At 68.8% G+C, this 57671-nt stretch carries 46 protein-coding genes, 1 tRNA gene and 1 pseudogene (1 of these 48 running past the window's edge); 17 read left to right on the forward strand and 31 right to left on the reverse strand.

Annotation, left to right across the window (positions count from 1 at the left end; genetic code table 11):
* Positions 1–78 precede the first annotated feature (78 nt).
* Positions 79–2415, reverse strand: a complete 2337-nt coding sequence (locus tag JCR33_RS13865) for a heavy metal translocating P-type ATPase (protein WP_198882695.1) — start codon at positions 2413–2415, stop codon at positions 79–81.
* A gap of 118 nt (positions 2416–2533) precedes the next feature.
* Here JCR33_RS13865 and JCR33_RS13870 point away from each other — a divergent pair, with 118 nt between their 5' ends.
* On the forward strand, positions 2534–2806 hold the full coding sequence (locus tag JCR33_RS13870; RefSeq protein WP_198882696.1) for a metal-sensitive transcriptional regulator: 273 nt from the start codon (positions 2534–2536) through the stop codon (positions 2804–2806).
* Positions 2807–2890: 84 nt separating this feature from the next.
* Here JCR33_RS13870 and JCR33_RS13875 read toward each other — a convergent pair whose 3' ends face one another.
* The 5 genes from JCR33_RS13875 to JCR33_RS13895 are packed head-to-tail and all read right to left on the reverse strand — an operon-like array spanning position 2891 to position 7968.
* Positions 2891–3865 carry a substrate-binding domain-containing protein gene (locus JCR33_RS13875; RefSeq protein ID WP_198882697.1) on the reverse strand — a complete coding sequence of 325 codons (975 nt, stop codon included), beginning with the start codon at positions 3863–3865 and terminating at the stop codon, positions 2891–2893.
* A gap of 53 nt (positions 3866–3918) precedes the next feature.
* On the reverse strand, positions 3919–5109 hold the full coding sequence (locus JCR33_RS13880) for an NAD(P)/FAD-dependent oxidoreductase (protein WP_198882698.1): 1191 nt from the start codon (positions 5107–5109) through the stop codon (positions 3919–3921).
* A complete protein-coding gene (locus JCR33_RS13885; RefSeq protein ID WP_198882699.1) occupies positions 5106–6332 on the reverse strand; it encodes a MalY/PatB family protein in 1227 nt (408 codons plus the stop codon). Before JCR33_RS13885 ends, JCR33_RS13880 begins: the two co-directional genes overlap by 4 nt.
* Positions 6333–6364: 32 nt before the next feature.
* Positions 6365–6817 carry a thioredoxin family protein gene (locus JCR33_RS25520; protein ID WP_198882700.1) on the reverse strand — a complete coding sequence of 151 codons (453 nt, stop codon included), beginning with the start codon at positions 6815–6817 and terminating at the stop codon, positions 6365–6367.
* Complete coding sequence (locus tag JCR33_RS13895; RefSeq protein WP_198882701.1) at positions 6814–7968, reverse strand: serine hydrolase domain-containing protein; 1155 nt, start codon at positions 7966–7968, stop codon at positions 6814–6816. The genes JCR33_RS25520 and JCR33_RS13895 overlap by 4 nt, the downstream gene beginning before the upstream one ends.
* Before the next feature lie 66 nt (positions 7969–8034).
* On the opposite strand from JCR33_RS13895, the gene JCR33_RS13900 reads away from it, so the two are divergent.
* Complete coding sequence (locus tag JCR33_RS13900) at positions 8035–9030, forward strand: LysR family transcriptional regulator (RefSeq protein WP_198882702.1); 996 nt, start codon at positions 8035–8037, stop codon at positions 9028–9030.
* A gap of 12 nt (positions 9031–9042) precedes the next feature.
* Here the strand turns inward: JCR33_RS13900 and JCR33_RS13905 are convergent, their stop codons facing one another.
* The 13 genes and pseudogenes from JCR33_RS13905 to JCR33_RS25640 all read right to left on the reverse strand — a co-directional run.
* Entirely contained in the window at positions 9043–9816 is a 774-nt protein-coding gene (locus JCR33_RS13905; protein ID WP_198882703.1) for a VOC family protein, read from the reverse strand.
* Positions 9817–9834: 18 nt separating this feature from the next.
* Positions 9835–11814, reverse strand: coding sequence for a hydantoinase B/oxoprolinase family protein (locus JCR33_RS13910; RefSeq protein WP_198882704.1), 1980 nt, complete (start codon positions 11812–11814; stop codon positions 9835–9837).
* A 4-nt stretch (positions 11815–11818) separates the two neighbouring features.
* Positions 11819–13894 (reverse strand): hydantoinase/oxoprolinase family protein, encoded by a 2076-nt coding sequence (locus tag JCR33_RS13915; RefSeq protein ID WP_198882705.1) that lies wholly within the window; start codon positions 13892–13894, stop codon positions 11819–11821.
* A 475-nt stretch (positions 13895–14369) separates the two neighbouring features.
* Entirely contained in the window at positions 14370–15128 is a 759-nt protein-coding gene (locus JCR33_RS13920; protein WP_198882706.1) for a helix-turn-helix domain-containing protein, read from the reverse strand.
* 183 nt (positions 15129–15311) lie between these two features.
* Positions 15312–16046 (reverse strand): SDR family oxidoreductase, encoded by a 735-nt coding sequence (locus tag JCR33_RS13925; RefSeq protein ID WP_198882707.1) that lies wholly within the window; start codon positions 16044–16046, stop codon positions 15312–15314.
* Between the two features lie 2 nt (positions 16047–16048).
* Complete coding sequence (locus JCR33_RS13930) at positions 16049–16837, reverse strand: SDR family NAD(P)-dependent oxidoreductase (RefSeq protein ID WP_198882708.1); 789 nt, start codon at positions 16835–16837, stop codon at positions 16049–16051.
* Complete coding sequence (locus JCR33_RS13935; protein WP_332461190.1) at positions 16834–17814, reverse strand: ABC transporter ATP-binding protein; 981 nt, start codon at positions 17812–17814, stop codon at positions 16834–16836. Before JCR33_RS13935 ends, JCR33_RS13930 begins: the two co-directional genes overlap by 4 nt.
* Positions 17783–18862 (reverse strand): ABC transporter ATP-binding protein, encoded by a 1080-nt coding sequence (locus JCR33_RS13940; RefSeq protein ID WP_198882710.1) that lies wholly within the window; start codon positions 18860–18862, stop codon positions 17783–17785. Before JCR33_RS13940 ends, JCR33_RS13935 begins: the two co-directional genes overlap by 32 nt.
* A gap of 2 nt (positions 18863–18864) precedes the next feature.
* Positions 18865–19743 (reverse strand): ABC transporter permease, encoded by an 879-nt coding sequence (locus JCR33_RS13945; protein WP_198882711.1) that lies wholly within the window; start codon positions 19741–19743, stop codon positions 18865–18867.
* A gap of 2 nt (positions 19744–19745) precedes the next feature.
* Complete coding sequence (locus tag JCR33_RS13950) at positions 19746–20672, reverse strand: ABC transporter permease (protein WP_198882712.1); 927 nt, start codon at positions 20670–20672, stop codon at positions 19746–19748.
* A gap of 164 nt (positions 20673–20836) precedes the next feature.
* The gene (locus JCR33_RS13955; protein WP_332461198.1) at positions 20837–22315 is read right to left on the reverse strand and encodes an ABC transporter substrate-binding protein; all 1479 of its coding nucleotides are present in this window, start codon (positions 22313–22315) and stop codon (positions 20837–20839) included.
* 186 nt (positions 22316–22501) lie between these two features.
* Positions 22502–22990, reverse strand: coding sequence for a molybdopterin dinucleotide binding domain-containing protein (locus JCR33_RS13960; protein ID WP_211110323.1), 489 nt, complete (start codon positions 22988–22990; stop codon positions 22502–22504).
* Positions 22991–22993: 3 nt separating this feature from the next.
* A pseudogene (locus JCR33_RS25640) lies at positions 22994–23077 on the reverse strand (hypothetical protein); the annotation flags it as partial.
* A gap of 446 nt (positions 23078–23523) precedes the next feature.
* Here JCR33_RS25640 and JCR33_RS13965 point away from each other — a divergent pair.
* Positions 23524–24384 (forward strand): sulfurtransferase, encoded by an 861-nt coding sequence (locus tag JCR33_RS13965; RefSeq protein ID WP_198882715.1) that lies wholly within the window; start codon positions 23524–23526, stop codon positions 24382–24384.
* A 143-nt stretch (positions 24385–24527) separates the two neighbouring features.
* Here the strand turns inward: JCR33_RS13965 and JCR33_RS13970 are convergent.
* Positions 24528–24603 (reverse strand) — tRNA-Thr (locus JCR33_RS13970).
* Positions 24604–24979: 376 nt separating this feature from the next.
* On the opposite strand from JCR33_RS13970, the gene JCR33_RS13975 reads away from it, so the two are divergent.
* The 3 genes from JCR33_RS13975 (at position 24980) to JCR33_RS13985 (ending at position 28380) form a co-directional block, all read left to right on the forward strand.
* Positions 24980–25978 carry a DctP family TRAP transporter solute-binding subunit gene (locus tag JCR33_RS13975; protein ID WP_332461191.1) on the forward strand — a complete coding sequence of 333 codons (999 nt, stop codon included), beginning with the start codon at positions 24980–24982 and terminating at the stop codon, positions 25976–25978.
* A gap of 111 nt (positions 25979–26089) precedes the next feature.
* On the forward strand, positions 26090–26779 hold the full coding sequence (locus JCR33_RS13980; RefSeq protein ID WP_211110304.1) for a TRAP transporter small permease: 690 nt from the start codon (positions 26090–26092) through the stop codon (positions 26777–26779).
* Positions 26779–28380 carry a TRAP transporter large permease gene (locus JCR33_RS13985; RefSeq protein ID WP_198882717.1) on the forward strand — a complete coding sequence of 534 codons (1602 nt, stop codon included), beginning with the start codon at positions 26779–26781 and terminating at the stop codon, positions 28378–28380. The genes JCR33_RS13980 and JCR33_RS13985 overlap by 1 nt, the downstream gene beginning before the upstream one ends.
* 62 nt (positions 28381–28442) lie before the next feature.
* On the opposite strand, the gene JCR33_RS13990 is transcribed toward JCR33_RS13985, so the two are convergent.
* From JCR33_RS13990 to JCR33_RS14000, 3 genes are all read right to left on the reverse strand, one after another.
* Positions 28443–29609 (reverse strand): PRC-barrel domain-containing protein, encoded by a 1167-nt coding sequence (locus JCR33_RS13990; protein WP_198882718.1) that lies wholly within the window; start codon positions 29607–29609, stop codon positions 28443–28445.
* Between the two features lie 212 nt (positions 29610–29821).
* The gene (locus tag JCR33_RS13995; RefSeq protein WP_198882719.1) at positions 29822–31522 is read right to left on the reverse strand and encodes a PRC-barrel domain-containing protein; all 1701 of its coding nucleotides are present in this window, start codon (positions 31520–31522) and stop codon (positions 29822–29824) included.
* A gap of 114 nt (positions 31523–31636) precedes the next feature.
* Complete coding sequence (locus JCR33_RS14000; protein WP_198882720.1) at positions 31637–32860, reverse strand: PRC-barrel domain-containing protein; 1224 nt, start codon at positions 32858–32860, stop codon at positions 31637–31639.
* A 296-nt stretch (positions 32861–33156) separates the two neighbouring features.
* Between JCR33_RS14000 and JCR33_RS14005 the strand changes: the two genes are divergently transcribed.
* Genes JCR33_RS14005 through JCR33_RS14015 form a run of 3 tightly spaced genes read left to right on the forward strand, consistent with a single transcriptional unit; the run spans position 33157 to position 35549 of the window.
* On the forward strand, positions 33157–34116 hold the full coding sequence (locus JCR33_RS14005) for a TAXI family TRAP transporter solute-binding subunit (RefSeq protein ID WP_198882721.1): 960 nt from the start codon (positions 33157–33159) through the stop codon (positions 34114–34116).
* 54 nt (positions 34117–34170) lie between these two features.
* Positions 34171–34863 (forward strand): aspartate/glutamate racemase family protein, encoded by a 693-nt coding sequence (locus tag JCR33_RS14010; RefSeq protein ID WP_198882722.1) that lies wholly within the window; start codon positions 34171–34173, stop codon positions 34861–34863.
* 23 nt (positions 34864–34886) lie between these two features.
* Positions 34887–35549: a TenA family protein gene (locus tag JCR33_RS14015; RefSeq protein ID WP_198882723.1), complete on the forward strand. Its 663-nt coding sequence runs from the start codon at positions 34887–34889 to the stop codon at positions 35547–35549.
* Between the two features lie 57 nt (positions 35550–35606).
* Here JCR33_RS14015 and JCR33_RS14020 read toward each other — a convergent pair whose 3' ends face one another.
* Entirely contained in the window at positions 35607–36155 is a 549-nt protein-coding gene (locus JCR33_RS14020; RefSeq protein WP_198882724.1) for a DUF924 family protein, read from the reverse strand.
* A 175-nt stretch (positions 36156–36330) separates the two neighbouring features.
* On the opposite strand from JCR33_RS14020, the gene JCR33_RS14025 reads away from it, so the two are divergent.
* Entirely contained in the window at positions 36331–39003 is a 2673-nt protein-coding gene (locus tag JCR33_RS14025) for a TRAP transporter permease (protein ID WP_198882725.1), read from the forward strand.
* Positions 39003–40337: an aspartate aminotransferase family protein gene (locus JCR33_RS14030; RefSeq protein ID WP_198882726.1), complete on the forward strand. Its 1335-nt coding sequence runs from the start codon at positions 39003–39005 to the stop codon at positions 40335–40337. Before JCR33_RS14025 ends, JCR33_RS14030 begins: the two co-directional genes overlap by 1 nt.
* 13 nt (positions 40338–40350) lie before the next feature.
* On the opposite strand, the gene JCR33_RS14035 is transcribed toward JCR33_RS14030, so the two are convergent.
* The 3 genes from JCR33_RS14035 to JCR33_RS14045 all read right to left on the reverse strand — a co-directional run bounded on the left by JCR33_RS14035 (position 40351) and on the right by JCR33_RS14045 (position 44342).
* Positions 40351–42297 (reverse strand): glycosyltransferase family 2 protein, encoded by a 1947-nt coding sequence (locus JCR33_RS14035; protein ID WP_198882727.1) that lies wholly within the window; start codon positions 42295–42297, stop codon positions 40351–40353.
* A gap of 162 nt (positions 42298–42459) precedes the next feature.
* Complete coding sequence (gene pyk, locus JCR33_RS14040; RefSeq protein WP_198882728.1) at positions 42460–43890, reverse strand: pyruvate kinase; 1431 nt, start codon at positions 43888–43890, stop codon at positions 42460–42462.
* Positions 43887–44342, reverse strand: coding sequence for a DUF1036 domain-containing protein (locus JCR33_RS14045; protein ID WP_198882729.1), 456 nt, complete (start codon positions 44340–44342; stop codon positions 43887–43889). Before JCR33_RS14045 ends, pyk begins: the two co-directional genes overlap by 4 nt.
* Before the next feature lie 722 nt (positions 44343–45064).
* Here JCR33_RS14045 and JCR33_RS14050 point away from each other — a divergent pair.
* The gene (locus JCR33_RS14050) at positions 45065–45346 is read left to right on the forward strand and encodes a DUF2312 domain-containing protein (RefSeq protein WP_198882730.1); all 282 of its coding nucleotides are present in this window, start codon (positions 45065–45067) and stop codon (positions 45344–45346) included.
* A 205-nt stretch (positions 45347–45551) separates the two neighbouring features.
* Here the strand turns inward: JCR33_RS14050 and JCR33_RS14055 are convergent, their stop codons facing one another.
* Together JCR33_RS14055 and JCR33_RS14060 are read right to left on the reverse strand one after the other, a co-directional pair.
* Positions 45552–47249: a DUF882 domain-containing protein gene (locus JCR33_RS14055; RefSeq protein WP_232372573.1), complete on the reverse strand. Its 1698-nt coding sequence runs from the start codon at positions 47247–47249 to the stop codon at positions 45552–45554.
* A gap of 309 nt (positions 47250–47558) precedes the next feature.
* Positions 47559–49187, reverse strand: coding sequence for a L,D-transpeptidase family protein (locus JCR33_RS14060; RefSeq protein ID WP_198882732.1), 1629 nt, complete (start codon positions 49185–49187; stop codon positions 47559–47561).
* Positions 49188–49303: 116 nt separating this feature from the next.
* Between JCR33_RS14060 and JCR33_RS14065 the strand changes: the two genes are divergently transcribed.
* Positions 49304–51160 carry a M3 family oligoendopeptidase gene (locus JCR33_RS14065; protein WP_198882733.1) on the forward strand — a complete coding sequence of 619 codons (1857 nt, stop codon included), beginning with the start codon at positions 49304–49306 and terminating at the stop codon, positions 51158–51160.
* Positions 51160–52008, forward strand: a complete 849-nt coding sequence (locus JCR33_RS14070) for a heme-dependent oxidative N-demethylase family protein (RefSeq protein WP_198882734.1) — start codon at positions 51160–51162, stop codon at positions 52006–52008. The genes JCR33_RS14065 and JCR33_RS14070 overlap by 1 nt, the downstream gene beginning before the upstream one ends.
* On the opposite strand, the gene JCR33_RS14075 is transcribed toward JCR33_RS14070, so the two are convergent.
* A complete protein-coding gene (locus JCR33_RS14075) occupies positions 51930–53468 on the reverse strand; it encodes a glycosyltransferase family 39 protein (protein ID WP_198882735.1) in 1539 nt (512 codons plus the stop codon). The genes JCR33_RS14070 and JCR33_RS14075 overlap by 79 nt on opposite strands.
* A 137-nt stretch (positions 53469–53605) precedes the next feature.
* Between JCR33_RS14075 and JCR33_RS14080 the strand changes: the two genes are divergently transcribed.
* The gene (locus JCR33_RS14080) at positions 53606–54358 is read left to right on the forward strand and encodes an SDR family oxidoreductase (protein ID WP_198882736.1); all 753 of its coding nucleotides are present in this window, start codon (positions 53606–53608) and stop codon (positions 54356–54358) included.
* Between the two features lie 3 nt (positions 54359–54361).
* Here the strand turns inward: JCR33_RS14080 and JCR33_RS14085 are convergent, their stop codons facing one another.
* Complete coding sequence (locus tag JCR33_RS14085) at positions 54362–54658, reverse strand: hypothetical protein (RefSeq protein WP_198882737.1); 297 nt, start codon at positions 54656–54658, stop codon at positions 54362–54364.
* Positions 54659–54732: 74 nt separating this feature from the next.
* On the opposite strand from JCR33_RS14085, the gene uvrC reads away from it, so the two are divergent.
* The gene (gene uvrC, locus JCR33_RS14090; protein ID WP_198882738.1) at positions 54733–56727 is read left to right on the forward strand and encodes an excinuclease ABC subunit UvrC; all 1995 of its coding nucleotides are present in this window, start codon (positions 54733–54735) and stop codon (positions 56725–56727) included.
* Positions 56728–57064: 337 nt separating this feature from the next.
* Positions 57065–57671, forward strand: partial view of a flagellin N-terminal helical domain-containing protein gene (locus JCR33_RS14095; protein WP_198882739.1) — the 5' portion only. The gene runs 260 nt beyond the window's last position; only the first 607 of its 867 coding nucleotides appear in the window; it begins with the start codon at positions 57065–57067; its stop codon lies beyond the right edge, outside the window.

A 57671-nucleotide genomic window follows, 5' to 3' on the forward strand; every position in this document is an offset into this window, starting at 1 on the left:
CACGAGAACGGTAAGGAAATGGTTAGGGCCGGAGCCTAGCGGATCGAGCGCGAGGTTCGAGTCCCGCCTCGGGTCCGGTCAGAGCTTCGTTTGCCGCAGCCGCAGCGCGTTGCCGATGACGGAGACCGACGAGAGGCTCATCGCCAGCGCCGCGATCATCGGCGACAAGAGGAGGCCGATGGCGGGGTAGAGCACGCCCGCCGCCACCGGCACGCCGAGCCCGTTGTAGAGGAAGGCGAAGGCGAGGTTCTGGCGGATGTTGGCCACCGTCGCCTCCGACAGGCGCCGTGCCTTGACGAGGCCGTCGAGGTCGCCCCGCACCAGCGTGACGCCGGCGCTCTCGACGGCGACGTCGGCGCCCGTGCCCATCGCGATGCCGACGTCGGCGGCCGCGAGGGCGGGCGCGTCGTTGACCCCGTCGCCGGCCATCGCCACCACGCGTCCCGCTTCACGCAGCCGCGCCACGTGGTCGTGCTTTTCCTGCGGCAGCACCTCGGCGATCACGTCGTCGATGCCGATCGCGGTGGCGACCGCCTCCGCGGTGCGGCGATTGTCGCCCGTCAGCATCGTCACGCTGAGGCCGGCGGCGTGGAGGGCGGCGATCGCCTCCTTGGCGCCGGCCTTCGCCGTGTCGGCCACGCTGACGATGCCGGCGGGGGTCCCGTCGACGACCACGAACATCACGGTCTCGCCGTTCGCCTGACGCTCGGTGGCGCGCTCGGCGAGGGCGCCCGCGTGACCCCCCTCGGCCTCCACCAGAGCGGCGTTGCCGATCGCCACGCGCCGACCGTCGATGTGGCCGGAGATGCCCTTGCCCGCATGGCTGTCGAACTCGGCGACCGTCGCCGGCTCGATGCCGCGCTCCTTGGCGCCCGCCACGATGGCGCGGGCGAGCGGATGCTCCGACAGCGCCTCGAGGCTCGCGACGAGGCGCAGGAGATCGGGCTCGGCGATCTCCCCGGCGGGCTCCACCGCGACGAGGGTCGGGCGGCCTTCGGTCAGGGTGCCCGTCTTGTCGACGACCAGCGTGTCGACGGCCGACAGGCGCTCCAGCGCCGCAGCGTTCTTGATCAGCACGCCCGCCTGCGCCCCCTTGCCGACGCCGACCATGATCGACATCGGCGTCGCGAGCCCCAGCGCGCAGGGGCATGCGATGATGAGCACCGACACCGCCGCGATCAGCGCGTAGGCGAAGCGCGGCTCGGGACCGAACACCGCCCAGGCGGCGAACGCGGCCACCGCCACGGCGATGACCATCGGCACGAACCAGCCGGCCACGCGGTCGGCGAGCTTCTGGATCGGCGCCTGGCTGCGCTGGGCGTCGGCGACCATCTGCACGATCTTCGACAGCATGGTGTCGGCGCCCACCTTCTCGGCCCGCACCACCAGCACGCCGGCGCCGTTGATCGAGCCGCCGGTGACGGCATCGTCGCCGGCCTTGGCGACCGGGATCGGCTCGCCCGTCAGCATCGATTCGTCGACGTCGCTGCGCCCTTCCGTGACCACGCCGTCGACCGGCACGGCCTCGCCCGGCTTCACCCGCAGAAGGTCGCCCACCTGCACGAGATCGAGCGGAATGTCCCGCTCGCGCTTGCCGTCCACCAGATGGGCGGTCTTGGGGGCGAGGTTGAGAAGGGCACGGATCGCCCCGCCGGTCGCCTCGCGGGCGCGCAGCTCCAGCACCTGACCGAGGAGGACGAGCGTGATGATCACCCCCGCCGCCTCGAAATAGACCGCGACGTCGCCCGACTGGTCACGGAAGGCGGGCGGGAAGAGGCCCGGCGCGAGCGTCGCCACCACCGAATAGGCGAACGCCACCCCCGAGCCGAGCCCGATGAGGGTGAACATGTTCAAGTGGCCGGTGCGCACACTGTCGACGCCACGCACGAAGAACGGCGCGCCGCCCCACACCACGATGGGCGTCGCCAGCACCAGTTCGGCGAGGTTGAGCGCCCAGCCGGGCGCGAGGTCTTCGACCCCCGGCACCAGATGGCGCCCCATGGCGATGATCACCAGCGGCACCGCGAGCACCAGCGAGACGCGGAAGCGGCGCAGCATGTCGACATATTCTTCGGACGGGCCATCGTCGAGCGACACCGTCTTCGGCTCCAGCGCCATGCCGCAGATGGGGCAGGTGCCCGGGCCGATCTGCTCGATCTCCGGATGCATGGGGCAGGTGTAGACGGCATCCTTCGGGCCCTGCGCCGGGCGCGCCTCGGCGAGGAAGATCTCCGGCCGGGCAGCGAACTTGTCGCGGCATCCGGCGGAGCAGAAATGGTAGGTGGTGCCGGCATGCTCGTGCGTGGGCTTGCCGGCGTCGAGCTTCACCGTCATGCCGCACACGGGATCGATGGCGGTGCCCTCCTGCGGGCTCGCCCCGTCTGACGAATGATGATGGTGATGATGGCTTTCCATAGGCGCCTCCCGTCCCCTCGCCGACGCAAAGAGTGTTGGCATCGCGCGCAGCGATTTATACCCTATAGGGGTATTGGGCTGCTGTTTCAACGGCCATCATGACGGCGGAGACCAGCGTGTGAAGCACAACAGACAGAAGGCGCTCGCCCGGCTGAAGCGGATCGAGGGCCAGGTGCGCGGAATTCAGAAGATGCTGGAGGAGGACCGCTACTGCGTCGACGTGCTGACGCAGACGATGGCGGTGCGGTCGGCGCTGAGGGGGGTGGAGCGGATCATTCTGCAGGATCACGCCGACGCGTGCATCGAGCACGCCATCGCCCACCAGGACGCCGAGGACCAGCGGCAGAAATTCCGCGAGCTGATCGACATCCTCAACAAGTTCGGATCGTGAGGATCGGCCCCGCCGGCTGGGCGGGGCCGGGCGGCGGCGGCGCCGAGGGCGAGGCGGACGCCCGGTGGCGGGGCGCCCTCCGCGTCAGACGAAATGCGGGAAGAAGTCTGTCTCCTGCAGCCGCTTCTCGGTGAGGCCCTGCTCCTGGCAGTAGCGGAAGAACGTCTCCATCGAGCGGCGATTCTTCTCGATTCCATAGGGCCAGAAATCGTCGCCGAAGACGGCCTCCGCCTCCTCGACGGCGTGCGGCAGAAACGGCAGCGAGGAGAAGTAGTACATCGTCTCGCGCAGCTCCTCGAGGGCGATGTTCTTGGCCGCGGTGAAGGCGCTCACCACCTTGCCCGGAAGGTCCGGATCCCGCGCCACGTCGGCACAGCGGATCGTCATCATGTGCATGATCGGCAGGATGCCGGTGCGGGCGTAGAAGTCCTTCTCGCGCTCGTGGAAGTCGGGCATCAGACGCACGATCCCCGTCTTCTTGCGGAAGCGCTCGGGCCGCTTGATCGACAGGATCGCATCGATCTCGCCGCGCACCAGGAGCTCGGAGAGCGTATCGGTGCCGTTCGCCACCACCACCGAAGCGCCGGGCATGTGGCCGGCCTTCGGCTGGGACCAGCCCGACAGGCCCTCGTCGACCTTGCCGATCATCCAAGTGACTTCGCTGAGGTCGATGCTGAACTCGTCCTGCAGCATGCCCTTTTGCCAGATGTAGGTGGTGCCCATCAGGTCCGGCACGCCGATCGTCGCGCCGCGCAGGTCGGTCGGCTTGGCGATCCTGCCGCCCTCGCGGACATAGATGGAGCCGTGGCGGAAGCTGCGGGCGATCGGGATCGGCAGGCCCGCATAGTCCCGCTTGCCGCTCTCCAGATAGCTCGCGAGGAAGCCCGGCGAGATCTCCGCCACGCTCAGCTTGCCGCGCACCAGCGACGCGTCGAAGATCTCCAGCGAGTTCATCCGCGGCATCGCGATGTGGTAGCCGGGGATACCGACGCGGCCGTCGGCCATCGCCCGTACCCGGTCGAACCCGATGCAGCCGACCGAGAGTTCCTGTGTGCGCATCGGGGGCTCGGAACGGACGAGCTCCGTCGTCTTGCCGTGCATGTCGGTCACGCTCAACCTGTCTGTTGGGCCAGGAGATGGGTTTCGGCCCAGGGCGAGTCCGCCCGCATGAAGCGGTCGTGCCGGAACGCCGAGAGGTCGAGCGACGGCGCCCCGTCCACGATCCATTCCGCCATCAGCCGCCCCACGGCCGGCCCGAGGCAGAAACCGTGCCCGGAAAAGCCCGCGGCGGTGAAGAAGCCCTCCGGCCCGCCGACCGCCTCGCCCGAGATGTCGATGATCGGCATCTGATCCGGCGTGTTCTCTCGGATCCCGGCCCAACGTCCGACGATCTTGGCGTTGGCGAGCGCGGGGAACATCTCGCCGGCCTTCGCCGGCCGCGGCGTGTCGCTGAGCGGCGTGCCGAAGAAGCTCTTCGAGAAGGTGAACTGGGAGATGTCCTTCGGCTGCGGGGCGCCCTGCGCGAGGAGCACGTTGCCGCCTTCGAGCTGGCGGATCGCCATGTTCTGGGACGCCGCCTGCACGAAGCAGTCGGACAGATGCCCCACCGGCTCGGTGTAGGACATGTTGGTGCGCGCCGGATAGATCGGCAGGTAGACGTCGACGAGCTGGGCCACGAGCGGGGCCCACGGCCCGGCGCAGTTCACGATCACGCCCGTCTCGAAGATCGTCTCGTCGGTCTCGGCGGCGGTGATCTTGTGCGCCTCGGTGTGGATGCGGCGGATCGGCTGGTTCGCGGCGAGCCGCACGCCCGCCTCCTCCGCCGCGGCGGCGAGCGCCACCATGGCGACCGCCGGCTCGGCCGAGCCGTCCGTGGCGCAGAACTTCGCACCCGGGTAGCCGGGCTTCAGCCCCGGCGCCAGCTCGTAGAGCTGGTTCGGGCCGATGATCTCGGTCTCGAGCCCCACGGTCAGCTCCGAGGCGCGCATCTTCTCGAGCCGCTCGAGGTCGCCGTCGTTCTCCGCCACGTACATGTGGCCGGTCTGCCGGTAGCCGGTGCGCCGGCCGAGCTCTCCCTCGAGCCCCTTCCAGATGTCGATCGCCATCTGTGCCAGCGGGATCTCGGGCAGCAGACGCCCTTCGGCCCGCACGCCGCCGCCATTGCGGGCCGAGGCCTCGGTGCCGATCGAACCCTTGTCCAGAACAACGACCTGACGCCCCTTGCGCTGCAGCTCCCAGGCGATCGCCAGCCCGAAGATCCCCGCTCCGACGACGACGACGTCCGCCTTCGCTCGTTCCTTCATGATTCGTGTCCCGCCGTGGTTAGCTTTCTCGTCGCCGTCAGAGTGCGATCGAGGATGCGATCGAGGATCTCGGCCGATGTCGCGAAGTTCACGCGCACGAAGGTCGATCCGGCATCCGGATCGAACGCCGATCCGCCCGAGAAGCCGACCTTGGCCTCCTCCACGAAGAATTGCTGCGCCGGCACGTTGAGGCGCAGGCCGGAGCAGTCGAGCCAGGCCATGTAGGTGGCCTCGGGCGCATAGAGCTTCAGACCCGGCTCGCCGGCGAGCGCCGCGACGACGCGCGCGCGCCGATCCGCGAGCGCCGCCTTCACCGCGAGGAGCCACGGCGTGCCCTCGCGCCAGGCCGCGTTCGCCGCCTCGATGCCGAACACGCCGACCTGGCCGAGGAGCTTGCGCGGAACGCGCGCGAAGAAGCGCTCCTTCAGTGCCATCGTCCCGAAGTGCATCACCGCGGCCCGCAGGCCGGGGATGTTGAAGCTCTTGGTCGGCGAGTTGATCGTGACCGTGCGCGCGGCGATCTCGGGCGAGAGCGAGGCGATCGGAATGTGCTTGAAGGGCTCGTAGGTGAGATCGGAGTGGATCTCGTCCGACACGATGACGAGATCGTGCTCGATCGCCACCTGTGCCATCGCGAGGAGCTCGTCCTTGGTGAAGGCGCGGCCGGTGGGGTTGTGCGGATTGCAGATCGTGAGGATCGACGCCTCGGGCGCCAGCCGGCGCAGCGCGTCGAGATCGGGCACATAGCCGGTGCCGTCGTCGACCATCCGCATGGCCTTCAGAACGCGCCCCGGCGTCTCGACCGCATCGAAGAAGGGCGAATAGGCCGGCACCTGCACGATCACCCCGTCGCCGGGGTCGGAGAAGGCGGTGATCGCGGCGAATTTCGCCTGCACCAGATCCGCCAGCGGCTGAACCTCCTCGGCCGCGATCGTCCAGCCGTAGAGGCGCTGCATCCGGGCGGCGAAGCTCTCCGAGATCGTATATTCGGGGCGCTCGGTGTCGCGCTTGGGATAGCCGTAGTCCTGTTGGCGCAACACCCGTTCCAGCGCCGCCTGGATCGGCGGCGCCACGGCGAAATCCATCTCGGCCACGAAGGCCGGAAGCACGTCGGCCGGATATTGCGACCATTTCACATTGCGGCGGGTGCGAAGCTGGTCTTCCGACAGGTCGAGGTCGAAATCCGTGGTCGCCAAGGCGTGCGCGTCGCGCTCGGATGTCATCGCTGCATTCGTCCTAACGTTCTCATCTCGGTTCAGGCCGCGGCGGCGCGAAGCCAGCTCATGCCCTCGGCCACGGTGTTCATGCCGTCGGCGCGCGAACCGGGCCGACCGTCGCGATAGACCACGAGCGTCGGCACCATTTTGAGGCCGAGCCTCTCCGAAACGGTCGGCTCCTCGTCGACGTCGATGCACAGGACATCGGGGGCGTCCGGGTCGGTCAGTTCGGCCATCAGGCGACGCGAGGTGCCGCACCACTCGGCGACGAATGCCACGAGCACCGGGCCGGACTTGCCCAGAACCTCGGACTCGAACTCACCCATGCCGATCTTCTGCCAGCTCATCTCGCCACTCCTCGCGCTGCGTTCGGACGGCACCGACCGCGCGCGCCCAGTGGTGGCGATATTGGCCCAGTTCCCCCCGCACGAGATGACCGCGGCTTGCCAGAAAATGGCGAGGAGGCGCCATTGAACCCCGGCGCCGCTCACGCCGCGTCGGGATGCACCGCGCGGGTCACGCTGTCGTGGAAATGGCCGGGCTTTCCGGTCCCGGCGGTGTTCGTCATGCTGACCGCACTCGTTCCCGACGCCGGATCGACCCAGTAGGAAAGGCCATAGACACCGGCCCACCGCCAGGCCCCCTCGCCCCGCGCGGTGCCGGCGGCGGCCGGATCGCGCAGCACCGCGACGCCGTGCCCGAACCCCCAGCCCGCCCCCGCCATCGGCACGTCGAGCCCCGCCACCTGATCGGTCACGAGAAGGCGCACCGCCTCGGGCGACAGGATCGGTGCCCCGCCGGTCCGGATCGCCTCGAGCAAGGCGAGGTAGTCGTCGAGGCTGCCGACCATCCCGCTGCCACCCGACGGAAACGCTTGGGAATCGAGGGCACGGCCCGGCGAATAGCGCACGATGCCGCCCGTCGAGGAGGGCAGCTCCTGGGGATCGCTCATGGGCACCACCCCATCGGGGCGGATCGCATAGGCCTTGGTCAATCGTGCCGGGTCCACCGCGGTGAAGGCCGTGTCGACCATCCCGAGCGGGCCCGTCACGCGCGCCGACACCGCCTGCGGCAACGGCTCGCCCGTGACGGCCTCGATCACGGCGCCCAGCACGTCGGTCGACACCGAATAGTTCCATGCCGACCCCGGCGCGCAGATCAGGGGGACCGTCGCGATGCGCCGGCAATTCTCCGCGAGGCTGAGACGGGCGTCGTCGAGACCGTCCGACACGCCGGCCGCGACCATCGGCCCGTCGACGGCGCCGAGGAAGCCGTAGGTGAGCCCACCGCTGTGGGACATCAGCTCGCTCAGCGTGATGTCGGCCGGCGTGCCGTCGGCGAGCCGGGTCTCGAACCACGGCAGATAGGTGCGCACGGGCTCGGCGAGGTCGAGCCGCTTCTCGTCCCACAGGCTGAGCGCCGTCACCGAGGTGACGAGCTTCGTCAGACTCGCGAGACGATAGAGGCTGTCGGCGGTCACCCGCCGGCCGCTCTCGCGATCCGCGAATCCGTCGCACCGCATGTAGATTTTGTCTCCTTCGCGGGAGACAGCGACAGATGCACCCACCACATTGCCATCGACGACGAACCCGTCGAACACTGCGTCGAGACGGGCGACGACCTGCGAGTCAGAACTTCCCATGGTGCTGTCCTCTCTCTCTCAACACTTGCCGGCTCGCCGCACCGCCGCCGTCGCGGCCACCGGCACATGACCGGAGGCGGTCGCATCCGCCTGCCCGATCCGAGCGCCATCGAAGGCGATCGCATTACGCTGATGATGACGTTCGTGACGGCGGCGGAGCATCTGAGCTTCGCGGAGGCGGCCACCCATCTGAACGTGATGCCGTCGACGATCAGCCGGCAGATTTCCCGCCTCGAAGACCGTCTCGGCGTACGTCTCTTCACCCGCACCACGCGGCGCGTGGCGCTGACGGAGGCGGGCGAGGCCTACTATCGCGAGGCGCTGGCCGTCCTCGCCCGCATCGCGGAAGTCGACGACATCATCTCCAACTTCCACAGCGAGCCGCGGGGGACGCTGCGCATCAGCGCGCCCGTCGCCTTGGGGCGGCTCTACGTGAACGCCATCGTCCTCGACTTCATCACCCTCTACCGCGATCTGCAGGTGGAGGTGGACTACAGCGACACCTTCGTCGACATCGTCCGCGACGGCTACGACGTGGTGATCCGCACGGGCGAGCTCGCCGATTCCGGCCTCATCGCCCGCCGCATCGCCACCAATCGCCGGATCCTCGTCGCCGCGCCGAAATACATCGCCAAGCACGGGGTGCCGGCGACGCCGCAGGACCTCGTGAACCACAATTGCGTGCGCTTCACCTACTACAGCGCCGCCGGCCGCCAGTGGCAGTTCACCCGCGGCGAAGAGGAGGTGACCGTCACCATCTCCGGCAACTTCGTGTCGAACAATTCCGACACGGTCGCCCATGCGGTTCAGCACGGCGTGGGCATCGGCCTCCTCGCCGGCTACCTCGCCGTCGAGGGCATCCGCAACGGCGACCTCGTCCAGCTGCTGCCGGAATGGACCAACCTGCCCGAGGCGGGCGTCTATTTCCTCTATGCCAACGGGCGTCATCTTCCGCCCAAGGTCCGTGCCTTCATCAGCTTCGTCGAAGGCCGCCTGCGCGGGGCGGAGTGGAACACCGACCGCGTCCGGCGCAAGCTCCTGCCCGCGCCGAAAGCCCCGTAGGCCCCGATCCGCTCAGGCAAACGACATCCGGGCCCCGTGCATCAGCGCCGCATCGAGCGACCCGATCCCGCCGGTCAGCTGCACCGAATAGAGCCCCTCCCCGCGGGCTTCGAGATGGGTGCGCATCTCCGACGGCCCCGCCGCGACCTCGTGCACCACGAGGAACCGATCACCGAAGCCGAAGCGGAGCGAACGCGCTGCCCCATCCGGGCTCGCGACGGGGGCACCTGCCCCCAAGAGTGCCCCGAGCCCCGGCTCCAGCGCCTGAAGATCGCCCGTCACCAAGGCGACGCTTCCGATCCCCGTCGCACCGTTGCCGTGGGTGGTGACGGCGTTCGGAACCCGCAACTCGCGCGGGGTCCCGTCGGAAACGACGAACGGCATGCAGTGGCTGCCGACGCCCCAGCCGGTGAGGAGAAGGTTCACCACCCAGGGGCGCCCGTCTTCCAGCGTCTTCGAATAGCTCGTCGGATCCTTGAACGGCACGCCGGCCACCGAGAGCTTCGCCGCCTCTTCGGCGAGGTCCTCGCAGACCAGCGAATAATCGGCCCACCCGTCGCCATATTCGAGGAGCGGAAAGAAGCGGTGCGCCTTCTTGTAGTCCGGCTCCACCAGCATCAGGAGTTCCAGATAGGAGCCGTCGTCGAACACGATCAGCCGGTTTTCCGAGGGGCCTTTGCCCTTGTCCTGGCGCTGGATCACCTCGAAGCCGAGGGCAGAATAGTCCGCGATGGCCTTGTCGAGATCGGCGGTCAGCAGGATCAGGTGGTCGAATCCGGTTATCATCGGTTGTTCGCTTTCCGCTCAGAGGGTTTCGACGGCCGCCACGAACTCGTCCCGCCGCTCGGGGGACAAGATCTTCGCGAAGGCCGTCTGCCGGTCGGCGAGTTCGGGAAAGAGGCGCATCAGCACCTCGCGCCGCTTCACCGCCCGCTCGATGGCCGGATAGGCCGACAGCTTCTCGACGAAGGCGTTCACCGCCTCGTCGTCGAACACCGTCTCCCAGGCTTCACGCTCCTCGCCCCAGGCGAATTCGGCCGGGGCGGATCTCGACACACCGCGCAGGCGCGCCGTCGCCGCCGCGTCGACGGCGCTGTCCTCGGTCAGGCTCACGCCGTAGTCCGCTTCGGCCGACGCACGGCTCACGAGGCCCCGCACGACGTCGCGGCGCACGGCCTCGACATCGCGCTCGAACGGGTCGCCGAAGCCGCCGCCGCCCGGGGTGACGATGGTGAGCGTGTCGCCCTTGTTGAGGGACACGACGTCGATCTTGCCGAACTCCTGCTCGCCCTGGGTGCCGAGATTGAGGATCGTCCGCGCCCGATGCCCCGGCAGACCGCCGCGCGCGCCCCAGGGGCGGAAGCGCATCCGCTCCATGCCGCGGCCCAGCACCGTGCACCCGTCGCGCAGCACCTCGAAGGTGAAGGAGATGCCGCAACCGCCGCGCCATTTCCCCGCCCCGCCCGAATCGGGAACGAGGGTGAAATCGCGGACGACGACCGAAGCGCTGTCCTCGACGGTCTCGAGTGGATTGTTGAGCATGTTGGCGAGACTGCCGCCGCGCCCGTCCACGCCGTCGAGCTCGTTCGCCGCGCCGAGCCCGCCCATCATCAGCTCCAGCACCATGACGTTGCCTTCGCGCTCCGCACTCGCCGGCTCGGCGAAGACGACGGGGATGATCACCCCCGCCGAGCACGCCGGCATGACGTCCGGCATCGCCTTGAGAAGCGCCCCGTTAATGACGTCACGCGCCCGCAATCCCGCGGCATGGCGCACGCCCGTCGCCGCCGGCCAGACCGGGTTCAGCACCGTGCCTTCGGGGATCTTCACCTTCACGTCGCGCAGGATGCCGTGATTCTTCGGGATCGCCGGGTCGAGGGTGGTGACGAGCATCATCAGCCCCGCCGTCAGGAAGGCGTGGCGCTTGCCGGCCGTCGGCACGTTGAAGGCGGCGCCGGACTGGGGGTCGGTACCGGTGTAGTCGAGCGTCAGCAGCCCGTCCTCGACCTCGATGGCGAGCCGCATGCGGACCGGCAGGGTGGTGACGAGATCGTCGTCGAGATAGTCCCAGAACTCGTAGCGGCCGTCGGGAATGCGCCGCATGATCTCCCGCGTCCTGTCGGCGGAATAGTCGATGAAATCCTCCTGGCACTGGAGGAAGGCGTCGAGCCCGTGCTGGGCGATCACCTCGCCCACCCGCTGTTCGGCGAAGCGATGGGCGGTGAGCATCGCCTTCAGATCACCGAGATTGGGATCGGGGGAACGGGTGTTCGACGTCATGAAGGCGAGGACGTTGGGATCGAACTCACCCCGCCGCATCAGCTTCATCGGCGGGATCAGCACGCCCTCCTGGAAGATCTCCGTGGAGGTGGGCGAGATCGAGCCGGGCACCTTTCCGCCCATGTCGGAGATGTGCAGGAACGACCAGCCGTAGCAGACGAGCCGGCCCTCGTAGAAATAGGGCACCACGAGGTTGATGTCGGGGGTGTGGGTCGACAGCCCCTGCGACGCATAGGGGTGGTTGGTGACGATCACGTCGCCCGGCTCCAGATCGGGCACGGCACGGATCGTCGGACCGCAGTCGAGATCGACGAAGTTCGAGACGCCGATCGCCGAGGGATAGGCGAAGAAATGGCCCTCGTGGTTCGCGAGCGCCGTGCCGAAATCCGACATCTCGCGGATGAACAGCGAGTGGGCGAGCCGCTTGATGGTGAACCCCGCTTCCTCGGTGATCGAGGTCAGCTTGTTGTTGAGGATCTCCAGCATCATGGGACTGGTCTTCATCGTCTCAGCTCCGCGTGACCGTGATGATGCCGGAGGAATCCATCGTCCCCTTCCAGCCCGAGAGGATCCACGTCGTCGTGTCCTCCTGCGTGACGAGGGCGGGGCCGTGAACCACGTCGCCGGCGAAGAGATCGCCGCGCGCGACGACCGCCGCCTCGATCCAGGCGCCGCGCGAGAAGACGCGGCGCGTTTCGGTGGGCGGCTTCCCCGCCCCGCGCGGAGCCACCACCGGCAGCACGATCTCCGGCATCTTGCCGACCACCTGGGAGCGCAAGGAGATCACGTCGATCTCGCTCTCGAGCTCCTGGAAGCCGTAAATCGCCATGTGCTTGGCGTGATAGCTCTCGCGGATCGTCTCCATCCCGCCGGGCTCGATGGCCGCCCCCTCGAGCTCGACGGTGAGTTCGTGCCCCTCGCCGGCGTAGCGCAGATCCGCGGTCCAGCTCGTGACGATCTCGCCGGCGATGTCGCTCTCCTGTTCGAGCCACTCCGCCGCCTGCACGCGCAGGCTCTCGGCAAGGTCGGGGATCAGCCGGGCGACTTCACCGTCCGCCCCGTCGACGCGACGGCGGATGGTGCGCACATAGTCGCGCTTGAAGTCGGTCATCAGCGCGCCGAACGCGCAGAGTGTGCCGGGCGACGGCGGCACGAGAACCGCGCTCAGCCCGATCTCCTCGGCGAGAAAGTTCGCGTGGGTCGGCCCCGCCCCGCCATAGGCGATCAGGGTGAACTCGCGCGGGTTGAGGCCACGCTTGGCGCAGGTCTTCAACAGCTCCGTCGCCATCTTCGCCGTCGCGATCTGCAGCGCCGCCTCGGCGAGGAGGCACGCCCGGTCGGGCCCCGTGAGGCCGATCTTCTCGGCGAGGGCGTCGAGCGCCTTCTGAGCCGATTCGCGGTCGAGCTTCATCCGCCCGCCGAGAAAGCCGTCCTCCGCCAGCATGCCGGTGACGAGATAGCAGTCGGTCACGGTGGGCTCGGTGCCGCCGCGGCGATAGCAGATGGGCCCCGGCTGAGCGCCGGCGCTCACCGGCCCCACCTTCAGCACCCCCTGCCCGTCGACCCAGATGATCGACCCGCCACCGGCGCCGATGGCCGACACGTTCACGACCGGGAGCATCAGGGGGAAATCGCCGACGGTGGTGTAGGTGGCGAGCTCGGGCTTGCCTCCCACCGAGACGGCCATGTCGGAGCTGGTGCCGCCCATGTCGAAGGTGATGATGTTCTTGGTCTCGGCGAGCTCGGCGAGGCGGGCCGAGGACACCACCCCCGCCGAGGGTCCGGAGAGAACCGTTTCGATCGGCCTCGCCCGCACCGTGTCGAGCCCGAGCGTTCCGCCGTTGTTGGTGGTGAGGAGCAGCTGAGCGGTGATGCCGTTCCCCGCGAGGCGCTCCTCGAGGCGGTCGAAATAGGCGCCCATCAGCGGGTTGATATAGGCGTTGAGGCTCGCGACGAGCGCCCGCTCGAATTCGCGGATCTCGGGCCAGATCGCCGCCGACGCGGTGACGAGGACACCCGGAAGCCGCTCGCGGATCGTCTGCGCCACCTCCGCCTCGAGCTCGGGATGGAGGTAGGAGTTGAGGAAGGTGACGGCGACCGCGGAGACGCCGGAGGCCTTCAGCGCGGCGACGAGGCGATCATAGTCCTCCGGTGCCGGGCGCTCCTCTATGGTGCCGTCGTAGAGCGTGCGCGCCGGAAGCTCGAAGACGAGCTCGCGCGGCACCAGCGAATCCTCCTTCGTCGAACGCAGGTCGAACGCGTCCGGCACCTTGCCTCTGCCGATCTCGAAGATGTCGCGATTGCCCTTCGACACGACGAGCGCGAGCGGCGCGCCCCGGCGCTGGATGATCGCGTTGAGGCCGATGGTCGTACCGTGCACGATCAGATCGACGTCCGCCGGCTGAAGTCCCGCCCGGTCGAGAAGCCCGAGAATGCCCTTCTCCACCGCTTCCGACGGGTCGGACGGCGTCGACGGCTCCTTGAAGAAGACCAGCCGTCCCGTCTGCGAATCGGACAGAACGAGATCGGTGAAGGTCCCGCCGACGTCCACGCCGATCCGAAAGCGCAGCTTCGTTTTGGTCATCGCATCCATTTCTCGGCACCAAGTCACGTTGCGGCGTTCGGCTCGGCAGACTCCGGCCGCCGCCGGGGGCTCGCCGCGCCGATGCGCCCGATGTGTCGCCCATCATCGTTGATCGGAGGGGGCTCCCCGCGTCCGGCGCCGAGGGGACGCCCGGAACGGCGATGTCTCGATCGAAAGCAGGAGGACTGCAACACTTGCCGTTCTCGGGAGGACCGCCCCTGTTCACCCTGCGACGGAGGGCCCCGCAGGCACGCCTTAACCTAATGGGAGGGCGCCCCGCACCGATCACCCCGAGAGGTCAGCTTATGATGCGCGCAAGACAACTTCGGTCGGACGCAGCACCCCAGCGGGACGGCTCGGACCGCCCGCGGCGCGGCGCGCGCCACCGGCGCGATTGGGCACATATACCCAAAGCCTATGAAGTAAAATGGGAAATGGCTCCCGCAACAGGCGCGCGATCATCGCACCCGGCGCACTAATCGCGGAAGTAGCGGGCGGGGGTCGTCCCGACGGTGCGCTTGAAGGCGACGATGAAGGCGTTGGGGCTCTCGTAGCCGACGTCGTAGGCCGCGTTGACGACGGAGCTGCCGTCGGCGAGCAGCTCGATGGAGCGCAGGATGCGCGCCTGCTGCCGCCAGTTGGAGAATGTGAGGCCGGTTTCCGAAACGAACAGTCGGGCGAGGGTCCGCGTGGAGGCACCCGCACAACGCGCCCAGTCCTGCAGCGAGCGGTCCTCGGCCGGCTCCTGCGCCAGCGACAGCGTCACTTTGCGAAGCCGCGGATCGGAGCCCATCTGGAGATTGAGCGAGGAGGTCGCCTCCGGCGCAAGATTGTCGAGCAGCACGGAGAACAGGCGGCTCGTGCGGGCGGTCGGCTCGAAGTCGATGTCGAGGTGGGTCGCGGAGATGATCAGCTCGCGCAGGAGCGGCGGCACCGTGATCGTGCCGGGAGTCTCCGGTAACGGCTCGGCGACCGTGTGCTCGTCGAACCAGATCGCGTGCAGCTCCATCGGGCGGCTGAAGATGATCTGGTGCTCGACATCGCCTGGAATATAGATCGCACGGTTGGTCGAGCTCACCCGATACCCGTCGTCGGTGCGGATCGAGACGTGGCCCTTCGAGGCGTAGAACAGCTGGCCGAACGGGTGGGAGTGCGAGGGGGAGGAGTAGGCCTCGATCAGGTGCCGGTGGCCGAAGATCGAATGACCTACGTTCTGCGGCTCCAGATAGAACATGTGCGACAAATCCCGGGACCTTGATCTATCGCATATTGAGAGCCGCAAACTGCACAGTAAAGCAGCATGCCAGAACAACATTCATTCCGCTGGTGCACGAATGGCCGAGCCCAGCGCGCCGCCTCCACGCCGGGAGGCGAGGCGGCGCGGGCTGGCGAGATGAGCGGCTGACGCCGCGGCGGCCTAGATCCCGCCGTCCACGGCGAGCATCTGCCCGGTGATGCCGTTGGCGAGATCGGCGGCGAGAAACACCGCCGTATTGGCGACGTCCTCGGCGGTGGCGAGGCGCCCCAGCGCGGTGCGGCCGGCGAAGGTTCGCAGCGCGGCCTCCACCTCCACTTCGCTGCCGAGACGGCGCCGCATCCGCGCGAGCAGCGCCGGCGTCGCGATCGGCCCGGGAGCGATGGCGTTCACGCGGATCCCGCGGGGGCCGAGATCACGGGCCGCCGCGCGGGTGAGGCCCAACACGGCGTGCTTCGTCGCCGTATAGACGCCCTGCCCCGCCTCGGCCCGCCACGCGTTGAGCGAGGCCATGACGACCACCACCCCGCCATCGGGCAGAAGCGGCGCACCGGCGCGGATCGTCGCCATGGCGCCGCGCACGTTGACGGCGAACGCCACCTCCCAGTCGGCATCGCAGATGGTGCCGATGTCGGCCCACGGCGGGGCGAAGGCGGCGTTGGGGATGAGGACGTCGAGCCCGCCCAGCCGTCGCGCGGCCTCTCCGATGGTCCGGGTCACGCCGGCGCTGTCGGTGACGTCAGCCGCCAACCCGATCCAGCCGTCGGGCACCTCGGGCGTGGTGAGATCGAGCCCGACGCCGATGGCCCCTTCGCGGGCGAATGCGGCCATCAGCGCCGCGCCGATGCCACCGGCCGCTCCCGTCACCAGCACGCGACGACCGCTGGAAAGTCCCATGGTCAGTAGAGCCCCGTTCGTCCGCCGTCGATGAACAGCGTCGCACCCGTCACGTAGGCGGCGTTGTCGCTCGCCAGAAAGAGAACCGCTCCGGCGACGTCGCCGGGCTCGCCGAGCCGACCGAGGGGCGTGCGATCGAGCGCCCTCGCGCGGCGCACCGGGTCTTCGAAGCGCTCCCGCACCATCTCGGTGACCACCGTGCCGGGCGCGACCGCGTTGACGCGGATGCCGTGGGGCCCGAGTGCGAGAGCCATCGCCCGCGTCATCGACTGCACCCCGCCCTTCGCGGTGGCATAGAGTACGGTGTCGGGGGTGGTGTAGGAGACGCCCACCGAGGCGGCGTTCACGATGGCCCCGCCATGGCCCGATGCCCGCACGATCCGCCCGAACGCCTGGCTGCACAGAAAGACCGATTTCAGGTTGACCGACATCGTCCGATCGAAGAGGGCCTCGTCGGCCTCGAGGAAGTCGGCGGCGGCGAAAACCGAGGCGTTGTTGTAGAGAACGTCGAGCCGGCCGGTGCGGGCCTCGATCTCGGCCATCGCCTCGCGCACCTCGTCCGCCTTCGAAACGTCGCAGCCGAGCGCGGCGACCGACAGCCCCTCCCTCGCCAGCCCCTCGACGGCCCGCCCCGCGGTGGCGGCGTCGATGTCGAGGATCGTCACCGCGGCACCCGCGAAGGCGAAGCGCCGGGCACACTCATGGCCGATACCGGAGGCACCGCCGGTGACCACCACGCTGCGGCCGGTGAAGTCGGGGTCGCGCACCGGCACGCCCGGCACGGGGCTCACCCGCCTGCCCTCACGAAACAGGCCACCCGGTGGCCGGGCTCGGTTTCGACGAGCGTCGGCCGTTCGGCGCGGCAACGCTCGGTCGCGAGCGGGCACCGCGTGACGAAGCCGCAGCCCTTCGGCGCGCTCAACGGGCTCGGCAGCTCGCCCGTCAGCTTGATCCGGTCCCGCATCCGCGCCCGCGTCGGGTCCGACTGCGGCACCGCCGACATCAGCGCGCTCGAATAGGGGTGGGTCGGGTTGGCGAACACCATAGCGCTCGGCCCCTCCTCCACGATCCGGCCGAGATACATCACCGCCACGCGGTCCGCGACGTAGCGCACCACCGACATGTCGTGGCTGATGAAGAGATAGGAGAGGCCGAACCGGGCCTGGAGATCGAGGAGCAGGTTGATCACCTGGGAGCGGATCGAGACGTCGAGCGCCGACACCGGCTCGTCGCAGATGATGAGCCGGGGCCGGAGGGCAAGCGCCCGGGCGATCACGATCCGCTGGCGCTGCCCGCCCGAGACCTCGCTCGGATAGCGCCCATAGGCGCCCTCCCCGAGCCCGACGAGCTCCAATAGCTCGAGCGCCCGCGCCCGCCGCTCCGCCGCCGGCACGCCCCGGGCACGCAGGGGCTCTTCGATGCTGGTGCCGATCTTCATCCGCGGGTTCAGCGCCGAGGTCGGATCCTGGAAGATCACCTGCATGTGCGACATCGGATCGTCGTCGGTGCCGCCGTCGAAGGCGATGTGCCCGCCCGTTGGATGCAGCAGGCCGAGGATCGCGTTGCCGGTCGTCGACTTGCCGCAGCCCGATTCGCCCACCAGCGCCAGCGTCTCGCCCCGTCCGATGGTGAGCGACACCCCGTCGACGGCGCGCACCTTGGCCTTCACGCGGTTGAAGAACCCGCCTCGCACCGGAAAATGGACTTCGAGATTCTCCACCTCCAACAGGGGTGCCTCACGCTCCACGGCCGATGTCTCCCATCTCACCGCGCCCATCATTGAGCCAGCACGCCCAGCGATGACCGCTCGACCGGTCGTCGCCCGTTTCCGGCGGCCGCTCCTTGTGGCAGCGCTCCATCACCTTCGGGCAGCGGGAGGCGAAGCGGCATCCCTCCCCCCAATGGCGCGCATCCGGCACCGCACCGGAGATGGTGGACAGGCGCCCCTTGGGCGTGCCGTTCTCGAGTGCCCGCATCGTCTCGAGGAGAAGGCGCGTATAAGGATGGCGCGGCGATAGGAACACCTCGGTCACGAGCCCCGTCTCCACGACGCGCCCGGCATACATCACGGCGACCCGATCAGCGGTCTCGGCGACGACGCCCATGTCGTGGGTCACCAGAACGATGGCGCTGCCGACCTCCTCGCGCAGCCGCTTCAGGAGGTCGAGGATCTGCGCCTGGATCGTCACGTCGAGGGCCGTCGTGGGCTCGTCGGCGAGGAGAAGGTCGGGATGGCAGATGATCGCCATGGCGATCACGATGCGCTGGCACATGCCGCCCGACAGCTCGAACGGATATTGCCGATAGCGGCGCGCCGGATCGGGAATGCCCACCTGATCCATGATCTCGAGCGCCCGCTGGCGGGCCCAGCGCTTCAGCTCGCGCCGGCCGCGGCCGCGGCCCGCCGCGCTGCGGTGGACGAGCAGCGCTTCGGCGATCTGCGGCCCCACCTGCATCAGCGGATTGAGCGAGCCCATCGGATCCTGAAAGATCATCGCGATGCGGTTGCCGTTGAGCGCCTCGGGACCGCTCGGCGGAAATTCATAGACGCTGCGCCCGCGGAAGGTGACCGATCCGCCGGCGACCTCGGCCCCGGTCGCGAGGAGGTTCATCACCGCGAGCGAAGTCACCGACTTGCCGCAGCCCGATTCCCCCACGAGCGCCAGGATCTCGTGCGGGCGCACCGCGAGCGACACCCCGTCGACCACGCGCTTGCCGCGGATCGCGACGCAGAGCTCGCGCACGTCGAGGATGAAGCCGCTGTCGTCCGTCGCCGGCTCCAGCACGGCGTCGTGGGGATCGATGGTCGTCGTCATCCTCAGCGCCCCTTGGGGTCGAGCCGGTCGCGCAGCTCGTCCCCCATCACGTTGACGACCGCGATGAGGGCGAACAGCACGAGCCCCGGAATGGTCGCGATCCACCACGCACTGGCGGCATAGACACGGCCGCCGGACAGCATGTTGCCGAGGCTCGGGGTCGGCGGCTGCACGCCGAGACCGAGGAAGGAGAGGCTCGCCTCCCACAAGATCATCAGACCGAACTCGAGAGTGGCGACCACCGCGAGCGGCCCGATGATGTTCGGCAGGACGTGGCGGGTGAGGATGTAGACGGTCGACGAGCCCATGTGCTTCGAGAGGCGCACGAAGGGTTGCGAAGAGAGCTGCAGCGTCTGCGCGTAGGCGACGCGCGCATAGCGCGGCCAGCGCGTGATGGTGAGCACCAGGATGACGTTGATCATGCCCGGCCCGAGCGCCGCCACGACGATCAGCGCGATGAGGATGCCCGGCACCGACAAGATGATGTCGGTGAGGCGCATCAGCACCGCCTCGGCGATGCCGCCGCGATAGGCCGCGAACATCCCGACGGAGACCCCGATGAGCGCCGAGGCGATGACCGAGGAGAAGGCGACGGCGAGGGAAATGCGTGCGCCGTAGAGCACCCGGCTCAAGACGTCGCGCCCGAGCTCGTCGGAGCCGAGCAGGAAGAAGGTGCCCCGCGCCGTGGTCCCCGGCGGCTTGAGCCGACCGAGGAGGTTCTGGCGGAACGGATCCTCCGGCGCGATCAAGGGGGCGAACACCGCCGCGAGGATGAAGAGCGCGAAGAGGATCAGGAGGAACACGAGCTTGCGGTTGCCCGGTGCCCAGATCCATCGGAGGCGGGCGAAGCGGGGCGCGCTCTCGGCGTCGGTCAGGGCCATGGTCAGCCTCCCCTCCCGACGCGGATGCGCGGATCGACGGCGCCATAGAGCACGTCGGCGAGGAAGTTCAGGCTGATCGCGGTGACGGCACCCAACAGCACCACGCCCTGGACGACCGGAAAGTCACGCGCTCCGATCGACTGCACCGCGAGCTGGCCGAGCCCCGGCCAGGCGAACACGGTCTCGACCACGGCCGCCCCGGCGAGAAGGTTCGCCAACTCGAGGGCGAGCATGGTGATGAGCGGGATCAGCGAGTTGCGCATCAGGTGGCGCGCGATCATCGCGTTCTTCGGCACCCCCTTGGCACGAGCGGTGCGGATATAGTCCTTGGAGAGCTCGTCGATCATCGCCGTGCGCATGACGCGGGCGAAGGTCGCCATCGAAAAGAGCCCGAGCGCCACCATCGGCAGGATCACGCTGTTCGGTGTCCGCGCGCCCGACGAGGGCAGCCAGCCGAGACCGACGGCGAAGATCAGGATGAACATGATGCCGCTCCAGAAGGTCGGCAGGCTCTGCCCGGCGAGCACGATGGTCGAGGGGATCGCCATCAGCTTGTGCCGGCGCCACACCGCCATGATCACCCCGAGCGGCACGCCGAGCACCAGGGCGAACACCAGCGAGGAGACCGCGAGCCAAAGGGTGTAGGGCAGCCGGCTCCAGATCAGGTCCGAGACGGGGATGCTCTGCGCCAGCGAGCGGCCGAGATCGAGCCGGACGACGCCCCACAGGAAGTCGAGATATTGCACGATCAGAGGCCGATCGAGCCCGAGGGAATGGCGGATCCGCTCGAGGTCCTCCGCCGTGGTGTTGACCGGCGCGAGGAGCGCCACGGGATCGCCGGTGAGGCGCTGCAGGAAGAACACGAACGTCAGAACGCCGAAGACGGCGATGAAGGCCTGGAACAGCCTCTTCAGAATGAACGCGCCCATGCTTCCTGCCTCCTCATGTACACTGGCGGCACGCCGCTGGAGCATCCTGCGTCCGGAAGAGCGCACACACGATGCTCTCACGCTTTGGGAGCGAGCAGCTTTCTCCCACCCTGCTCATACCGGCAGGGTGGGGGCTGTTCTGACGCGCTATCGCTGCCGTCGGCTCACTCCGACCAGGCCATCCGGTTGATGAACATGGTCTCATTGGGCGTCGGGGTGAACGAGAGCTTTTCGTTCATCGCGTAGATCTGGCTGACCTGATACATCGGGATGATCGGCAGCGTCTCGGCCACCCAGTCGGCCATCGCCTCGTAGGCCTCCATCCGCTCGCCCTCGTCGAGGGTCGTGCGGCCCTTGACGAGAAGTGCCTCGGTCTCGTCCGTCGCGCCGGTCGCCTTGGCGAAGTTCGCGCCCTTGCCGAACACCAGTGTGAAGAGTCCGTCGGCATCCCCGCACGAGCAGGACATGTTGATGAAGTAGCCGTCCGGGTGCTGGGCCGGATCGCCGGTCACTTGCTGATACCAGGTGCCGCCTTCCTTCACCTCGAGGGTCGCGTCGAAGCCGACGTCGATGAGCATCTGCTGCACCGCTTCGGCGACCGACTGGGAATAGGGTGGGCGGTTGACGAGCGTCATCGGGATCGGCCCGTCGGGGCTGACTTCCTTGACGAGTTCGCGGGCGTGGTCCGGATCATAGGCCGGGAAGGCCGGCGGGTTCGGGTCGGAGCCGAAGCTCGACGGGGCGATGAGCTGCTCGGATTCGACGCCCCCGATGCCGAGGAGGAGGCCCTGCACCAGGCCCTCGCGATCGATGGCCGAAGCGATCGCCTCACGCACGCGGATGTCGTCGAAGGGCTTCGCTTCGAGGTTCAGCTTCAGATAGGCCATCCGCTCCGTCGCCACCGTCTCGACCTTGAGGCCGGGCTCGGCCTGGATCTGCACGGCAAGGTCGGGCGTCAGCGTGACGATGAGATCGGCCGCGCCGGTCTGCAGGTCCGCAACGCGCGTCGCCGCATCCGGCACGATGCGGAACTCGGCCTTCGGAAATTCGGGCTTTTCGCCCCAATAGCCGTCATAGGCGGCCATATCGACGCTCACGCCGCGGTTCCAGGCGACGAACTTGTAGGGGCCGCTGCCCACCGGGCTGAGGTTGAACGCCTCGTCGCCGACCTTCTCGACCACCGCCTTCGGCACCACCGGCAGCTTGGTCATCATGCCGAGCGTCAGGGGATAGACGGTCTTCGTCGTCACCTTGACGGTGTTGGGGCCCGTCGCCTCGGCGCCCGCGATGGCGGCGAAGGTCGAGATCCAGTCCGAGCCATAGGCGGGGTCGATGATCCGCTGGATCGAGAACGCGACATCCTCGGCCGTCAACGGCGAGCCGTCGTGGAAGGTCACGTCGTCGCGAATCGTGAATTCGATTTCCGTGTCCGACAGCTGCGACCACTTGGTCGCGATGTTCGGGATGATCTTGCCGGCGTTGTCACGCGTCAGCAAGTTGTCGAACATGTTGCCGTAGGTATAGAGGGCGCTGTTGTTCGCATGCAGATGCGGGTCGAGCGACTGCGGCTCGTCCACGAGATCGATGACGATGGTCTCCTTGGCAAGCGCGGCGTGCCCGGAGAGCCCGGCAAAGGCGATCACCGAAGACAACAGTGCAGCGCGTAACCATCGGCCGCGTGGAATGACCGGATTAGCTATCATGGGCAGGTCTCGCTTGTTCCTGTCCCCGCGTCATCGCGGGATGCTCTGGTTGCTGCCGCGCCGCCAACACGTGGACCGACCTTGTTACGCGCGGGCAGACCAATCGTAGCGGTCCGCCCTGCAGCGTCATGATCGCGAGCGGTCAAATAATAATGGCGAATTGCCAGGGGCGGTCGACGCGACGCCGTCGCGCGGCAGGATCTGAGGCGGGTCGTAGACGGTGAGCGCCGGCGCCGTCCCCTCGAGCGGGGTGACCTCGACGAGACGGCTCTGCGCCGCGCACCCCTGCCCGATCCCGGAGGTGCCGACGTCCGGCGTCAGCACGTTGGGGTTGGCGTTCCGGTCGTTGCCGGAGGTGTCGGGATCATAGAAGGCGCCCGTGGCGAGGAGCGCGACGCCGGGGCGGACCCCCGCGTCGACGTCGGCCGAAGCGAGACAGCTCCCCCGGTCGTTGTGGACGCGCACGATCGTGCCCACCTCGATCGCCCGCGCCGCGGCATCGTCCGGATGAAGCCACAGGATCTCGCGGCCATCGCCGCGCTTCGCCCCGCCGTCCTCCTCGAGCGAGCCCCGCCGCACCGCGGGACGGGCGGCGTGCAGCCGGGAATGGACCATCTCCGGCCAAGAGCGGATGAGCTCGGTCGGCGCTGGGTCCCCGGCAAAGGGCCTCACGTCGACGAGACGTCCCTCTTCGATCACCATCCCTCTCGATCAGCCTGCGAAACGCGTCCCAATGGGATGCGGAGGGAACTTCCTTCATATCACTCTCGCGCCGGCGGCTCCTTCCGCGACGGCGAGAAGAATAGCTCGGCAAGGTTGCGTCCGAATGTGGGGCCGGGGTGGAGGGGCCACCTCGGTCGCAGCCGCCCCGCAGCCACCCCGCATCCACGATGTCGTGCCCGGCGATCCGCCGCCCTACCGCGCGTCGGCGGCGTCGCGCGGTCAATTCGCCGGCTCCGGAATGACGCGGCGGCGTCATAGATTGACCGGTGTACGACATCCTTCGTCCGGCTTCGCGCCGAAGATGGCCGGGCGGCCGTCGGTCGGGCCGAGCGAGCCGACCCACACCGGCGGCCGCCCCCAACGCCTGCTGCCCCAAACGCCTGCCGGCGGCGGCGCCTTCGATCCAAGAGCCCCTCGGAGCCATCATGAGCCGTGACCGGACCCCTCCTCTCGTCAGCGCCGACTGGCTGCGCACGCGTGTCGACGACCCCGACACCGTGATCCTCGACGGCACGACCTTCACCCCCGGCACCGGCCTCAGCGCGCCGGAGAACTACGAAGCGCAGCGCCTGCCGGGGGCGATCTTCTTCGACATCAACGCCGTGGCGCGGCGCGTCCCCGGACCGCCGCACCGCATGCTGCCGACGCCGGCGGAGTTCGCGGAAGACCTCTCCCGCCTCGGGCTCGAGCACGGCCGGCATTACATCGTCTACGACAGCCACGGCCTCTACAGCGCGGCGCGCGTCTGGTGGATGTTCCGGATGCACGGCTACGAGCGGATTTCGGTTCTGGACGGCGGCCTGCCCGCATGGCGCGACGCGGGCGGCGAGATCGTCTCCGGTCCCGGCCGCGTGCGACCCCGCACCGCATGGCCGGTCGGTCGGCTCGGCCCCTGGGTGCGCGACTGGCGCGAGATCCGCGACAATCTCGCGACGGGCGCCGAGATCGTCGTCGACGTCCGCCCCTACGAGCAGTTCAACGGCGATACCTCCCACTCCTATCCCGGGGTGCGACCCGGCCACATCCCCGGTGCCGTCCACCTCTCGCAGCGCGACCTCAGAACGGCGCGGGGCGACTTCCTGCCCAAGGAGAGGATCGTCGCGCTGCTGGCGCAGAAGGGGCTGTCCGCCGACAGCCCGATCGTCGCGAGCTGCGGCTCGGGCGTCACGGCCTGCATCCTGTCGCTGGCGATGGACGTGCTGCGCGGCGAGCCCTGCCCCGTCTACGACGGGTCCTGGGAGGAATGGGGCGGGCGCGCGGACCTGCCGAACGAGCTCGATTTCTGAGCGCGGCCGGGCCCGCGAGACCTCGGGGCGGGCGCGTACGGCACGAACGCCCCGTCGCTCTTCGGGACCGAGGGCGAGCGAATGTCCAAACCATCGGGAATTGTCGGGGTCTTGCGCCGACTCCCCAGGCCAGGCTGGAGGAGTGGTGCCGCATGCCGGACTCGAACCAGCGACCCCATCATTACGAATGACGTGCTCTACCAACTGAGCTAATGCGGCGTAGCCTTGCGGCGAACCCTCCTATCGCTGCACGCCGGGCTTGTCCAGTGCGAGCCTGCCTCCCGCTGTCTCCGACGTGGCATGCTGCCGCACTTCATCCCTGTGTACAGATGTGTGCGCGTCAAATAAAGGGGCGCGCTCGATCGGTCCGCCGACTGCCTCGACGGGGCCGTCGGCGAGTTCGTATACGGATTGAGCAGCGTTCGCGCCCGATGATGCCGCCGAATGACTTGAGAGTCACGCCGTCGTTAGGCATTCGATGGCACAAAACCGTGATCACAGCTATCAATTCAACCACTTCGGCGAGACTGTCTTCCCTGCGGCAAGCTTTTGTGCAAAGGCTGAACGTCAGAAGAATACGAGAGGGAGTGTCCCAGTGAAGGCTCTGATTTGCGCAACTGCGCTCGCCCTGGCCGCCGCCACCCCGGCGCTTGCCGATTGTGACGACGGCGAGGTCGTCATCAAATTCAGCCACGTCGTCGCCGAAAAAGGCCACCCGAAGGGCGAGATGGCCGCCGCCCTCGCCGAGCGCATCAACGACGAGATGGACGGCAAGGCCTGCATGCAGGTGTTCCCCAACTCGCAGCTCTACGACGACGACAAGGTGATGGAGGCCCTGCTCCTCGGCGACGTGCAGATCGCCGCCCCGTCGCTGTCGAAGTTCGGCGCCTACACCCGCAAGCTCGGGCTATTCGACCTGCCCTTCCTTTTCCAGGATCTCGCGGCAGTCGATCGCTTCACCGAGAGCGATGCCGGCAAGAGCCTGCTCACCTCGATGCAGGACGTGGGCTACATAGGCCTCGGCTACATCAACAACGGCCTGAAGCAGTTCTCGGCCGACAAGCCGCTGCTCACCCCCTCGGACGCGAAGGGGTTGAAGTTCCGCGTCCAGACGTCGGACATCGCCCAGGCGATGATCGAGGCGCTCGGCGCCAACGCCCAGAAGCTCGCCTTCAACGAGGTGTACGGCGCGCTGCAGCAGGGCGTGGTGGACGGCCAGGAGAACACTTACACCAACATCTACACGCAAAAGTTCTTCGAAGTTCAGGACGGGATCACCGAGACCAACCACCAGATCCTGACCTACTTTGCCGTAACCACCGACGAGTTCCTCGACAGCCTCGACGACGAGACGCGAGAGCAGTTCCTGTCGATCTTCAAGGCGGTGTCGGACGAATACAACGCCAAGTCCGCCCAGCTGAACGAAGAGGCCAAGCAGGCGATCATCGACGCCGGCGGTACCATCCGCACCCTCACGCCCGAGCAGCGTCAGCAGTGGGTGGACGCGATGAAGCCGGTGTGGGCCGAGTTCGAGGACGAGATCGGCAAGGACCTCATCGACGCGGCCGTCGCCGCCAACAACGGCGGCGCCTGATCGGCGACCGACACTTCCGGGTGAGCGGGGCCGGGCCGGCAAGGTCCGGCCCCTTCCGCTTCATCGAGTGGCGCGCCGCCGCTGCGGCCGCCTCGCGTCGAAGGCCGCACGATGTATCACATTCTGATCGCCTACCCGCTCCTCACGCTCATCTGCTTCGTGGGGCTCTACTTCATCCTCGACCGGCTGGCCCCGCGCGCCATGGCGAGCTTCGAGGAGATCTTCATCGCCGTCATCCTCGCGCTGATGACGCTGGTCGCCTTCGTTCAGGTCGTCCTGCGCTACGGCTTCAACACCGGCATCACCGGAGCGCTGGAGCTCAACCGCATCCTGTTCGCCTGGCTGATCCTCTTCGGCATGAGCTACGGGGTGCGCGTCGGCACCCATCTCGGCATCGACACCCTCATTCGCACCTTCCCGCGGCCGGTGTTTCGCGCCTTCGCCGTGTTCGGCGCCGCCGCGGCCCTGCTCTGGGCGGTGATCCTCATTTCGGGCGACTGGCTGACCCATCTCGGCGCGACCACCCGCGGCGGCGGCGCCGTCGACTATTGGTGGCGCTTCTTCCGCGTCGGCACCGGGCTCGACGACCTGATGTACCCCTCCTTCATGCGCGAGTGGGCCGGGCAGGACCGCGTGCACCGCTGGGTCGCCTACCTCATCCTGCCCATCGGCCTCGGCCTCTTCGCCATGCGCACGCTTCAGGCTCTCGTCGAGATCGTCCAGGGCAAGCGTGACCTCATCATCGCGAGCCACGAGGCCGAAGACCTCGTTGCCGAAAACAAAGACGCCCTGAGGGACTAATGGAACCCATCATCCTCTTCGCGCTTGTTTTCTTCTTTCTGCTGACGGGCGTCCCGGTCGCGGTGTCGCTGGGCCTGTCGTCGCTCCTCCTCATCGCCTTCTTCTCCACCGACACCATCTCCTCGGTGGCGCTGCAGCTCTACACCGCCAGCCAGAACTACACGCTCCTCGCGATCCCCTACTTCATCCTCGCCTCGGCGTTCATGTCGACGGGCGGCGTGGCCCAGCGCATCATCCGCTTCGCCATCGCCACCATCGGCTCCTTCCGGGGCGGCCTCGCGATGGCCTCGGTGCTCGCCTGCATGCTGTTCGCGGCGCTGTCGGGCTCCTCGCCCGCGACGGTCGTCGCCATCGGCACCATCGCCATCGCCGGCATGCGGCAGGTGGGCTACTCGAAGGAGTTCGCCTCCGGCATCATCGCCAACGCCGGCACCCTCGGCATTCTCATCCCGCCGTCGATCGTGATGGTGGTCTACGCCGCCGCGACCGACGTCTCGGTGGGCCGCATGTTCCTCGCCGGCGTCATCCCCGGCATCGTCGCCGGCCTGATGCTGATGATCACCATCTTCATCATGGCGCGCGTCAAGAACCTGCCGAAGGGCGAGTGGCTCGGCTGGGGCGAATTCTTGCGCGCCGGCAAGGATGCGGCCTGGGGCCTCTTCCTCATCATCATCATCCTCGGCGGTATCTATGGCGGCGTCTTCACCCCGACCGAGGCGGCGGCGGTCGCGGCGGTCTACGCCTTCGTCATCGCCCTCTTCGTCTATCGCGACATGGGGCCGCTCAAGGGCAAGCGCTTCCTGCCGGAAGGTGCCTCGCCGGCGACCCGCACCGGCTTCTTCGCCTGGGTCTACGGCCTCGCCCTCTTCGTGGTCGTGCTGATCGTCACCTATTTCGTCTTCGGCGAAGGCGAGATCGCCGACCGGACCATCCTGTCGGCGATCCTCGGCGCCGTGGGCGGGCTCGCCTACCTGCTGCGCCGCCAGGGGGCCGCGGGGGCGCCGGTCGCGCTCGCCGCGGGTCTTGCCGCCCTCGCGCGCAATCTCGCCCAGTCGCTGCTCTACGCGCCCCTCACCATCGTCCACCATGACACGCGCAAGGTGATGATCGACGCCGCCCGCACCACGATCATGCTGATGTTCATCATCGTGAACGCGCTGCTCTTTGCGCACGTGCTCACCTCCGAGCGCATCCCGCAGGCGATCACCGAGTGGATGCTGACCGCCGGCTTCGACTGGTTCACCTTCCTCATCGCGGTGAACGTGCTGCTGCTCATCGGCGGCCAGTTCATGGAGCCGTCCGGCCTCCTCCTCATCGTGGCGCCGGTGGTGTTTCCGATCGCGGTGGAGCTCGGCGTCGACCCGATCCACCTCGGCATCATCATGGTGGTGAACATGGAGATCGGCATGATCACCCCGCCGATCGGGCTCAACCTCTTCGTGACCTCCGGCATCACCGGGATGAGCCTCGTGCAGGTGGTGCGCGCCGCCGCGCCCTTCGTGGCGGTGCTCTTCCTGTTCCTCATCCTCATCACCTACGTGCCGGTGATCTCCACTTTCCTGCCCACCACGCTGATGGGGCCGGAGATCGTCACCCGCTGAGGCTGCCGATACGAAAAAGGCCGGGGCGCGTGCCCCGGCCTTTCTCTCGCCGCCCGTGAGGATCAGCGCACGATCATCGCTTCGGGCAGCTCCTCGTAGTCATCGTCGTCGACCTCGGGCATCGCCTTGATCTCGGCGCGCGTGAGGGTGGTGTTCAGCACCACGTCGTCGCCGGTGATGGTGAAGTCGTCGTAGGGGAAGGCGACGTCGCGGTCGCCGATGCCGAGAAAGCCGCCCACCGACACGATCACCACCGGCTTGCCGGATGCCGGGTCGAGCATGACCTCGTCAATCTCGCCGATCTCCTCGCCGGCGCTGTTGAGGACGTCCTCGCCCTCGAGCTCGTCGACGCGGATCGAGTAGGACACGACGGCGTCCGGCGCCTCGGCGGTGACGCTGTCGGTGGTCGGAGCCGGCGTGGAGTTCGCCGCGACCATCGTGGAATCGGTCTGCGTGCCCGCGGCCTGCTCGTCCGCATCACCCGCCGCCAGCTCCACCTCCGGCGCCGCATCGTCGACGGCGACCTTTGGGCTCGCCTGCTCCACGTCGACGTCGAGCTCGGGCTGCTCGACCTGGACGTCGGGCTCGGCGGTCTCGACATCGACCTTGGGCTCGGCCGTCGCCACCTCGACGCCGGGCTTGCCCGGCTCCACCGTCACGTCGGGATCCGGCTGCGACACCGACACCTTGGCCTCAGGCTGCGACACGGTGACGGTGGGTTCGGGCTGCGTCACGCTGACCTTGGGTTCCGCCTCGGTCACCGTCACCTCGGGCTTGGGCTGCGACACCGCGACCTGCGGCTCCTCGCTCTTCACCGTCACCTCGGGCTCGGGCTGGTTGACGCTCACCTTGGCCGGCGGCTGCGACACGGTCACCTCCGCCGCGGGCTGGGTCACAGTGATGGTGCCCTTGGGCGCATCCGCCGCGGCACCGCCCACCTCGACCTCGGCGAGCACCAGCTTGCCGTCGCCGTCGGTGTCGGCCGCCTCGTAGTCCGCGGCGAAGCGGGCCTTGGACGCCTCGTCGAGCGTGATGTTCGCCTCGGTGAGGCAGGCCCGATACTCGTCCATCGTCAGCGTGGAGTCGTGGTCGGCATCGAGATCGGCGAAGGTCTCGCCGGTCATGTCCGCGATGGCGCACTTTCCGAACTCCGACGGCGTCTGCGCCAGCGCCGGCGTTGCCACGAGAACCGCAGCGAGAGCGCTCCCCATCATCCACTGGGTCGTCATGTGTTGGTTCCCCATCATTGATCTACTTGGCGGCATTGCACCGCCCTATGGGGAATCAATTCAAAGACGTGCCGACTGTTCCGTGGTTTTTCGCACGTTCTTCAGCTCATCCTCCGGGCGAACAACACGGGACCGACCTACGCCTTTACTCCAACGAACGAGACAACCAGATGCGAAAGCGGCCGACGATAGAGTGCCGGCCGCTTTCTTGTTTATTTCACCATCTCATCGGGGAGCGGCGCGTAGGCGTCTTCCTCGTACTCGGGACGGTTTTCCAGGGCGTCGTCGGTCTGAGCCGTGGTCAGTGTCGCGGCGTCGTCCGCGATGGAGAACTCCTCGTACGGCACCACGAGCAGCGTCTGATTGAGGCCCAGGAAGCCGCCGACGGCGACGACCACCACCGGCGTCTGCGATGCCGGATCGAGCACCACGTCATCGATCTTGCCGAGCTTGTCGCCCTCGGCATTCACCACCGGAAGGCCGGTCAGTGCGTCACGATCGATCTCCACCGAGGGCGTCGTCTCGACCGCCGCGGGTGTCTCGGCACCGTCCGTGGAGGGGACCGCGGCGAGGGCGTCGGCCGCCTGCTCGGCGGTCCGGGCCGCCTCGATGGTCGGCGCAGGGGCCGCCGTCTCGGCCTCCCCGGCGGTGACCTCGCCCGTCGGCTCGGCCTCGCCGGTCATCTCTTCCGCCGTGGCGGCGTCGGGCACCGCCTCCTCGGCCTCGCCCGTCGCGGCCGTCTCGTCGGCGGGCTCGGTGCTGTCCGGCGTCGCCGTGGCCGTCGTGTCCGCAGCAGGCTCCGCCTCGTCGGCGGGGCTAGCGGCCTCTGCCGTCGCCTCGTCGCCAGCCGCGGCCGGCGACGTCTCGGGGGTGGTCGCGGCCGCGTCCGTCGCCGGCTCTTCGGCGGGGGCGGCGGCCTCGTTGGCTGTCTCCTCGGCCGGCGCCGCCTCGGGAGCGCTCGTCGTGGCGTCCGTGGTGGGCATCGCCTCTTCGGCGGGAGCGGCCGTTTCGCTCACCTCCTCGTCGGCGGAGGGCGCGACCTCGGGCGCAGTCGCCGCGGTGTCCGTCGCCGGCTCCGCCTCTTCGGCGGGAGCGGGAGCAATGGCCTCTTCCTCGCTCGGGGCGGCGGGTGTGTCGCCGGCGCTTGCCGGGGCGGCGTCGGAGGCCGTTTCCGCCTCCGATACGGGGCTGATGGGCCCTGTCGGCGTCTCCGTATCCGCGGCCTCGGTCTCCGCCGGCATCGAAGCTTCTGCCGCCGTCTCCTCCGCCGGGGCGGCAGGCTCGGTCGCCTCGCCCGCGGTCGGCACGTCTGCAGCCGCTTCGTCCGTGGCAGCCTCGCCCGCAGTCGCCTCGTCCGTGGCAGCCTCGTCCGTCACCGCAACAGCGGCCGGCGCCTGCTCCACCTCGACCTTCGGGTCGGCCTGCTCGACCTCCACGTCGAGCTTGGGCGGGGTGACCTCAACCTGGGGCTCCGGCGAGGCAACGGACACCCGCGGCGGCTGCGGCTCGACCGTCACCACCGGGTCGGCCGGCACGACCTTCACCGTCGGGTCCGGCTGCGTCACCGACACCTGCGCGTCGGGCTGCTCCACCGCCACCTTCGGCTCCGGCTGCTCCACGATCACCTCCGGATCGCGCAGCTCCACCTTCACGTCCGGCTTGGCGGGGGTCACCGTCACGTCCGGCTCGTGCTGGGTGACGGTCACCACCGGATCGTACTGCCGCACGGTGATCTTGGGAGCGGGCTGCTCGACCGTCACCGTCACCGCAGGCTCGAACACGCGCACCTTGGCTTCCGGCTGCTGCACGGTCACGTGGGTGCGATCCGGCGCCGCATCCTCGGTCGCCTGCTGGGCCAGCGCCGGCGTCGCCGCCACGAACGCCACCAGCGCCGTGCGAAGTATGAGGGTCATGGATATTCTCTCGTCATTCTCGCTGTTCTGAAAGCTGTCCCAGCCGGGCGCTCCGCCACGACGAAGAGCCGGAGCATAGGGCCCCGGCTCTCCGCCAGCACTCTGAGCAGAGCTTTAGCGCACCACCCGGTCCTCTGGCACCTCGACATAGGCGCTCTCGTCGTAGTCCGTCCGATCCTCCACCGTCTCCGCGGTGAGGTCGGTGTCGATCATGACGTGGTCGTCGGAGATCGACGCGCTCTCGTAGGGGAACACCACGTCGGTGTCGCCGATCCCCAGGAAGCCACCGGCCGACACGACGAGGAAGAGCTCGCCGCTCGACTGCTTCATCACGATGTCGGTGATCTTACCGACCTTCTCGCCGGCATCGTTGTAGGCAACCTCGCCCTCGAGCTCGTCGAACGGCACGCCCATCGCCACCGAGGAGGCCTCCACCGGGACGCCGGCGGCGCCGTCGTCGGTCGCCGTATTGGCCGCCATCGCGATGGGCTCGTCGGCGTCGGCGCTCGACGTGGCGGCGGCCTCATCGCTCGCCTGCGGCGCAGCGTCGCTGACGCGCTCGATCACCACCTGCGGCTCACCCTGCTTCACCACGACGCGGGGCTCCTCGGTCTCGACCTCCACGTCGGCGTCCGCCTTCTCCACCGTCACCACCGGATCGGGCTGCTCAACCGACACCTTCGGCTTCACCTGCTCGACGGTCACCTTGGGCTCGGCCTGCGTCACCTCGACCTTGGGGGGCGGCGCGTCGATCGCGACCTGCGGCGCGGGCTGATCCACCGACACCGTCGGCTCGCCCTGCTCCACCTCCACGGTCGGCTCCGGCTGACGCACCGACACTTCCGGCTTCTTCTGCGTGACCTCGACCTTCGGCTTCGGCTGGTTCACCGCCACCTGCGGCTCCGGCTGCTCCACGGCGACCTTCGGATCGCCCTGGGTGACACGCACCTCCGGCGCGGGCTGGTCCACCTTCACGGCGGCGGGGGCCTCGGCCACCGTCACCTCCGCCGGCTCGGCGGCGTCGGCGGCCTCGGTGCCGGCCGCACCGTCGAGCTCGGCCACCACCAGGCGGTCGTCGTCGTCGATGTCGAGCCGCTCGAACTCGGCCAGCATCGCTGCGCGCCGGTCGTCCGGAATCTCGTTGGTGGCGAGACACTCCTCGTATTCGGCCAGCGTGATCGTTCCGTCGCCGTCGAGATCGATGGTCTTTCGCGCCTCGGCGCGCACCGACCCATCCGGCATGTCGGCCAGCACGCACATCTCCACGTCCTGCGCCAGCGTGGGGGTCGCGGCCAGCAGAGCAGCCAGCGCGGCACCGCCCAGAATCGTGCGGGTCATTCTTTTCCCTCTCGTCTCGATATTGTCTCGTTAGGAAAGGACTCCTCCTTTCCTTCTCCTGAATTCAACGACCACTCGGGCGAAACTGTTCCTGTCATCTGGGCGGCTGACCTTCGAAGATTGACAAAGGTGGCCGATGACGATTGCGTTGGCCCCCCAGAGCGCTTGGTCCTCAAGCGCACCCGCGGCGCCCCCGCGCGCCGCGCCATCCGATCGCTCCGACGGGCGTCCATCGCCCGCCGACAGGCTCGGTCGTCCCGTACGGGCAGCGGCCGCAAACGAGAAGAGGGAGACGCATGAACAAGATTATGCTGGCGCTCGTCGCCGCAGCGGCCATGACCGCGACCGGCGCGTCGGCGCAAGACAAGTTCATCACCATCGGCACCGGCGGCGTGACCGGGGTGTACTATCCGACCGGCGGCGCCATCTGCCGCCTGGTCAATCGCGGCCGCCGCGACCACGGCATCCGCTGCTCGGCCGAGTCCACCGGCGGTTCGGTCTACAACATCAACACCGTGCGGTCCGGCGAGCTCGACTTCGGCGTGGCCCAGTCCGACTGGCAGTATCACGCCTACCACGGCACCTCGAGCTTCGCCGATCAGGGGCCGTTCGAGAAGGAGCGCGCGGTGTTCTCCGTGCACCCCGAGCCGTTCACCCTGCTCGCGAAGTCCGACTCGGGCATCACGTCCTTCGAGGACCTCAAGGGCAAGCGCGTCAACGTGGGCAACCCGGGCTCCGGCCAGCGCCTGACGATGGAGATCGTCATGGACGCCTTCGGCATCAGCATGGACGACTTCGCCCTCGCCACCGAGCTCAAGGGCTCCGAGATGGCCCAGGCCCTCTGCGACGGCAAGATCGACGCCATGATCTACACCGTCGGCCACCCTGCCGCCGCGATCCAGGAGGCGGTCAACTCCTGTGACGTCGACCTCATCGACGTCGACGGCCCGCCGATCGACAAGCTGATCGCCGAGAACCCCTACTACCGCGCCGCCGTCATCCCCGGCGGCATGTACAAGGGCAACGACGAGGACGTGCACACGTTCGGCGTCGGCGCCACCTTCATCACCTCCGCGGACGTGCCGGACGACGTCGTCTACGAGGTCGTGAAGGCCGTGTTCGACAACTTTGAGCAGTTTAAGCAGCTCCACCCCGCCTTCGCCAATCTGAAGGAGGAGGAGATGATCACCGACGGTCTCAGCGCCCCGCTGCACCCCGGCGCCGAGAAGTACTACAAGGAGCGCGGCTGGATGTAGGCCGCTCCGCGCCGCTCCTCCGGGAGCGGCGCCCCCCGCGACGATGGTTCCTCAATGAAGAAGATCGGCCTGATCGGTGGCCTCTCTTGGGTCGCGACGGCCCACTATTATCGCCGCATCAACGAGCTGACCCAGGCGTGGCTCGGCGGCGTCCACTCCGCCCGCATCGCCATGGAGAGCGTCGACCGCCAGGACTATGTCGACGCCGTGATCGAGCGCGAGGACGAGGCCGCCGCCTGCGCCCAGATCCTCGACGCCGCGGCGGCGCTGGAGCGGGCGCGCGCCGACTTTCTCGTCATCACCTGCAACGACGTGCACCGCTTCGTGCCCGAGCTCGCGCCGCGCCTCGGCGTGCCCTTCCTCCACATCGCCGAAGCCACCGCCGCGGCGATCCTCGCCGAAGGGCTGAGCCGCGTCGCTCTCCTCGGCGTGCGCAAGACCATGGAGGGCGACTTCTATCCCTCGATCCTGTCGCGCCACGGCATCGAGACCATCGTCCCGAACGAGGCGGAGCGCGCCGAGATCCACGCCACCATCTACGACGAGCTGGTGCGCGACGTCTTCCGCGAGGAGACCCGTGCCCGCTATCGGGCGATCGTCGAGGCTCTGGCGGCCCGCGGTGCCGAGGGCGTCATCCTCGGCTGCACCGAGATTCCCCTCCTCGTCGGCCCGCAGGATCTCTCGATCCCGTCCTTCTCCACCACCGAGCTCCATTGCGCGGCGGCGGTGGCGCGCGCTATCGGCTGAGCGATCCACCGACGCGAGGCCCCATGCCCTTTTCCGCCGACGCCTGGGCGAACAACGCCGCCCGCTACGAGACCATCCGCACGATGGGCTTCAACGAGGAACTCGCCGCGGGCACCCTCTCGCGCCAGCGCTTCGAGCACTACATCGTGCAGGACGCCCACTATCTGGTGGGCTTCGGCCGCGCCCTCGCCATCGCCGCCGCCAAGGCGCCCGATTCGGAGCGCATCGTGCAGTTCTGCGACGCGGCCCGCGAGGCGATCGTCGGCGAGCGGGAGCTTCACACCGCCTTCTTCGCCGACTGGGGCATCTCGCCGGAGGCCTTCGCCGGCATGGAGATCTCGCCCGGCGCGCACCACTATATTTCCTATCTCGTCGCCACCGCCTATGCCGAGCCCTACGAGGTGGTGCTCGCCTCGCTGCTCCCCTGCTTCTGGATCTATGCCGAGGTGGGCAAGGACCTCCTCGCCCGCAGTGTGGCCGACAACCCCTTCGCCGCCTGGATCGACACCTATGCCGGCGAGGAGTTCGACGCCGCCGTCCGGGCGATGATCGAGGCGACCGACGCCGCCGGCGCCGGCGCCTCCCCGAAGGTGCTCGCAGCGATGCACGAGGCCTTCACCACCGCGACGCGGCTCGAATATGTGTTCTGGGAGCGCGCCCACCGGGGCGATCCCTGGCCGGTGTAGGCGCCCGACAGGCCCCCCGCCCGATCGAATGCGATCGGACGGAAAGGCCGCCCGCTTCTAACTGCCGAAACCGCCGGAGGCGAGATAGTCGGCCTCCTGCGCCGTGGTCTCGCGCCCCAGCGCCCTGTTGCGGTGGGGGAAGCGGCCGAAGCGCTGGATCGCGTCGGCGTGGATCAGCGCCCAGTGATAGGCCTCCTTGTCGCCCGCCCGGCGATAGAGGTCGACCCCGCGCATCTGCACGGTGAGGTCTTCCGAATGCTGGAACGGCAGGTAGAAGAAGTTCTTCACCGGCATCGTCTGGGTGTGGTCGAAGCGCTGGGCGATCGCCGCCTCGGCCGCGGCGAGCGCCAGCGGATCGGTCGCGAACTGATCCGGCGATCCGCGGAACACGTTGCGCGGGATCTGGTCCAACAGGATGATGCGCGCGAGGCTGCCGGCGGCCGTCGCCATCCACTCGGTGTGGCCTCCGTCGCGCGCCTCTTCCCACAAACCGATCCATCGCCGGCAGGTATCGTCGAAGGCGTCGCCGCCGCCGAACCACAGTGTGGATCCGGCATCGAGCCAGAAGGCCAGGAAGCCGAGTGCCGTCTCGTTCTCACCGTTCATCGCGCATTCTCCTGTCAAAAAGGCCTTTGCCTCTCACAAAAAGCATGGAACGCTGCGCTCGGATCGCGCGCGTCGACACTGGCGCGGTGCGGTTCGGGCGGGTGGTGGCGTGCGTGCGCGGCGGCACCGTCGCCCTTCGGTCTTGCTCGGAGAGCCTTGACGACAGGATGACAGGATGACGACCCAAGCCACCGATCCCAACGCTTCTGGTGCCGCCACTGCCGCCGACGACCTCGTCGCCTCGGTCGATTCCGGTGCCCGCAACCCGCTGGGCTGGCAAATGTGGCTGATCCCGGGCCTCGCCTTCATCTGGTCGCTGTTCCAGCTCTACGTCGCCTCGCCGCTGCCCTTCATCGTTCAGGAGCAGACCGGCTTGAGGGTGGTGTTCAACAACACCGAAATCCGTGCCATCCACCTCGGCTTCGCGCTGCTCCTCGTGTCGATGGCCTTCCCACTCACGCCGAGCTCGCCGCGCCACCGGATCCCCTGGTACGACTGGGTGCTCGGCCTCGGCGGTCTCGCCACCTGTCTCTATCTCATCGTCTTCAAAGACCAAATCGCCGCCCGCCCCGGCCTTCCCACCAACACCGACCTCGTCGTCTCCACCCTCGGCCTGGTCGCGGTGGCGATCGCCGTCTATCGGGCGCTGGGGCTGCCGCTCCTCATCGTGGTCGGCATCTTCCTCGCCTACGTCTTCTTCGGCTCCTCGCCGTGGCTGATGGAGGCGATCCGCTGGAAGGGCGCCTCCTACGGCAAGGCGATGTGGCACTTCTGGATGCAAACCGAAGGCGTCTTCGGCGTCGCCCTCGGCGTGTCGGCCTCGCTGATCTTCCTCTTCGTGCTCTTCGGCGCGATCCTGGAAAAAGCCGGGGCAGGCAACTTCTTCATCAAGATCGCCTTCGCGCTGCTCGGCAATCTGCGCGGCGGGCCGGCGAAGGCGGCGGTGGTCGCCTCCGGCCTCTCCGGCATCTATTCCGGCTCCTCGATCGCCAACGTGGTGACGACGGGCACCTTCACCATCCCCTTGATGAAGCGCACCGGCTTCCCGGCCGAGAAGGCCGGCGCCGTGGAGGTCGCCTCCTCCACCAACGGCCAGCTCACCCCGCCGGTGATGGGCGCTGCGGCCTTCCTCATCGCCGAGTTCACCGGCACGCCCTACACCGACCTCATCGTCTACGCCTTCCTGCCGGCGATCGTGTCCTACATCGCACTCGTCTACATCGTGCACCTCGAAGCCCTGAAGCTCGGGCTCAAGGGGCTGCCGAAGCCGCCCTCCAAGGCCCAGTCGATGGCGCGCAAATTCGGCGGCTTCCTGCTCGGTGCCGCCTTCATCGCCGTGCTCGGCGCCTTCGTCCACTTCGTCCTCGGCTATGCGAGCCGGGCGATGCCGGGGGCGACGATGGAGGTCGCCGTCGGCATCTTCCTGCTCTTCTACCTCGTCTGCCTGCTCATCGCCTCACGGCGACCCGATCTCGAGGTCGACGATCCGGAGGCGAAGATCGTCGAGCTGCCGCGCGCCGGCGAGGTGGCGCTGACGGGTCTCCACTTCATCCTGCCGATCATCGTGCTGCTCTACTGCGTGATGGTGGTGCGGATGTCGCCGGGCCTCTCGGCCTTCTGGGCGACCACCGCGATGATCGTCATCGCCCTCACCCAGCACCCATTGAAGGCGATCATGCGCGGCGGCACGGGCTTCGCCGGCTCGTTCCGCCAGGGCTGGGACGAGTTCGCCGAGGGCATGATCTCCGGTGCCCGCAACATGATCCCCATCGCCGTAGCGACGGGCGCCGCCGGCATCATCGTCGGCACGATCTCGCTCACCGGAGCGCACCAGGTGGTGGCCGGCTTCATCGAGGCGCTCGCCAGCGGCTCCCTGATGCTGATGCTGATCTTCGTCGCGGTGATGAGCCTCATCCTCGGCATGGGCCTGCCGACCACGGCGAACTACATCGTGGTGTCCTCGCTGATGGCCCCGGTGATCATCTCGCTGGGCGCCTCCGAGGGGCTGATCATCCCGGCCGTCGCGGCGCACATGTTCGTCTTCTATTTCGGCATCCTCGCCGACGACACGCCACCCGTCGGCCTCGCCGCCTACGCCGCGGCGGGCATCTCCGGCGGCGACCCCATCAAGACGGGCTTCCAGGGCTTCGGCTACGACATCCGCACCGCCCTGCTGCCCTTCCTCTTCATCTTCAACACCGAGCTCCTCCTGATGCACGTCGTCATCGTCGACGGCGTGCCGCATCCGGAGTTCGTGCCCTGGTACACCGGCCTCAAGGCGTTCGTGATCGCCGTCGTCGCGATGATGGCCTTCGCCGCCGCCACGCAGCGCTACTTCCTGACGAAGAGCAACTGGTTCGAGACGGCCCTGCTCCTCGTCGTCGCGCTCACCCTGTTCCGGCCGGGGGTCTGGCTCGACATGGTGCAGCCGCCCTACGTGGAGCGGCCCGGCACGGCGATCTACGACGTCGCCGCCGCCGAGCCCGCCGGCACCAACCTCCGGCTCGAGCTCGTCGGCACCGACTTCAACAACCCGGACCGGCGCAACTCGATCTTCGTGGTGGTGCCGCTCGGCGAGGGGGCGACGGCGGAGGACAAGCTCGCCGACGTCGGCCTCACCTTCTTCGAGGACGGCGACACGCTCACCGTGGAGGAGCCCTTCCCCGGCACCCCCTTCGCCTATTTGAGCCAGGACTTCGACTTCTACGCCGACGACCCGGTGATCCTGCAGACCGTGCAGACGAACGCGGAGCGGCTGCCGAAGGAGATCTTCTACATTCCCGCCTTCCTGGTCCTCGCCCTCGTGGTGGTGATGCAGCGCCGGCGACAGACGGAGCCCGCCTTCTGATGGCCTCGCCGCACGTCTTTCAGCGCGCTTCGGCGGTGGACATGCCCGTCGCCGTCGGCGGCGACGGGGTGTTCATCCTCACCAAGGACGGCCGCCGCGTGCTCGACGGCTGCGGCGGTGCCGCCGTCTCCTGCCTCGGCCACTCCGATGCGATGGTGGTGGAGGCGATCAAGCGGCAGCTCGACGCCCTCCCCTACGCCCACACCGGCTTCTTCACTTCCGAGGCGGCCGAGACGCTCGCGGCGATGCTGGTGGAGCGCGCCCCGAAGGGGATCGGCCGCGCCTATTTCGTGTCGGGCGGATCGGAGGCCGCTGAGGCGGCGATCAAGCTCGCCCGCCAGTATTTTCTGGAGAAGGGCGAGCCGGCGCGCTCGCGCATCATCGCCCGCCGCCAGTCCTATCACGGCAACACGCTGGGGGCGCTCGCGGCCGGCGGCAACGAGTGGCGGCGGCGCCAGTTCGCCCCGCTCCTCACCGACGCGATGAGCCACATCGCCCCCTGTCACTACTGGCGCTGGGGCGAGCCGGGCGAGAGCGCCGAGGACTACGGCCGGCGCGTCGCCGACGAGCTCGAGACCGAGATCAAGCGCGTCGGCCCGGAGACGGTGGCGGCCTTCATGGCCGAGCCGGTGGTCGGCGCCACCATGGGCGCGGTGCCGGCGGTGCCCGGCTACTTCAAGCGCATCCGCGAGATCTGCGACCACTACGGCGTGCTCCTGATCCTCGACGAGGTGATGTGCGGGATGGGCCGCACCGGCCACCTCTTCGCCTGCGAGGAGGACGGGGTGGCGCCCGACATGATCATGATCGCAAAGGGTCTCGGCGCCGGCTACCAGCCCATCGGGGCGCTGCTCGTCGCCGAGGACATCCACCAGGCGATCGCCGACGGCAGCGGCTTCTTCCAGCACGGCCACACCTATATGGGCCACCCCACCGCCGCGGCGGCGGGCGTCGCCGTGCTGGAGGCGATCGAAGGGCGCGACCTCCTCGCCAACGTGCAGGCGATGGGGGCGCGGCTGCGGCAGGGGCTCGAAGCTCGCTTCGGCCAGCACCCCAACGTCGGCGACATCCGCGGCCGCGGCCTCTTCCTGGGGCTGGAGCTTGTCGCCGACCGCGAGACCAAGGCACCGCTGCCGCCCGAGGCGAAGACCCACGCCAAAGTGAAGCGCGCCGCCCTCGCCCGCGACCTGATGGTCTACCCGATGGGCGGAACCATCGACGGCGTCCAGGGCGACCACGTGATGCTCGCGCCCCCCTTCATCGTGACGGAGGAGGAGGTGGCGATGATCATCGACCGCCTCGCCGGCGCCCTCGAGGAGGCGCTGCCCGCCTGACCTGCCGCCCCACCTATTTCCGGGTGATGCGAGAGGGACGCCGCGCCAGCCCGTGGGTGGTCTTGCGCCAGTGGTGCGGTTTGCGGACGATGTCGTGGATGGCGATGATCACGGCGCACCCCATCAGCACCCAGTAGCCGGGCAGCCAGAAGACGATCCAGGGGCTGAGCCGGGAGCGGCGGCGCACGGTGACGACGCCGAGGGCGAGGCTCGCCCCGTAGCCGGCCAGCACCGCCACGCTTTGCGCCGCCATGAGGACCGGCGAGCCGCCGCCCAGCAGCGGCAGCCCCATCACCGCGAGCGGCGCTTGCACCATGAAGAGGATGTGGGCGAGGCCCGCCGTCAGCGAGCCGATGATGAAGAGGTGGAACACCCCGGCGTCTGCCCAGCCCACCTCGCGCACGAGCCGCACCGGCTCGCGGTTGTGCACCAGCCAGGTCTGGATGTAGCCCTTGAACCACCGCGAGCGCTGCTTCACCCAGGCGTCGGCGGAGAGCGGAGCCTCCTCGTGGGTCTCCGAATCGATCATGGCGAGGCGGTAGCCGAAGCGCCGGAGCCGCACTGCGAGGTCGGCATCCTCGGTCACGTTGAAGGGATCCCATCCGCCGACCTTCAACAGGGCCTCGATGCGGAAGTGGTTCGACGTGCCGCCGAGGAGGAGCAGCCGCCCCATGCTCGACACCATCGGCATCACGTGCTCGAACAGGCAGGCATATTCGATGGCGAACATCTTCGGCAGCCAGCCGTCGCTCAGATTCTCGATGGTGAGGCGCGCCTGGAGGGCGGCGAGCTCGGGCGGCGCCGCCGCGAACGTCTCCGCGGCGATGCGGAGCTGCTCGGGGTCGGGGCGATCCTCCGCATCGAAGATCGTGACGAGATCGCCCTCGGCCTGACGCAGCCCCACGTTGAGCGCCCGCGGCTTGGTGCGCGGCACGCCCGCCGGCACGATCGTCATCCGGCAGGGAAAGTGCCGCGCCTCCCGCTCGATGGCGCGCTGGGTGATGTCGTCGTCGGCCTCCACCAGGAACTGGATGTCGAGCTTGTCGGCGGGATAGTCGAGCCGGCGCAGCGCGCGGATGAGGTGGGCGAGCCCCTCGTCCTCGCGGTAGAGGGGGATCAGCACCGTGTAGACCGGCAGCTCGGCGCTCTTCAGCGGACGCCGCGGCAACCCCGCCCAGCGGTCGTGGACGAGGGGGATGCCCCGGCTCGCAGCGTAGGCGAGGAGCACCGCCGTCACCGCGATCGTCGCGCCGCCGACGATCGACACCGGGGCGAGGATGCTGCCGACCGCCACGATCATGGCGACCGCGAGGAATGTGACGATCTGCCCCCGCGTCACGACCTTGTCGGCAAGGTCCGACGGCGGCACGGCGTGGAGCGGGTCGAGCCGGCCGCGCCAGCTGAGCGGCCCGTCGTGGCCGGCGACGCGCACCAGCGCCCGCGGCGACACGATGAGGAGGCGCGCGCCGAGCTCCGGCCGCCGGGTCAGCAGCGCCGCGAGCCCCGGTAGCCATTCCGGGCACGGGGCGATCGCGAGCCTCTCCCCACCGCTCGCCGGAAAACGCAGGATCGCGGCGCCGGGCTCGAACACGATCGAAGGCCGGCCTTGCCGGGCGAGCCGGCGCAGCTCCTCGCCGTCGTCGAAGCGGCAGCCGAGCCAGCGGGCGATGGCGGCATAGTAGGCCCGATCCTCGAAAGGCGGTGACGACGCCACCCCGTGACTCCCGGCCACGACCTCGGACGGACGGCCGGCGGCGAGGGTGAAGGCGGCGTCGAGGCAATCTTGCGGCGTCGCCTGGGCGAGCTTGACCGCCAGCGCCTCGTTCGCTTCGCGCCGCGCCCGATTGCCCGCGCCGACGTTGCGCAACCCGAGCAGGACGCAGGCTTCGCGCGCATCGACCGCGTCGGCCCGGCTCGGCCTACAACGATTGCGGTTGAGAAATGCGAGCTCTTCGACCACCGGCGACGGTGCGGCCGCCCGCCGCGCCGCGGCACGGGGAGCCGAGATGGAACCTCGTCGCCACCAGACCCCATCCGGTAATTGCATTGCGAGATTTCCACCATCTAGGATAGTGGTAGCATCGCGGCCCCCTTCAGTTCAAGGAGGCAATATCGTGCCGCATCAGCGCTCGTCGGAGGAGCGTACGAAGGCGAGCTGCAGCACGTTGGTGACGCCCGGCGTGTGGAGCGGCACGCCGGCGACGGCGACGAGCCGGTCCCCGGTCCGGGCGATCCCGTAGTCGACCGCCACGGCGCCCGCCGCGGCGATGAACTCGTCGACGTCGCTCGCCCGCTCGGCGACGATCGGATCGATGCCCCAGGTGATGCCGAGGCGGCGGGCGGTCTTGATCTCCGGGCAGAGGGCGAGCACCTCGGCGAACGGGCGCTCGCGGGCGACGCGCAGCGCCGTGGAGCCCGACGTCGTGTAGCAGGCGATGATCTTGACGTTCAGCGTCTCGGCGATCTGACGGGCCGCGACGGCGAGCGCATCCGCCCCCGTCGCCTCCGGCTCGAAGCGCTGGGCGGTGACGACGGAGCGGTAGTTGAGGTCACGCTCGACGGCCTGGGCGACGCGGTCCATGGTCGCGACGGCTTCGACCGGAAACTCGCCGGCGGCGGACTCGGCCGACAGCATGACCGCGTCGGCGCCCTCGAACACCGCCGTCGCGACGTCCGACACCTCCGCGCGGGTAGGCACCGGCGAGGTGATCATGCTCTCGAGCATCTGCGTCGCCACCACCACCGGCTTGCCGGCGCGGCGGGCGGCGCGAACGATGCGCTTCTGCAGGCCCGGCACCTGTTCGAGCGGCATCTCGACGCCGAGATCGCCGCGGGCGACCATCAGCGCGTCGGACAGCTCGATGATCTCCTCGAGACGGTCGATCGCCTGCGGCTTCTCGATCTTGGAGAGGATGCCGGCCTTGCCGCGTGCCATCTTGCGCGCGTCGGCAAGGTCCTCCGGCCGCTGGATGAAAGAGAGCGCGATCCAATCCACCTCGGCGGCGACCACCGCTTCGAGATCGCTCCGGTCCTTCGCGGTGAGCGCGCCGACGGCGATCAGCGTGTCGGGACAGCTGACGCCCTTCCGGTTGGACAGATAACCGCCCTGCTCGACCACCGTCACGGCCCGCTTGGCGGCGGCCTCGGTGACCCTCAGCTGGATCTTACCGTCGTCGAGGAGCAGCCGGTGGCCGGTGCGCAGCGCGGTGAGGATCTCGGGATGAGGCAGATAGACCCGCTCCACGGTGCCGGGCGACTTGTCGCTGTCGAGCACGAACGTCGCGCCGTTTTCGAGCGTGACGCCGTCGTCGGCGAAGGTGGTGACGCGCAGCTTGGGGCCTTGCAGATCGGCGAGGATGGTGATGGGCGAGCCGGCCTCGGTCTCCACGGCGCGGATGCGCTCGACGAGGGCGCGCATCTGATCGTGCGCGGTGTGGCTCATGTTGATGCGGAAGACATCCGCGCCGGCACCGTGGAGTGCCGCAATCTGCGCTTTTTCTGAGGAGGCCGGGCCGAGTGTCGCGACGATCCGCACTCGTCGCGCGCGTCTCATTGTCCGCCGATACCCGACTTCGGTCGCTCCGTCAGCTGCACGGTCCAGGACAGCTTGTCGCCCGTGTCCACTTCGACGAAGCCTCGACGCTCATAGCCGCGGGCCACGCAGTCGCCGGTTCCTTCGATGGTGAACTCTTTGTCGTGAGTGCACATGAAGGCCGTACCGCCCCAGGCGCCGCCCTCTTCGTAGTCCAGCGCGTAGAGGTAGTAGTAGCGGGAGGGAAGCGGGCCGTCGACGACGACCTGGCAGCTGTCTGCCTCGAGGTTCCACCAACCTTCGCTCACCCAGTCCTGGTGGCTCTTATAGCCGATGGCGATACCGATCTGGACGGGGGTCTTGTTGCAGAGCCGAAGCTCGGCCTTCGCTTCGGGAGCCATTGCCAGCAACGCGGCGCCGGCGAGAAGGATAGGCAGGAAAGCGAGCGATACTCGGCCAAAATAGCGGAACATGTGCTGCGAGCCGTCCTATTGTTCGTTCATCATAAACGTGTTCGCGGCGCAAACCTACGCGTTCATGCGAGGTTGCTCGCCCCTTGTCAATCGCGCCGGGATGGCGACACGCGGCGCGTACGCCACCACACGGCCTGTGGTTAACGGCTGCGAATCAATCCCGCAACACAATGTTATCGACATCTCGCATCCTCTGCTTGCGTGAAGCTGAAATCTCCACAAGGCGCCTCGGGCCGACAGGCCTCTTCGATAGCTGCCCTATATGTCGAGAATTTTTCCCCCAGATGGTTGGCTTGCTGAATTTTTCCGACCCTTGAGAAAAGTTTCCCCCCGTATCGTTTCTCAATTCTTGCAAAAGCCGTTCCAATTTTCTGGTGTTGCGCCGAAGGCCGACGCATCAAACAAGCATAAACGGGTCTGCATCTCGCAACAAACCAAAAGCTTGTTCTATTTTTGCCACGCGTTATGCAAGCGATGATTGTTCGGACGACGCCCTTCAACTGCGCGTCGCCCTCGCCGCCGCGTCGGCCGGACCCTTGTGCGCGGACGGGCGCTGCAGCGCAACATCACAGTGCCCCTTCTGTTGCAGACCGGCTTTGCATTTAACGCGGCCTTCACACAGCGGGCGGAAGACAATGAAGATCGGGGACCGACGCGCGGAACGCGTTGATCCCACGTCGTGCTGCGGCAATCTCGTGCCGTCTGAAACTGGGAGAAGTGCCATGGTGAATGGTGGAGTGGCCGGCGAACAGCTGCGCCAGATCGTCGAGCGCATCGAGCGGCTGGAGGAGGAGAAGCAGGGCATCGCCGACGACATCAAGGACGTCTACGCCGAAGCCAAGGGCAACGGCTTCGATACGAAGGTGCTGCGGCAGATCATCCGCATGCGCAAGCAGGAGCCGAACGAGCGGCAGGAGCAGGAGGCCGTGCTCGACCTCTACATGCAGGCCCTCGGCATGCGCTTCAGCGAGGACGACGCCGCGAGCCGCGCCGAAGCGGCGTGACGCGATCGCCCGCGGTCACCTAAACAGGGCCGCGGGCGACCTCCGGATCTTCCGATCGATATCGTCGGGTGCGGCCGCACGCCTGGATCCGCCACCGCATCCTCACGATGCCCGGAGCATCCCGCGGTCGGTCTCCTCGCCGGATCAGACTATTCCCGCTCAAGCAATTCCACTCGAGCGGGACGTATTTTCGAGCGGGACGAGTCTAGGAGCGCGGCCGGGCGTAGACGGTGATGCGGACGCCGGTGAACGACTTCGTGCTCGGCCAGTTGGTCGTGCCCCTCTGGAAGCCCGACGGAGCCCCCAGGAAGCCCTGCGCCATCAGCACGCCGCCCTGTGCGGCCCCCTCGTGATCGCGCGCCGTGAGGCTGGAGAAATCGCCCTCGCCGATCGAGCTGCTGTTGGCGATCAGCGCCGGGCTCGCGCCGCGCACCGGTGAGAGCAGACCTCCCACCTCGGCCTGCGGCGCCGATGCGAAGCTCGCGCCCGAGGGGCCCGGCGGCGTCGGCGTCATCGCGGTCCGCGGGATCATCGCCGTGGTGGCACTCATGGGCGACGACGGGTCCGTCACGTCCTCGCCGTGGGAGTAGGCGAGCGGTGTGGGGTTCGCGTCGCTCCGCGTCCGCAGCAGGCTCGCCGGACGCTGCGGCGGCAGAGCGGCGACGGTGATCGCCCGAAGCGATTCCTCGTCACCCTCGCCTTCGGCCTCGGCGTCCTCGTTGGTCTCGCTCGGCACCGCCTCGAGCACGCCGCGCGGCGCGATGCGCGGGATCGGCGCCGGACCGGCGGGAGCGCTCGTCGCCTCCTCCGCCGCCGGCTCCACCGACACGGCGGTCAGCGGCGCGTCGGGCAGCGCGACGGGACGCACCTCGGGCTCCTCGCTCGCCTCCTCCGGCTCGTCGCTGTTGCGGAAGCGGCCGATCAGGCCGCCCAGCGAGACGCCGGGGAGCTGACGGAAGCCGCCGCTGCGCTCCTCCGCCGGCTCGGGCGTGGCGCGCGCGGAGGCGCCGAGCGAGGCGGTCTGGACCTCGGCGGGCTTTTCTTCCGGCTCCTCCCGCGAGCGCGACGGGGTGCGTGGCGGCGGCGAGGCCGTGCCTTGACCGGGGCGGATCACGCCGCTGTTGACGGCCGCGACCTGCGTCCCTCCGGAGCTCGTCGCGCTGCGGCCACCGCCGCCAAAGGCGAACAGCGAGCCGACGCCAACGCCGGTACCGCCGCGGCCATGGTCGAGCTTGGCGAGCTTGCCCGCCTTCTCGAGCTGCTGCGCGTCGGAATAGCCGGAGAGGGGCTTGCCGCTCGAGGGAAGGTGCAGGGTCTTGCCGTCCGGGAAGAGCTTGACGAGCTGCGAGCGCGACATCCGCGGCCAGGCGCGCACGCTGCCCGTGTCGAAGTGCACGAAGGGGCTGCCGCTGGTCGGATAGTAGCCGACGCCGCCGACCTGCCGCCGCATGCCCGCGGCACGCAGCTTCGCGAGGTCGACGCCCTTGATGTAGAAGTCGATCGCCCGGCCGGCCATGTGCTGCGACTGCTTGGCGACGCCGCGCGAGCGCTGGCGCAGCATCCGGTTGGTCGCCGGCGAGCGGTAGGCCGACACGACGGAGATGGTGCGCCCGCCGAACTCCTGCTGCACGTCCCACAACAGGTCGAACAGCTCGGGGTCCATCTTGGTGGCTTCGTTGCGCCGCCAGTCGCGCAGGAAGCGGTTGAGATCGCGCAGCGCCCCCGGCACATACTGGCCGTTGCGCTTGTAGACGATCTTCAGACTCTCGCGGGTGTGGGTGAAGTAGAGGTCCAGCGTGCGATTTTCGGCGCGCGCCTCGAGGGCGCTGCCCCACAGCGCGCCGGCTGCGGCGAGCACCACCGCCGCCACCCGGCTCCATCCGGCGCCATGGCGGAATGCCAAGCGCCGGCCAGGCCCGCCCGCGCCACCAGCGCGGGGACGTGCGACCATCCTTCGCATGGAGGCGCAAAGCATGGAGGCGCAGAGGCCCGGTACTAGTGGTTGAGCAAACAAACCGCCCCCTGTCGGACACATTGCCAGGGCACGCCGGGAATTGGGCGCTACACTCGACACTAAACACCAACGCTTGATGGAGGCTTAACCGATCGGCCGCCATCGCGGAAGGTCAACAGGTCCCATGCCACCATCCGTTGCCGTTTGGCAACAAAATCTCACGGTCGTCCACGCTCGCCGTGCGGTGCCGGCGGGCGCTCAGAGCCCCAAGGCGCGCTGGGTGCGGGCGTCGAAGCCGTAGATGTCGGCAAAGCGCTCGATCCGGCCGGTCGCATCCACCGTGCGCGTGAAATAGGCGAGGTGCACCGGAATGTGCCGGCTGACGTTCAGCCATTTCTGATTGCCGCCCACCATCCGCTTGATTCGCGAGCCGCTGAGGTCCGGATTCTCCGACAGCAACGCGTCGGCGAACGCGAACGGCTGGTCGACGCGCACGCATCCGTGGCTGAGCGCCCGGGTGGACCGGCCGAACAGGCTCGGGCTCGAGGTATCGTGGAGATAGACCGCGAACTCGTTGGGAAACAGGAACTTGACGTCGCCCAGCGCGTTCCCGCGGCCGGGCTTCTGGCGGATGCGCACGCGCCGCAGCGCGTCCTTGTTCCAGGCGATGGAGGCCGGGTTCACCACGCGTCCGTTGACCACCGCCTCGTAGCCGCGGCGGGCGAAGTAGCCGGACGGATTGGCGGCGATCGCCCCGAGCATCTCGTTCGACGCAATGGAAAAGGGCACGTTCCAATAGGGGTTCACCACGATGTGCTCGATCTCGTCGGAGAAGATCGGCGTCGGGTTGCCGGGCGCGCCGACGATGACGCGACCGTCGTAGACCACCTTGCCGTCGGTGATCACCTGCACCCGGTAGGAGGGCACGTTGACGAACACGTAGTGCTCGCCGAGGTCGCGCGGCATCCAGCGCCAGCGCTCCATGTTGGAGATCAGCGCGGCGGTGGGCTCGTCCTCGATCCCCTCGTCGAGGAGGGCGATGGTGCGCGGACCGACGATGCCGTCGGCGGCGAGGCGATTGGCCCGCTGAAAGTCCTTCACCGCGACGTCGAGCCCGACGTCGAACATCGTCGGGTCCGTGCCGCGCATCACCGTCACGCCGAGACGCGAGCGCAGCACCGCAACGCGCGGCTCCGACACGCCGAGCTTGAGGTTCGGCCCCTTGCCGACCGCCGGCGGGGCCTCGTGGCCGGTGTCGACGATCGCCCGCAGCTTCGCCCGCAGCGCCTGATACTGGGGATGCTGCGGATGCACGCTCTCCAGCACCGCGCCGATGTCGGCGACCTGCGACAGGCGCTCCAGGAAGCGCTCGCCGTCGAGCCGCGGCGGCGTCATCTTCATGATGCGCGAGATCTTCGCGGGATCGACGCGCCCCGAATGGGCGTCGTTCGCGTAGCGCAGCGCCGCCTCGCTGAGCGAGACCTCCTCGGCCGCCTGCGACAGGACGCCCGGCGTCGCGCGCGGCACGTAGTAGTCCGCCGGGACGAGCCCGTCGCCGGCGGCGGCCGCGAGCCGGGCGCGCAGCGCGGCCGCCCGCTCCTCGGTCCAGATCGGAGCGAAGTCGTGGGCCGCGTAGAAGGCCGCGACGGCGTTGGACACGTCCACCGCCACCTCGCGCTCGATGGCGCGCGGCAGCGGCAGTTCGGGCCCGACGTCGAGCGGCGCCGTCGCCGCGACGGCGGAGTGGCTCGCCACCGCGACCATCGACGTCGGAGCGAGGCGCGGGACGGGCACCTCGGCCCTTGCCGGCGGGGCGAGCGCAACGGCGCCCGCCAACGTCGCCCACGCCATCAACGCGCGCGTGCACGACGATTGCATCTGTGTCATTGAAACGCTCCGGCCTACCACTCGTCCACAGTCTGGCCACGGGAAAATCGGATACTTAGATACCACTGTGGGAGTGGTGCTCGGCGCCGCCTCACGTTCCGTTGAAGGCTTCCTCGATGAATTTCACGCTCACTCGCGCAATTTTGCCACACGATACCGCCGAGCGGGCCCGAGCGGCCACGCGTCTCGGCCGCTTGCCCGAGTGGGATCTCAGCGATCTCTACGCCGCACCCGACGCGCCCGAGCTCAAGGGCGACCTCGCGGCGCTGGCGGCCGACGCCAAGGACTTCGAGATCGCCTACAAGGGCACCCTCGCCACGACCCTCGCCGGCGCGGACGGCGGCGTGCGCCTCGGCGAAGCGCTCGCCCGCTACGAGGCGATCGAGGACCGCATGGGCAAGGTGGGCTCCTACGCCGGCCTGCTCTACGCCACCGATACGACGAACCCCGCCTACGCCAAGGCCTACGGCGACCTCTCCGACAAGCTGACGAGCCTTGCGAGCCACCTCCTGTTCTTCCCGCTGGAGCTCAACCGGGTCGACGACGCGGTGATGGACGCCGCCCTCGCCGACCCGGCGGCGGCCCACTACAAGCCGTGGATCGAGGACCTTCGCAAGGAGCGCCCCTACCAGCTCGCCGACGACATCGAGCGGCTGTTCCTCGACAAGTCCGCCTCCTCCCGGGTCGGCTGGTCGCGCCTCTTCGACGACACCATCGCGGCGATCCGCGTGCCGCTCGGCGCCGGCGACCCGGTGACGCTGGAGGAGGCGCTCAACAAGCTGCTGTCGTCCGAAGAGGCGACGCGCAAGCGTGCCTCCGACGGGATCGCCGCGGCGCTGAAGGCCAACGAGCGCACCTTCACCCTCATCACCAACACCCTCGCCAAGGACAAGGAAGTGTCCGACCGCTGGCGCGGCTTCGACGACGTGGCCGCCTCGCGCCACCTCGCCAACCGCGTCGAAGGCGAGGTGGTCGACGCACTGGTGTCGGCGGTGCGGGAGGCCTACCCTCGGCTCTCCCACCGCTACTATCGGATGAAGGCGCGCTGGTTCGGCAAGCCCGCTCTCGACACCTGGGACCGCAACGCCCCCCTCCCCGAGGCCGACGACCGCACCATTCCCTGGACGAAGGCCAAGGAGACGGTGCTCGAAGCCTATGGCGGCTTCTCGCCGAAGCTCGCCGAGCTCGCCGCCCGCTTCTTCGACAACCCGTGGATCGACGCGCCGGTGCGCCCCGGCAAGGCGCCCGGCGCCTTCGCCCACCCCACGGTGCCCTCCGCGCACCCCTACGTGCTGCTCAACTATCAGGGCCGCTCGCGCGACGTGATGACGCTCGCCCACGAGCTCGGCCACGGCGTGCACCAGATTCTCGCCGGCCCCAACGGCGCGCTCATGGCGCCGACGCCGCTGACGCTTGCCGAAACCGCCTCGGTGTTCGGCGAGATGCTCACCTTCCGCCGGCTGCTCGAGGCTGCGCCCGACGCCCAGACGCGCCGCATGATGCTCGCCTCCAAGGTGGAGGACATGCTCAACACCGTGGTGCGGCAGATCGCCTTCTACACCTTCGAGCGCCACGTCCACACCGAGCGCCGCGAAGGCGAGCTCACCTCCGAGCGCCTCGGCGAGATCTGGATGGAGGTGTCGCGCGAATCGCTCGGCCCCTCGGTGCGGCTCGGCGAGGGCTACGAGGTGTTCTGGTCCTACATCCCCCACTTCATCAACGCGCCCTTCTACGTCTACGCCTACGCCTTCGGCGACTGCCTCGTGAACTCGCTCTACGGCGTCTACGAGAAGAACCCGGACGGCTTCGCGGAGAACTACTTCGCCCTGCTCGCGGCCGGCGGCACCAAGCACCATTCGGAGCTTCTCGCCCCGTTCGGTCTCGATGCGCGCGAGCCGGCCTTCTGGCAGACCGGGCTGAGCCTCATCTCCGGGCTCATCGACGAGCTCGAAGCGGCCGACGCCGTCGCTTGATGCGGCCGCTCCACACGCCCTACGCGGGCCGCCATCGCCCCTTCTCGATCGCGATGGCGCCGCTCGAGGAGGACGTGTGGCTGGAGGTCGACGACCACCGCGCCGCCGACCTCGCGCAGAAGGCGGAGATCTTCGCCAGCGCCGACGACGCGTTCCTCGCCGAGCTGGACACCGAGGCCGCCCAGGCGGAGGCGCTCGCCCTCGTCGAGGAGCACCTCGCCCGCCGCAGGCTTCTGGCGGGGGTTCCCGCGCCCGCCGCCGACGCGCCGCCCCTCATGCGGGCGGCGATGCTCGTTCAGGACGATCTCACGCTGATGCGGCGCGGTGAGGACGGGTGGCGCCTCGCCGTCAGCGCCGTGTGCTTTCCGACCGCCTGGTCGCCGGCCGAGAAGTTCGGCCGGCCGATGGACGCGATCCACACCAACGTGCCGGGCTGGGCCGGGCCGATGGGCACCCGCGTCAGCCGGATCTTCGACCAGCTGAAGCCCGGCGCCCTCGTGTGGCGCCTCAACTGGTCGCTGCAGTTCGGCGACGCCATGCGCCGTTCGCTCTCCAAGCACACGGCCCCCCGCCCCGACGGCCCGATGGAGGCGCTGATGGTGCGGGTGGAGCGCCAGACGCTGCGCAAGATGCCGGGCTCGGGCGACATCCTCTTCACGGTCAAGATCCTGCTCGACCCCATTGCCGCGATCGCCCGCCATCCGGAGGCGGCGCGCCTCGCGGCGGGACTTTCCGATCAGCTCGCCGGCCTTTCCGACGCCGAAGTCGCCTACAAGGGGCTCACCGCGACCCGCGCGTCGATCCTCGCCCGGCTCTCAGAAATCGGCGCGCAGGCTTCGGCGGTATAGATCCTCACCGTCACCGGCATGGTGCGGCGGGTCCAGTTGCGCAGCGCCGGATCGGGCGCGAGGCGGGCCGCCTCGCAGAGACCGGCGGGCTCGTCCCACACCCCCTCCGGCAGTTCCCGATGGCCGGGCCAGAGCCGCACCAGCACGGTGCCGGGGGGATGCACGCGATCGCCCTCGGCCACCGCGTCGCGGCCGGCATAGCGCAGGGCGAGCGCGGTGTTGACGGCAAGGTCTGGAAGCGGCGAGGCGACGGTGATCCGCCCCGCCGGCGCCGCCGCGGCGATGGCGTCGCCCACCGCCTGATAGGGGCGGGCGAAGCGGTGCTTGTCGAGCATCGTCATGGCGACGATGCCGATCGGCACGGCGAGGAAGGCGGCGACGCCCGCGGCGACGAAGAGGCCCCGCCACCGCCATCGGCCGAGCTCCAGCGCGGCGATCAGCGGCACCGTGACGAGGAGCGGCGTCAGGTAGCGCTCGCGCACGAGGTGGACGTCGGCCGCGAGCACCCCGACCGCGGCGAGCGCCAGGCCGATGAAGAGGGTGAGCGTGAGCACCCTTTCGACCGCCGCCGCCTCGCCGGCGGGCCGCCGTCCGCCGACGATCAGCGCCGCGAGCACCAGGCCCGCCGAGGCGAGGATCGCGAGGAGCAGCGACAGGAACCCGTCGAACCCGACGAAGGGGACGTCCAGCGCGCCGGTGAGGCCGCTTTCAACGTAGAGCTTTTCGAGCCGCTCGGTGGAGGCGCCGAGGTGAAGCGCCGCGGCGACGAGCGCCGGGCCGGCGAGGAGGACGAACACCACCGGGGCGAGCCAGGCCGCGGGCGTCGCGAAGCTGCGCCGGATCGCGGGGGTCGCCGCCACGGCGACGGCGAGCGGCACGATCAGGAAGGCGATGTTGTATTTGCCGAGCGCGCCGACGCCGGCGGCGAGGCCGAGCCAGGCGAAGGCGGCCGGCGACGGGCGCGCCGCGATGAGCACCGTCGCGTGGACCACCCCTGCCGCAGCCGCCATCACCAGCACCGAGTGGGCAAGGGTGTGCGCCGACATCCAGCTCACCTGCGGCATCAGCGCCGCGGCGGCGAGCGCGACGACGCCCCCTGCGACCCCGGCGACGCGGCGGGCGGCGTCGAAGGTCAGGAGATGGGTGGCGGCGAGCAAGCTGCCCTTCACCAGCGCCACCGAGAGCGGCCAGTTCCACCCGGTGAGCTCGAGCGCGCCCCGCACCAGCCAGTTGTAGAGCGGCGGGTGGGAGTTGCCGTAGACGAGGCGAAGGTCCACGGCGCCCATGAACTGCGCCTCGTCGATCTCGAGGAAGGGCGAGAGCGACAGCCGCACCGCCATCACGAGGCCAACATAAAAGAGGATGGCGGCCACCACCGCGGCGGCGGGCAGCCGGTCGAGCCCGTCGCCGACGGTCGTGAGCGACCACCTGCTCTGCTGCCGGTCGAGGTTCGCGCGCATGGGATGGATCCTGCCGATGGGAGGCGCTGAATGGCTCTCCCCGTCTGCGGCAAAGCGCGGATCGGGCTTTGCCGTCAAGGCCCTTTACCCGGAACGCGGCGCACCGGATGCTGCGCCCCGGCTCGGGAGGAGGCTGCATGAGCGAACCAAGGAGCGCGCTGGTCACCGGCGCGGCGCGTCGGATCGGGCGCGCCATCGCGTCGGATCTCGCCGCACACGGCTACGCCGTCGCGATCCATGCCCACCGCTCGGTGGACGCCGCGCACGAGCTCGCCACCGACCTCGCCGCCGCGCACGGCGTCGCGACCGGCGTCGTCACCGGCGATCTCGCCGACCCCGACGACGTGGCGCGCCTGGTGCCCGCCGCCACCGAGGCCGTGGGCCCGCTCGGCGTGCTCGTCAACAACGCCTCGATCTTCGAGGCCGACGAGGCGCCGCACCTCGACAGCGCCCTATGGCGGCGGCAGATGGCGATCAACGCCGAGGCGCCGGCGATGCTCGCAAGCGCATTCGCCCGCATCGCCGGCCGCGGCCTGGTGGTCAACCTGATCGACCAGCGCGTCTGGAAGCCGACGCCGCGCTACGCGAGCTACAGCGCCTCCAAGGCGACGCTGTGGTGGCTCACCCGCACCCTCGCCCAGGCGCTCGCCCCCGCGGTGCGCGTGGTGGCGGTGGCACCGGGGCCGGTGCTGCCGGCCGCCAGCCAGTCGCAGGACGAGTTCGACCGGCTGACTTCGACCATCCTGTTGCAGCGCGCCCCGGCGCTCGCCGAGTTCGGCAAGACCATCCGCTTCCTGCACGACACCCCGTCACTCACCGGGCAGATGATCGCGCTCGACGGTGGTCAGCACCTCGGCTGGGAGACCCCCGACGCCCTCGTCAACGAGTGAGCCCTACAGCGAAAAATGCTGCCGCTCACGGGTATGCGCGAAGCTGTCGCGCGTCCTGTCGAGGATGGTTTGCAAATGGCTGAAGATTTTCTCCACCTCGTCGTCGGTGTAACTGTACGAGGTTTGATTCGATAAGTTTCTCACCCGCCGAAGTGTGGTTTCGACGTTCCGTACCCGCCGGATGGCGGCTTCGCGGAACTTTTCAGCCTTCTCGACGTCATCCGTTTTCATGTCAAATGACCTGCGTTGTGTATCGCGGTTGTCATCATTCAAGGCAAATTTTGAGCGCCTGTCAACCATAGATTGCGACTCTCCTGTGCATCCGATCGGGCACGGCGATTGCAGCGACCGCGCCGCCGCGCCACATTGAGCCCATGAACGAGATCTCCCGCATCAAGGACGCGCCGGAGCACGGCACCGCTCGAGGAGCCGGCGGCGAGGAGGTGCGCTTCCGCCGGCCGACGACCGAGGCGACCGGCTTCGAGCTCATCGCCGAGACGGTGAAGCGTTTGCCCAACGCGCCCGGCGTCTACCGAATGCTCGACGACAAGGGCGACGTTCTCTATGTCGGCAAGGCGCGCAGCCTCAGGAAGCGGGTGGTCAACTATTCGCGTCCGACGGGCCTGTCGGCCCGGCTCATGTCGATGGTCAACCGCACCGTCGCGATGGAGTTCGTCACCACCAACACCGAGACGGAGGCGCTGCTTCTCGAAGCGAACCTCATCAAGCGCTTCCGGCCGCGGTACAACGTCTTGTTGCGGGACGACAAGTCGTTTCCCTACATCCTCCTGACGAGCGGTCACGAGGCGCCGCAGATCCTGAAGCACCGCGGCGCCCACTCGCAGAAGGGGGACTATTTCGGCCCGTTCGCGTCGGCGGGTGCCGTCGATCGGACGATCAACGCGCTGCAGAAGGCGTTTTTGATCCGCTCCTGCTCCGACGCCGTCTACGAGCAGCGCACCCGGCCCTGCCTGCTCTTCCAGATCAAGCGCTGCTCCGGGCCCTGCACCGGCGAGATCTCCGTCGACGACTATCAAGTGCTCGTCGGCGAGGCGAAGGCCTTCCTCTCCGGCAAGTCCAAGGCGATCCGGCAGAAGCTCGGCGCCGAGATGGAGGCCGCCGCCGAGACGCTGGAGTTCGAGCGCGCCGCCCGCATCCGCGATCGCCTCGCCTCGCTGTCGCACGTCGACAGCCACCAGGGCATCAACGCCCAAGGGATCGAGGAGGCCGACGTCTTCGCCGTGCACCAGGAGGGGGGCGAGACCTGCGTGCAGGTGTTCTTCTTCCGGACCGGGCAGAACTGGGGCAACCGCGCCTTCTTCCCGCGCGACGAGGGGCTCGACGCGCCCGACGTGCTGCAGACCTTTCTCGCCCAGTTCTACGACGACAAGCCGGTGCCGCGCGCCCTCTTCCTGTCGCACGAGGTGCCGGAGCGGGCGCTCCTCGCCGAGGCGTTCGCCGAGAAGGCGGGGCGGAAGGTGGAGGTGGCGGTGCCCCAGCGCGGAGTGAAGCGGGAGCTCGTCGACCACGCCCTCGCCAACGCCCGCGAGGCGCTCGGCCGGCGCCTCGCCGACAAGCAGAGCCAGGAGAAGCTTCTCGCCGGCGTCGCCGAGACGTTCGGCCTGCCGCGGGTGCCGCGCCGGGTGGAGGTCTACGACAACTCCCACATCATGGGCTCCCACGCGGTGGGGGGCATGATCGTCGCCGGCCCGGAAGGCTTCTCCAAGGCGCACTATCGCAAGTTCAACATCCGCTCGGAGGACATCACCCCCGGCGACGATTTCGGCATGATGCGCGAGGTTCTGACCCGCCGCTTCTCCCGCCTCCTGAAGGAGACGCCGCGCGAGGAGGTGGCGCACGAGGAGGCGACCGCCGCCGAGCCCGTGGCCGAGGGCCTCGGTCCGTGGCCCGATCTGGTGCTGATCGATGGTGGCGCGGGCCAGCTTGCCGCCGCCAAGGGCGTGCTCGAGGAGCTCGGCATCACCGACGTGCCGATGATCGGCGTCGCCAAGGGTGTCGACCGCGACGCCGGGCGCGAGGAGTTCCACATCGACGGCCGCAAGCCCTTCCGCCTGCCGCCGCGCGACCCGGTGCTCTACTTCATCCAGCGGCTCAGGGACGAGGCGCACCGTTTCGCCATCGGCGCCCACCGCGCCAAGCGCAAGAAGGCGCTGGTGGCGAACCCGCTCGACGAGATCTCCGGCATCGGTGCGGCGCGCAAGCGGGCGCTGCTGCGCCACTTCGGCACGGCGAAGGCCGTCGCCAAGGCGGGCATCGACGATCTCGTCGCCGTCGACGGCATCTCCGAGAGCGTCGCCCGCAAGGTCTACGACCACTTCCACGCTGCCGGCGCCCCGGCCTCACGCTGACCCGTCCGACCGGTGCCGCGTCCCGCGCGCAGCGCCCCATGCGCCAAGGCCGCGCGCGTGCGGGCACGCGTGCGGGCGGCGATTAGCGGACAGTATTCAAAATACTGCCAGACAGAAATCGAACGTCATTTAAAGCAGGTTTCTACTAGACACAGCGAAAAATACGCGCTTGCGCCATCGCCGCCGCGAGAGAGGGCGCTAACTCCGTGTCTGGATGCAGGCGGCACTGACACACGGCTCCGAGAAAAGCCACCGTCGCCTCGGCATGACGCCCACGCATCGGCCTTGCAGGCATGTTTAGCCTTTCCCTTTTGTACATCATCGAAGGATCTCGACAATGCCGATCTCCAACCTCGCCGCCACCAGCGCCCTGCAGACCCTCCAGAACATCAACAAGCAGCTCGAGACCACCACGCAGCGCATCTCCACCGGCAACCGCATCAACTCGGCCAAGGACAACGCCACCTACTGGTCCGTCGCCGTCACCGCCCAGTCCGACGTCGGCGGCATGGAAGCGGTGAAGACCTCGCTCGACTACGCCTCGGGCTATCTGAGCGTCGCAGTGTCCGGCATCGAGCTCGCCCGCGAGAAGCTGCAGGAGGCCCGCGACGTGCTCGTCACCGCCAACAACGCCGGTGCCGACTTCGACCTCATCGACTCGCAGACCCGCGCGCTGATCGACGACGCCCTCGCCGCCGTGAACGGCTCGGAGTTCAACGGCACCAACCTCCTCACGCTCGACAGCGCCTCCACCACCAGCGTGTCGTTCGTGGTGGCGCTCGAGAACGGCTCCGGTGCGCCGGCCACCATGTCGATCGCCACGTCCGGCCTGACCATGGTGAACGCCACGACGGCCGGCCAGCTGAACCCGGTCACCGATGCCTACGCCACGGGCGGCAGCGTCGCGAGCATCAACACCGCGGCGCTGGCGAACACTGCCATCG

The organism is Acuticoccus mangrovi (assembly GCF_016411865.1).
Taxonomy (GTDB): Bacteria; Pseudomonadota; Alphaproteobacteria; order Rhizobiales; family Amorphaceae; genus Acuticoccus; species Acuticoccus mangrovi.

Coding starts and splice junctions, on each gene's coding strand:
- JCR33_RS13865 (WP_198882695.1), bottom strand. CDS start 2,415: ATGGAAAGCCATCATCACCATCATCATTCGTCAGACGGGGCGAGCCCG.
- JCR33_RS13875 (WP_198882697.1), bottom strand. CDS start 3,865: ATGCGCACACAGGAACTCTCGGTCGGCTGCATCGGGTTCGACCGGGTA.
- JCR33_RS13880 (WP_198882698.1), bottom strand. CDS start 5,109: ATGAAGGAACGAGCGAAGGCGGACGTCGTCGTCGTCGGAGCGGGGATC.
- JCR33_RS13885 (WP_198882699.1), bottom strand. CDS start 6,332: ATGACATCCGAGCGCGACGCGCACGCCTTGGCGACCACGGATTTCGAC.
- JCR33_RS13895 (WP_198882701.1), bottom strand. CDS start 7,968: ATGGGAAGTTCTGACTCGCAGGTCGTCGCCCGTCTCGACGCAGTGTTC.
- JCR33_RS13900 (WP_198882702.1), top strand. CDS start 8,035: ATGACCGGAGGCGGTCGCATCCGCCTGCCCGATCCGAGCGCCATCGAA.
- JCR33_RS13905 (WP_198882703.1), bottom strand. CDS start 9,816: ATGATAACCGGATTCGACCACCTGATCCTGCTGACCGCCGATCTCGAC.
- JCR33_RS13910 (WP_198882704.1), bottom strand. CDS start 11,814: ATGAAGACCAGTCCCATGATGCTGGAGATCCTCAACAACAAGCTGACC.
- JCR33_RS13915 (WP_198882705.1), bottom strand. CDS start 13,894: ATGACCAAAACGAAGCTGCGCTTTCGGATCGGCGTGGACGTCGGCGGG.
- JCR33_RS13920 (WP_198882706.1), bottom strand. CDS start 15,128: ATGTTCTATCTGGAGCCGCAGAACGTAGGTCATTCGATCTTCGGCCAC.
- JCR33_RS13925 (WP_198882707.1), bottom strand. CDS start 16,046: ATGGGACTTTCCAGCGGTCGTCGCGTGCTGGTGACGGGAGCGGCCGGT.
- JCR33_RS13940 (WP_198882710.1), bottom strand. CDS start 18,862: ATGACGACGACCATCGATCCCCACGACGCCGTGCTGGAGCCGGCGACG.
- JCR33_RS13945 (WP_198882711.1), bottom strand. CDS start 19,743: ATGGCCCTGACCGACGCCGAGAGCGCGCCCCGCTTCGCCCGCCTCCGA.
- JCR33_RS13950 (WP_198882712.1), bottom strand. CDS start 20,672: ATGGGCGCGTTCATTCTGAAGAGGCTGTTCCAGGCCTTCATCGCCGTC.
- JCR33_RS13960 (WP_211110323.1), bottom strand. CDS start 22,990: ATGGTCCATTCCCGGCTGCACGCCGCCCGTCCCGCGGTGCGGCGGGGC.
- JCR33_RS13965 (WP_198882715.1), top strand. CDS start 23,524: ATGAGCCGTGACCGGACCCCTCCTCTCGTCAGCGCCGACTGGCTGCGC.
- JCR33_RS13980 (WP_211110304.1), top strand. CDS start 26,090: ATGTATCACATTCTGATCGCCTACCCGCTCCTCACGCTCATCTGCTTC.
- JCR33_RS13985 (WP_198882717.1), top strand. CDS start 26,779: ATGGAACCCATCATCCTCTTCGCGCTTGTTTTCTTCTTTCTGCTGACG.
- JCR33_RS13990 (WP_198882718.1), bottom strand. CDS start 29,609: ATGACGACCCAGTGGATGATGGGGAGCGCTCTCGCTGCGGTTCTCGTG.
- JCR33_RS13995 (WP_198882719.1), bottom strand. CDS start 31,522: ATGACCCTCATACTTCGCACGGCGCTGGTGGCGTTCGTGGCGGCGACG.
- JCR33_RS14000 (WP_198882720.1), bottom strand. CDS start 32,860: ATGACCCGCACGATTCTGGGCGGTGCCGCGCTGGCTGCTCTGCTGGCC.
- JCR33_RS14005 (WP_198882721.1), top strand. CDS start 33,157: ATGAACAAGATTATGCTGGCGCTCGTCGCCGCAGCGGCCATGACCGCG.
- JCR33_RS14010 (WP_198882722.1), top strand. CDS start 34,171: ATGAAGAAGATCGGCCTGATCGGTGGCCTCTCTTGGGTCGCGACGGCC.
- JCR33_RS14015 (WP_198882723.1), top strand. CDS start 34,887: ATGCCCTTTTCCGCCGACGCCTGGGCGAACAACGCCGCCCGCTACGAG.
- JCR33_RS14020 (WP_198882724.1), bottom strand. CDS start 36,155: ATGAACGGTGAGAACGAGACGGCACTCGGCTTCCTGGCCTTCTGGCTC.
- JCR33_RS14025 (WP_198882725.1), top strand. CDS start 36,331: ATGACGACCCAAGCCACCGATCCCAACGCTTCTGGTGCCGCCACTGCC.
- JCR33_RS14030 (WP_198882726.1), top strand. CDS start 39,003: ATGGCCTCGCCGCACGTCTTTCAGCGCGCTTCGGCGGTGGACATGCCC.
- pyk (WP_198882728.1), bottom strand. CDS start 43,890: ATGAGACGCGCGCGACGAGTGCGGATCGTCGCGACACTCGGCCCGGCC.
- JCR33_RS14045 (WP_198882729.1), bottom strand. CDS start 44,342: ATGTTCCGCTATTTTGGCCGAGTATCGCTCGCTTTCCTGCCTATCCTT.
- JCR33_RS14050 (WP_198882730.1), top strand. CDS start 45,065: ATGGTGAATGGTGGAGTGGCCGGCGAACAGCTGCGCCAGATCGTCGAG.
- JCR33_RS14060 (WP_198882732.1), bottom strand. CDS start 49,187: ATGACACAGATGCAATCGTCGTGCACGCGCGCGTTGATGGCGTGGGCG.
- JCR33_RS14065 (WP_198882733.1), top strand. CDS start 49,304: ATGAATTTCACGCTCACTCGCGCAATTTTGCCACACGATACCGCCGAG.
- JCR33_RS14070 (WP_198882734.1), top strand. CDS start 51,160: ATGCGGCCGCTCCACACGCCCTACGCGGGCCGCCATCGCCCCTTCTCG.
- JCR33_RS14075 (WP_198882735.1), bottom strand. CDS start 53,468: ATGCGCGCGAACCTCGACCGGCAGCAGAGCAGGTGGTCGCTCACGACC.
- JCR33_RS14080 (WP_198882736.1), top strand. CDS start 53,606: ATGAGCGAACCAAGGAGCGCGCTGGTCACCGGCGCGGCGCGTCGGATC.
- JCR33_RS14085 (WP_198882737.1), bottom strand. CDS start 54,658: ATGGTTGACAGGCGCTCAAAATTTGCCTTGAATGATGACAACCGCGAT.
- uvrC (WP_198882738.1), top strand. CDS start 54,733: ATGAACGAGATCTCCCGCATCAAGGACGCGCCGGAGCACGGCACCGCT.